Annotated in this window: 42 protein-coding genes and 1 riboswitch; of the genes, 17 read left to right on the forward strand and 25 right to left on the reverse strand. The window is 53.8% G+C overall.

Annotated features, from left to right (window positions below; genetic code table 11):
- The 3 genes from V6D20_24465 to V6D20_24475 form a co-directional block, all read right to left on the reverse strand.
- Window positions 1–349 (reverse strand): hypothetical protein (locus V6D20_24465; protein ID HEY9818935.1); only part of this gene is annotated, 349 nt, incomplete at its 3' end.
- A 230-nt stretch (window positions 350–579) separates the two neighbouring features.
- Entirely contained in the window at window positions 580–966 is a 387-nt protein-coding gene (locus tag V6D20_24470; protein HEY9818936.1) for a PadR family transcriptional regulator, read from the reverse strand.
- A gap of 1,444 nt (window positions 967–2,410) precedes the next feature.
- Window positions 2,411–4,153, reverse strand: a complete 1,743-nt coding sequence (locus V6D20_24475; GenBank protein ID HEY9818937.1) for a hypothetical protein — start codon at window positions 4,151–4,153, stop codon at window positions 2,411–2,413.
- A gap of 150 nt (window positions 4,154–4,303) precedes the next feature.
- Here V6D20_24475 and V6D20_24480 point away from each other — a divergent pair, with 150 nt between their 5' ends.
- Window positions 4,304–4,996 carry a PD-(D/E)XK nuclease family protein gene (locus V6D20_24480; protein HEY9818938.1) on the forward strand — a complete coding sequence of 231 codons (693 nt, stop codon included), beginning with the start codon at window positions 4,304–4,306 and terminating at the stop codon, window positions 4,994–4,996.
- Between the two features lie 158 nt (window positions 4,997–5,154).
- Here the strand turns inward: V6D20_24480 and V6D20_24485 are convergent, their stop codons facing one another.
- A complete protein-coding gene (locus tag V6D20_24485; GenBank protein HEY9818939.1) occupies window positions 5,155–6,135 on the reverse strand; it encodes an SPFH domain-containing protein in 981 nt (326 codons plus the stop codon).
- A 51-nt stretch (window positions 6,136–6,186) separates the two neighbouring features.
- Complete coding sequence (locus V6D20_24490; protein HEY9818940.1) at window positions 6,187–6,651, reverse strand: NfeD family protein; 465 nt, start codon at window positions 6,649–6,651, stop codon at window positions 6,187–6,189.
- Window positions 6,652–7,233: 582 nt separating this feature from the next.
- On the opposite strand from V6D20_24490, the gene V6D20_24495 reads away from it, so the two are divergent.
- The gene (locus V6D20_24495) at window positions 7,234–9,291 is read left to right on the forward strand and encodes a protein phosphatase 2C domain-containing protein (protein HEY9818941.1); all 2,058 of its coding nucleotides are present in this window, start codon (window positions 7,234–7,236) and stop codon (window positions 9,289–9,291) included.
- A 32-nt stretch (window positions 9,292–9,323) separates the two neighbouring features.
- Here V6D20_24495 and V6D20_24500 read toward each other — a convergent pair whose 3' ends face one another.
- Window positions 9,324–9,449, reverse strand: coding sequence for a hypothetical protein (locus V6D20_24500; protein HEY9818942.1), 126 nt, complete (start codon window positions 9,447–9,449; stop codon window positions 9,324–9,326).
- A gap of 63 nt (window positions 9,450–9,512) precedes the next feature.
- Here V6D20_24500 and V6D20_24505 point away from each other — a divergent pair, with 63 nt between their 5' ends.
- The 4 genes from V6D20_24505 to V6D20_24520 all read left to right on the forward strand — a co-directional run bounded on the left by V6D20_24505 (window position 9,513) and on the right by V6D20_24520 (window position 14,452).
- A complete protein-coding gene (locus V6D20_24505) occupies window positions 9,513–9,737 on the forward strand; it encodes a ferredoxin-thioredoxin reductase variable chain (protein ID HEY9818943.1) in 225 nt (74 codons plus the stop codon).
- A 160-nt stretch (window positions 9,738–9,897) separates the two neighbouring features.
- Window positions 9,898–11,547, forward strand: a complete 1,650-nt coding sequence (locus V6D20_24510; GenBank protein HEY9818944.1) for a DUF3352 domain-containing protein — start codon at window positions 9,898–9,900, stop codon at window positions 11,545–11,547.
- Window positions 11,548–11,639: 92 nt separating this feature from the next.
- Window positions 11,640–12,740, forward strand: coding sequence for a hypothetical protein (locus tag V6D20_24515; GenBank protein ID HEY9818945.1), 1,101 nt, complete (start codon window positions 11,640–11,642; stop codon window positions 12,738–12,740).
- A 134-nt stretch (window positions 12,741–12,874) separates the two neighbouring features.
- Window positions 12,875–14,452, forward strand: a complete 1,578-nt coding sequence (locus tag V6D20_24520; protein ID HEY9818946.1) for a radical SAM protein — start codon at window positions 12,875–12,877, stop codon at window positions 14,450–14,452.
- A 141-nt stretch (window positions 14,453–14,593) separates the two neighbouring features.
- Here V6D20_24520 and V6D20_24525 read toward each other — a convergent pair whose 3' ends face one another.
- From V6D20_24525 to V6D20_24575, 11 genes are all read right to left on the reverse strand, one after another.
- Complete coding sequence (locus V6D20_24525; protein ID HEY9818947.1) at window positions 14,594–15,412, reverse strand: HNH endonuclease; 819 nt, start codon at window positions 15,410–15,412, stop codon at window positions 14,594–14,596.
- A gap of 39 nt (window positions 15,413–15,451) precedes the next feature.
- Window positions 15,452–16,591: a glutamate--cysteine ligase gene (gshA, locus tag V6D20_24530; protein ID HEY9818948.1), complete on the reverse strand. Its 1,140-nt coding sequence runs from the start codon at window positions 16,589–16,591 to the stop codon at window positions 15,452–15,454.
- 180 nt (window positions 16,592–16,771) lie between these two features.
- Window positions 16,772–17,446: an HAD-IA family hydrolase gene (locus V6D20_24535; protein HEY9818949.1), complete on the reverse strand. Its 675-nt coding sequence runs from the start codon at window positions 17,444–17,446 to the stop codon at window positions 16,772–16,774.
- Between the two features lie 140 nt (window positions 17,447–17,586).
- Window positions 17,587–17,712, reverse strand: a complete 126-nt coding sequence (locus V6D20_24540) for a hypothetical protein (GenBank protein HEY9818950.1) — start codon at window positions 17,710–17,712, stop codon at window positions 17,587–17,589.
- 51 nt (window positions 17,713–17,763) lie between these two features.
- Window positions 17,764–18,117 carry a phenylpyruvate tautomerase MIF-related protein gene (locus V6D20_24545; GenBank protein HEY9818951.1) on the reverse strand — a complete coding sequence of 118 codons (354 nt, stop codon included), beginning with the start codon at window positions 18,115–18,117 and terminating at the stop codon, window positions 17,764–17,766.
- A 175-nt stretch (window positions 18,118–18,292) separates the two neighbouring features.
- Window positions 18,293–18,772, reverse strand: coding sequence for a flavin reductase family protein (locus tag V6D20_24550; protein ID HEY9818952.1), 480 nt, complete (start codon window positions 18,770–18,772; stop codon window positions 18,293–18,295).
- A 146-nt stretch (window positions 18,773–18,918) separates the two neighbouring features.
- Window positions 18,919–19,749 (reverse strand): bifunctional hydroxymethylpyrimidine kinase/phosphomethylpyrimidine kinase, encoded by an 831-nt coding sequence (thiD, locus tag V6D20_24555; protein HEY9818953.1) that lies wholly within the window; start codon window positions 19,747–19,749, stop codon window positions 18,919–18,921.
- A 39-nt stretch (window positions 19,750–19,788) separates the two neighbouring features.
- Entirely contained in the window at window positions 19,789–20,412 is a 624-nt protein-coding gene (locus V6D20_24560) for a hypothetical protein (protein ID HEY9818954.1), read from the reverse strand.
- A gap of 292 nt (window positions 20,413–20,704) precedes the next feature.
- Complete coding sequence (locus V6D20_24565; protein ID HEY9818955.1) at window positions 20,705–22,747, reverse strand: elongation factor G; 2,043 nt, start codon at window positions 22,745–22,747, stop codon at window positions 20,705–20,707.
- Between the two features lie 771 nt (window positions 22,748–23,518).
- A complete protein-coding gene (locus V6D20_24570; GenBank protein ID HEY9818956.1) occupies window positions 23,519–23,992 on the reverse strand; it encodes a hypothetical protein in 474 nt (157 codons plus the stop codon).
- A gap of 58 nt (window positions 23,993–24,050) precedes the next feature.
- Window positions 24,051–24,497 (reverse strand): thioesterase family protein, encoded by a 447-nt coding sequence (locus V6D20_24575; GenBank protein HEY9818957.1) that lies wholly within the window; start codon window positions 24,495–24,497, stop codon window positions 24,051–24,053.
- 200 nt (window positions 24,498–24,697) lie between these two features.
- Here V6D20_24575 and V6D20_24580 point away from each other — a divergent pair, with 200 nt between their 5' ends.
- The gene (locus V6D20_24580) at window positions 24,698–26,272 is read left to right on the forward strand and encodes a SagB/ThcOx family dehydrogenase (protein HEY9818958.1); all 1,575 of its coding nucleotides are present in this window, start codon (window positions 24,698–24,700) and stop codon (window positions 26,270–26,272) included.
- A gap of 242 nt (window positions 26,273–26,514) precedes the next feature.
- Here V6D20_24580 and V6D20_24585 read toward each other — a convergent pair whose 3' ends face one another.
- From V6D20_24585 to V6D20_24605, 5 genes are all read right to left on the reverse strand, one after another.
- On the reverse strand, window positions 26,515–26,841 hold the full coding sequence (locus V6D20_24585) for a DUF3082 domain-containing protein (protein ID HEY9818959.1): 327 nt from the start codon (window positions 26,839–26,841) through the stop codon (window positions 26,515–26,517).
- A 32-nt stretch (window positions 26,842–26,873) separates the two neighbouring features.
- Window positions 26,874–27,827: a 4-(cytidine 5'-diphospho)-2-C-methyl-D-erythritol kinase gene (gene ispE, locus V6D20_24590; GenBank protein HEY9818960.1), complete on the reverse strand. Its 954-nt coding sequence runs from the start codon at window positions 27,825–27,827 to the stop codon at window positions 26,874–26,876.
- A gap of 34 nt (window positions 27,828–27,861) precedes the next feature.
- Complete coding sequence (gene rsmA, locus V6D20_24595; protein HEY9818961.1) at window positions 27,862–28,698, reverse strand: 16S rRNA (adenine(1518)-N(6)/adenine(1519)-N(6))-dimethyltransferase RsmA; 837 nt, start codon at window positions 28,696–28,698, stop codon at window positions 27,862–27,864.
- 157 nt (window positions 28,699–28,855) lie between these two features.
- Window positions 28,856–29,335, reverse strand: coding sequence for a hypothetical protein (locus V6D20_24600; protein HEY9818962.1), 480 nt, complete (start codon window positions 29,333–29,335; stop codon window positions 28,856–28,858).
- 632 nt (window positions 29,336–29,967) lie between these two features.
- Window positions 29,968–30,096, reverse strand: coding sequence for a hypothetical protein (locus tag V6D20_24605; GenBank protein ID HEY9818963.1), 129 nt, complete (start codon window positions 30,094–30,096; stop codon window positions 29,968–29,970).
- Between the two features lie 30 nt (window positions 30,097–30,126).
- A riboswitch (Glutamine riboswitch) is annotated at window positions 30,127–30,208 on the reverse strand.
- A gap of 436 nt (window positions 30,209–30,644) precedes the next feature.
- Here V6D20_24605 and V6D20_24610 point away from each other — a divergent pair.
- Together V6D20_24610 and V6D20_24615 are read left to right on the forward strand one after the other, a co-directional pair.
- Window positions 30,645–30,842, forward strand: coding sequence for a hypothetical protein (locus tag V6D20_24610; protein HEY9818964.1), 198 nt, complete (start codon window positions 30,645–30,647; stop codon window positions 30,840–30,842).
- A gap of 107 nt (window positions 30,843–30,949) precedes the next feature.
- Window positions 30,950–31,189, forward strand: a complete 240-nt coding sequence (locus V6D20_24615; protein HEY9818965.1) for a hypothetical protein — start codon at window positions 30,950–30,952, stop codon at window positions 31,187–31,189.
- On the opposite strand, the gene V6D20_24620 is transcribed toward V6D20_24615, so the two are convergent.
- Entirely contained in the window at window positions 31,164–31,361 is a 198-nt protein-coding gene (locus V6D20_24620; protein HEY9818966.1) for a hypothetical protein, read from the reverse strand. The genes V6D20_24615 and V6D20_24620 overlap by 26 nt on opposite strands.
- A 901-nt stretch (window positions 31,362–32,262) precedes the next feature.
- Here V6D20_24620 and typA point away from each other — a divergent pair.
- The 4 genes from typA (at window position 32,263) to V6D20_24640 (ending at window position 40,346) form a co-directional block, all read left to right on the forward strand.
- Complete coding sequence (gene typA, locus V6D20_24625; protein HEY9818967.1) at window positions 32,263–34,059, forward strand: translational GTPase TypA; 1,797 nt, start codon at window positions 32,263–32,265, stop codon at window positions 34,057–34,059.
- Between the two features lie 168 nt (window positions 34,060–34,227).
- Window positions 34,228–34,884 carry an imidazole glycerol phosphate synthase subunit HisH gene (hisH, locus tag V6D20_24630; protein ID HEY9818968.1) on the forward strand — a complete coding sequence of 219 codons (657 nt, stop codon included), beginning with the start codon at window positions 34,228–34,230 and terminating at the stop codon, window positions 34,882–34,884.
- A 49-nt stretch (window positions 34,885–34,933) separates the two neighbouring features.
- On the forward strand, window positions 34,934–39,931 hold the full coding sequence (locus V6D20_24635; GenBank protein HEY9818969.1) for a PAS domain S-box protein: 4,998 nt from the start codon (window positions 34,934–34,936) through the stop codon (window positions 39,929–39,931).
- A 205-nt stretch (window positions 39,932–40,136) separates the two neighbouring features.
- Complete coding sequence (locus tag V6D20_24640) at window positions 40,137–40,346, forward strand: hypothetical protein (GenBank protein ID HEY9818970.1); 210 nt, start codon at window positions 40,137–40,139, stop codon at window positions 40,344–40,346.
- A gap of 209 nt (window positions 40,347–40,555) precedes the next feature.
- Here the strand turns inward: V6D20_24640 and galT are convergent, their stop codons facing one another.
- Window positions 40,556–41,545, reverse strand: a complete 990-nt coding sequence (galT, locus tag V6D20_24645; GenBank protein ID HEY9818971.1) for a galactose-1-phosphate uridylyltransferase — start codon at window positions 41,543–41,545, stop codon at window positions 40,556–40,558.
- A gap of 392 nt (window positions 41,546–41,937) precedes the next feature.
- Between galT and V6D20_24650 the strand changes: the two genes are divergently transcribed.
- Together V6D20_24650 and V6D20_24655 are read left to right on the forward strand one after the other, a co-directional pair.
- Complete coding sequence (locus V6D20_24650; protein ID HEY9818972.1) at window positions 41,938–43,221, forward strand: hypothetical protein; 1,284 nt, start codon at window positions 41,938–41,940, stop codon at window positions 43,219–43,221.
- Window positions 43,222–43,695: 474 nt separating this feature from the next.
- Entirely contained in the window at window positions 43,696–46,272 is a 2,577-nt protein-coding gene (locus V6D20_24655; GenBank protein ID HEY9818973.1) for a hypothetical protein, read from the forward strand.
- A 39-nt stretch (window positions 46,273–46,311) separates the two neighbouring features.
- Here the strand turns inward: V6D20_24655 and nagA are convergent, their stop codons facing one another.
- Complete coding sequence (gene nagA / locus V6D20_24660; GenBank protein HEY9818974.1) at window positions 46,312–47,469, reverse strand: N-acetylglucosamine-6-phosphate deacetylase; 1,158 nt, start codon at window positions 47,467–47,469, stop codon at window positions 46,312–46,314.
- A 79-nt stretch (window positions 47,470–47,548) separates the two neighbouring features.
- On the opposite strand from nagA, the gene purE reads away from it, so the two are divergent.
- Together purE and V6D20_24670 are read left to right on the forward strand one after the other, a co-directional pair.
- Window positions 47,549–48,067, forward strand: coding sequence for a 5-(carboxyamino)imidazole ribonucleotide mutase (purE, locus tag V6D20_24665; protein HEY9818975.1), 519 nt, complete (start codon window positions 47,549–47,551; stop codon window positions 48,065–48,067).
- A 188-nt stretch (window positions 48,068–48,255) separates the two neighbouring features.
- The coding region (locus tag V6D20_24670) for a hypothetical protein (GenBank protein HEY9818976.1) at window positions 48,256–49,269 on the forward strand (1,014 nt) is incomplete at its 3' end.

Below are 49,269 nucleotides of genomic sequence, written 5' to 3' on the forward strand. Positions count from 1 at the left end.
AGTAGGCCGTGGTCACCTTGAGGCCGCCCATGGCACCGCGCAGGCGAATCAGAGGATTTTTGGCGTAATAAAACTCAAAGGCGTGCTGCAGGGGGTTGCCGCCCCGCCCGCCCACCGGGGCATAGATTTGAATATCTCGCCAAGAGAAAACCAGCAGCGAGGGCTGAAACTCGTCGATGCAGGCATCAAGGGCGGTGGAGAAGTCCAGCGGAGGAACCGTTCCTAGATCAAAAATGCGTTGTTCAATAGCCGGAAATTGTTTATGGACATGATCTGCCAAGTAAACAACACCGATGGGAAAAATAGGATTGCAAGGAAGGCGAACGTATAGGATGCGCTCTTGCGTCATGGCTTTAATGAGGGTATCCTCAGTTTTTTCATATAACTTTACGATACCACTGCCGTTTGGATGCTGCACAGCTTCATCTGAATCGTTTGCATGGACTCAGATGAATGGTGCTGCTGGAGCACCTCGGGGTTCCCCTACCGACAATGACATGGACGGGAGCGATCGCTTTTTGGGTAAAAGTCTTGCAGGATAGGGCTTTTACCCAAAAACTGGCTGCTTAGAACGTCTGCTTAGGGCATGGACGTTCCTTGTCGGGATAGGCGGGATGAGCGGCCAATGTAGCCTTGCCAGAGCTGGGCTAAATCCTGGGCCTGCGATCGCCACTTGGGTGACACCTGATACATGCGTCGAGGTCGTCCTCGCCCCTTCATCTTTTGCCAATAGCCGGTGATCGCTGCTTCGTCTTCGAGGAACTTGATGGCACTGTAGAGCACTGTATCGGAGAGCCGATAGTTGGGATGCTCATCTTGAAGCTGCCGAATCAGTTCTGTGCCATAGGAGTCATGCTGAATCAGAACATCTAGGACATAGCAAATGGCGAGTTCTTTGTTGAGGTAAAACGGCGGTGGGTTACTAAAAAATTCGTATACATCGTCAAACGTGGTCATGGAAGTCATAGGTCGAAGGTCAAGTTAGACGCGATCGCCTGGCATGGAGGCAAAATCACGGCAGGGGCAACATGACTGCATGGGGGGCTACTAGCAGGATCTAGGTGCAACGTAGTGTGATGAGATGCACCATGAAGGAGCAGCAGAGCAGTTTCTCCTAGGAAAGCAAGGGGCGTACTCTCGTTAGGATGACGTTTTACTAGATAACCGTCCTAGAGGATCTCTAGGACAATCTGCCGCTTGCCTCAGGCGCTGTGATGCAAGGTGATGGGCAATAATTCTCGGGACTAGAATGTTGCTGTATAAGCACCCCGTCAACCGTTGCTGCGCAACGGAGACAAGGCGTTATGGGAGGCAAGGCTGAGAACAAGCTGCCTTGGGGGGGATGCAAAATGATAGCTTCACTGATCTAACCTGAATGGTGATGGTTGATAAGAGTTCCCCATCGGTGCAAAATTGATCACACCTAAAACCTAGGATGACGGAACGACAGATGTCGTGGACAGGGCAGTCCCCATGGATAGGGCCGACAATCAACAACCGTAGGCTGTCGTCCAGATATAGCTGTGGTCAGTCTGGTGAAGACCTGCCCTAGATGACTATTCAAAGGTTTGAACATCCCCAGGGCTTCTGGATGCCCTAACTCATGGGAATGGCTATACCTAGAAAATTTAGTTAGATGTAGACCGTAAAAACACGATCTATGGAACGGCATACCCCCATTGCAGCAGAGATTCTGCTGGTTGGAGCCGCCCTAGCAACACGAGCAGCAAGGTGAACATAGCGTAGAGACATCATGACTTACCGTACATGAAATGTCCCCCTAAGAGTATTTCACAGAATTTAGCATCCACTGCTGATTACCCTTCACCCTCTTGAGATGGATGGATGGGAGTCTGACTCGTTGAAGGAGTAGCAATGGAAGGGGCAGCGATCGCCTCCTGGCTAACTTAACATGCTCTACAGCGACGGAGATTAGTCCTCAACATTCAGGAACCTATGACGTACATCCAAAGCATCATTGATGTGGAGCATGTCCACACCTTCACCATCCTGCTGGTGTGAGCATGGAAGATGTTCATGGACGCACAGTGACAATTTTGAGGTTGAACAATCTTGAAGTGACAATTTTGATAGGTTACAGGCGCACCTGTGCAAACCTTAGACAACTTTTGGAAGACTAGCCACAGCAAACTTACGCAATTGGGCAAGGATAGATATAGAGTCCTGATCTTGGGGCATCATGGGGGCTAATTCAGGGTTATTACGGATGAGCTAGGTGCTCTTGGTGTCAGAAACAGTCTTATTGCCAAGATGGCTTGTCATCGTTTGAGGGTGAGGGTTGCCAACCTGGGATGTGTCCGAGGTCGGGTCTCTTAAGGCGAATGATGATCCAAGCAGATCTACGGATCTAGGTAGTTCATTAGGTCAGGCGATCGCTACGGCACCCCATTCAACGGCATTCAAAGGGCTGATACCGATAGCCATCGACGGAGTCAGCATCCTGCATAGGCAGACAGCTTTGATCGGCTAGCACCGCCTCTAGGCGGCGCGGGGGAACTGTTTGCATGTTGATGAACCAAAGCTGTAGGGGACGGGGGCGATCGCTTAAAACGGCATCCAAGGTGTTGGCAGCGTCGATGGGTTGTTGCTGGTGGGCGAGGAGAAACTGGGGAGCTGGTCGTCCTGTTTGGGCGGCAGGGTAGCGTTGCTGGATGTCCCAGGCGATGGCCATCAGCCGGCCAGTTTGTCCGTGGGTGCGGTGGGCGATCGCCACCAGGGTTGCTTGGGCCGGCACTTGAGCATAGATGGCATCTACCACGCGATCAGGACGATGGGTCTTTTGGTAGCCCAGATTGGTGACTACGGTTAGGCTACCCAGCAGTGCGGCCATGAGCATGATTAGGGCAGGACGCGATAGACCCCAGCGCGTCACCGGGCGATCGCTTTGCTCCACCCAGATGGCGATCACCACCAACACAGCAGGAAAGTAGACGAAGTTGTAGCGGAAAGCACTGGTGAGATCCATGCCTAGACCGTAGGTGATGCCGAGGAAGATCAGGACGGCGATCACCACCAGCAGAACGAGCGCTTGTCCCAAGGATGGAGGATGCTCTGGGGTGGCTGTTCCTAGTCCCTGTCTTAGTCCCGACCGACTCGACCCCAGTAGCCAAACCGTCCAGATGGCCAACCCAACGAGACCTAAGGCAGACCCGATCACGACGGTGGTGGATGCTGCTTGGATGGGCAGGAGGTAGAGCATGGTAATCCAGCCAGCGATCGCTTGCCCTAGGGGATCCAGCCAGCCGAGTCCTGAGCGATCGCCTTGGTAGATCCAGCGGGTGAGTTCACTATCATGGGCTCCCAACAGCCACGGCAACCATACGGCACCGCCCGCCGCCGTGCCAATTATGGCCGCCAAAATTCGCCATAAAGCTGATCTCTGTAGGTTAGAGCGCCAAGCGATGGCTAAAACGATGAGGGCGATCGCTTCTGCCAGCAGGGTGAAGGTGAAGAAGTAGTGGGTGGCGATGCCAAGGGTGTTGACGCTAATCCAGAGGGCGACGTCTGGGATGCTGAATCGGCGTTGACCCTGAAGCGATCGCACGGCTTGCAGCCAAAGGGCCAGGGAGGCAAGAATCCACAGAATGGGCAGGGTATAGTGGCGAGCTTCTTGGGAGAGGTAGACTGCGAAGGGCGAGAGGGTCATCAAGCCAGCGGCAACGTGTGCAACCCGCTGGGAACGGCTGGCCATCCAAGCTAGACCATAGGTGGCGGGAATGGCCAATACTCCGAATAGGACAGACAGCGATCGCACCCCTACTACTATGGACTGACCGTCCAAAGCATTCCACAGCCGCAGCCATAGGTGGGTGAGGACAAAATAAAGGGGCGGATGGTTGCTTTCGCTGAGGAGATTGGTGACCACCTGGGAAGCGGAGTTGGGGAGCTGCTGCACCGGCGCTAGCAGAGCGTCGAGGGAGATGACTTGGTCGAGGGGGACGGTCTGAAAGCTATGCCCTAGGCTAAAGACCAAGGTGGCAAACTCATCCGTCCACAGAGGTTTGTCGGCTAAGCCCCAGAGGCGTAATCCAGTGCCCACAAGCATCCATAGCAGAAGTCCAATCCAGGCTGCTGGCGATCTACCTCGTGGCGGCACATGGTTCATGGAAGTTGCGCTGAACGAATCGCCCATCACTTTATCAGGAAGCGGTCTCAGTCCGTGATCTTAGTCAGGAGTAGGATTGCGTTAGGCGAAGCCGTAACGCATTTCAAGCCTCACTCACGTTTCATCCAAGACCATGGATACTAGATGCATGGTGAGACGCGTAGAAGGATGGAAACGATGGCCGAGCTGATGCCGCCAGGAGCAGATTGGCTGCCAGCCTTGACGGGGAAATCCGTGCGCCAAGCTGGGAGACAGTTCATTCAAGATGACCAAGCGCGATCGCTCCCGAGTGTGAGCACCATTTTGAATGCCACTAAGCCACCGGAGGCCCGCGCTGCTCTGGCTCAGTGGCGATCGCGTCTAGGGCACGATGCCGCAACTAAGGTGACAACGACGGCCAGCCGCCGGGGTAGCCAAACCCACAAGTACCTACGGCAATTTTTGCAAGGTGAAGTAGTCACCTGTCCCGATACGGTGCAGCCCTACTGGCACAGTTTGCAATCGGTGCTGGCCGATCTCGACACCGTGCGTTTGGTAGAAAGCCCCGTTTTTCACTACGACTTGGGCTATGCCGGCCGGGTCGATTGCGTGGTTAGCTACCAAGGCACGCCCTGCCTATGTGATTGGAAAACGGCCGATGTGCCCAAGCGATCGAGCGATCGCCTCTATGATCAGCCTCTCCAGCTTGCCGCCTACTGCGGTGCCGTGAACCATTGCTATGGCGATCGCCTGCACCTGCGCCATGCTCTACTGGTCGTGGCGCTGCCCGATCAACCTGCGGAGGTATTTTGGTTTGGCCCCGACCAGCTTCGAGAGTATTGGCATCAATGGTGCGATCGCCTAGCCCAGTACGATCGCCGCTATCGCTAAGAGTCTGCTGTGATCCTAGGGATCGTTGAGTGCCCCTCGGTGTCCACTGGAGCAGTGCTAGGGTTGCATGACGCCACCCCTCGCGATTCCCCGGCTTTGAGGGAATCGGAGGAAGGTCGGCTCGGATGGTTGCCAAAGCGTCACTCGTACACCATCACCTAATGCTTCGGTGGCATGGAGACTTGGGGCATCCCATCGCCAATAATCGATCGCATCCCTTCCACAGTGGCGGGAATGCTTTGGGGATCCATGAACATCACCTTGCTGCTATCGCTTTCGCCAATCTTGGTGCCCATTTCAATATATTGTTGAGCCATCAGATATTGCAGCGACTCCCGAGCATTGGGATCAGATTGGAGGATATTGGAAATAATTTTCATGGCCTCGGCGGTGGCTTGGGCTTTGAGCACCTGTTCTTGGCGCACGGCTTGGGCCCGCAGGACGATGCTCTTTTGCTGAGCCTCGGCGTCTAGGATCACCGCTTTTTGATCCGCCTCGGCTGCGAGTAGCTGCGAATCGGCCCGACCTCGGGCAGAGTTCACTGCGGCTTCCCGTTCCCCTTCCGAGGTGAGGATGGCGGCCCGTTTGCGGCGTTCGGCGGTCATTTGCATTTCCATGGATTCCTGCACGGCCTTGGAGGGCATAATGTCGCGCAGTTCCACTCGGGTCACCTTCACGCCCCAGGGGTCGGTGGACGTATCTAGCTCTCGCAGGAGCGATTCGTTGACTTCTGAGCGAGCTGTAAACGTTTCATCCAGCTCTAGCCTGCCCATTTCTGAGCGAATTTGGGTGAGTACCAGGTTCACCATAGCTGCCTGCAGGTTTTCCACCTTATAGTAGGCTCGCTCTAGATCCATAATTCGCCAATAGACCACGGCATCTACGGAGATGGACACGTTATCGCGGGTAATACATTGCTGGGCAGGAATATCCAGCACTTTTTCCCGAATGGTTTCTTGATAAACCACCCGTTCGATAAAGGGCACCATGAAGTTCATGCCGGGCTTCAGCTTTTTGTTGTTGTATTTCCCTAGCATTTCCACCAGGGCTTCATTCCCTTGGTTGATAATTTTTACGGAGTTGGCTAGGGTAATCGAGCCGCCAAAGGCGATGACAATCAGAAACATCAATGGATTCATGGGATCAGTCTCCTAAGTAGCGAAGGGTCGTTGAAACAACAGGCTTGGCTATCAACGGGGATGAATGGAGGTTTCCGGCATCACTAGCAGGGTATTGCCCCGCCGCCCCACCACATACACGAATTGGTTGGGGGCGATCGCCACGTCATCTTCGCAGCGGGCGGGCCAAGAGTTGCCTTCGTAGAGCACCCGGCCGGTTTCGCCAGGCAGAATCTCCGTTAAGGTTTTGGCATCGGTGGCATCTTCCAGCACTCTATTGGTTTGGGGTGGCATAAATCGCCGTAACATCAGCGTTGCGACGACGGATAGCACCAGCCACAGCACAATTTGAATGGAAACCTGAGGTACCACGAGCGCCACGAGCGCCACAATAATGGCACTTACGCCCAGGGTGAATTCGGTAAAGGCGGTGGGAATTGTAAATTCCATGGCGCATAGGATTACGCCAGCAATCAGCCAAATTAGCGGAGGTTCCATAGAGACCATCAATTCATCGTCAAAAGGAGCGTCAATCAAAGCTGTCGGATCACAACGATCGATGTCCTCAAGGAAGCGATCGCTTGTGGGTTAACTACGCGTTCAATCGTAGGTGTTCCTCATAACCACGTTGGCTAGCTTAGTTTTTCGGAGGTTTGGCTGATGCAAGGTCTGATCATGGGGCTTGACGGCTGACGTAACTACAGTGGTCATTTCTGCAAAGATTTGCCAAAATTTGCAAAACCCTAGATGGATGCCTTTCTCTAGTAAGCTGCTGGTGGAGTTGGATCTGACGTCGAGCGGAACGGTGGCGTTGGGGTAGGCAATTCTGAGGTCTTGAACTCTGACAGCAGGTCTGCCATGGCGTCTGGGTGTTACCTCCTGGGCAGTTACCTAGACTCAATCTAGCTCACCTCTGGGGCGATCGCGGTCAGCTAGTTGTGTATCTTTAGATTAGGGTGAGTTGGAGAGATTAAGGTGGGTCAGAGCTGCACCTAGACTTGATCACCGGATCAATCGGATGGCATCACCATCGAGGTAGAGCGCTAGACTGCTAAGTAAAAAGCCCTGTTGATTATAGTCATCTTACATTCTTCTACATTGTTCGCCGGTTGAGCCACCATGAGCCCTTCTACCCTATCCATCGAGTGTGCCGATCCATCCTGTGCCCAGCCGGGTAATTCCGTGGATCAGCTCCTCTGCCGTCAGTGCCGTAAGCCGCTTGTGCATCGCTACCTTTGGGCGGTGGGGGCCAGGGCGGAGGCGGTGCCGGTGGGTACGCGGGTGAGCGATCGCTATGCGGTGGTTGCTCCCCACATTTGGCTGGATACTCAACCAGGACGTTTGCCCGCCTTGCCTGCCCAGTCGCCCCAAGCTGCGCTCCCCTATCTAAAACTGCGTTCTCACCATCTCCACATTCCCGATGTCTACGGTGTTTGTCACCTAGAGGACGATCCGGAGCCGGTTTTGCTGCTAGAACAGGGCCCTCTGCACCGCCAAGGAATTTTGCATCCAGCGATCGCCACCGCTTGGGATGCCGCCACTCCGGTGCGGCGGGTCTATTGGCTCTGGCAACTGTTCCAGCTTTGGCTGCCGCTGGCCCAGCAGGGGGTGGCTCAGGCTCTGCTGAGTCCTGAGCAAATTCGGGTGGATGGCTGGCGAATTCAGCTACGTGATCTTGAGGTGAGCCAAACCTTGGATGCGCCGGCGAGTCTAGGGCAGTTGGCGACCCTGTGGCTGCAGTGGATTGGCAATGAACCGGGAGCGATCGCCCAAGGGCTACGCTCGATCTGCTACGAAATGCAGTCCGTGGGGCAATTGTCTCCCACCTTGGTGGCCGTTGGCGGCGAGTCTGGTGTGGATGCCGACGCATCGGCAACGGGCTCCATGGAGGATCTGCGAACTGCGCCGCCCGTGGCTGCCATTGCCCAGAAGCTGAACCAGCTCTTGCTAGAACAGGCGAGTCAACTGCCGATTAAGCTGCGGGTGGCGGGCGGCACAACGACGGGCCCCCAGCGATCGCATAATGAAGATGCTTGCTATCCCAACGGCCCAGAGAGCAATCTCGCCGAAGATGTTATTCTCAAACCCCATGTGGCGATCGTCTGTGATGGCATCGGCGGTCATGCTGGCGGAGAGGTGGCGAGTCGGCTGGCGTTGCGATCGCTCAAGCTCCAGCTTTCTGCTTTGTTGACGGAGGTTGTCGATCAGGGCGAAGTGCTGTCACCGGATATTGTCACCCAGCAGCTTGAGGCGATTTTGCGCATTGCCAACAATATGATCGCGGCGCAAAACGATAGCCAGGGGCGCACGGCCCGTCAGCGTATGGCCACCACCGTCATGCTGGCACTGCAGTTGCCCCAACGCATTCGCACCGAAACCGGCGATCGCAATACCCACGAACTCTACCTGGCCCATATTGGCGATAGCCGCGCCTACTGGCTGACGGAAGAGTCTTGCCATCGGCTCACCCTCGACCACGATATGGCCAACCGCGAGGTGGTGTTAGGGAATAGCCTACACCGCGCTGCCCGCCTGCAGCCCAATGCGGGCGCACTCACCCAGGCCTTGGGCACCAAAGACGCGGACTATATCCATCCCACCGTCCAGCGCTTCATTCTCGAAGAAGATGGGGTGTTGCTGCTCTGCTCCGATGGTCTGAGTGACCATGGCTGGGTGGAAACCCTTTGGGAAGAGTCTACCCAAAGGGTGCTGAAGGATAAGATGTCCCTGGATGCGGCCGTGCGCTCCTGGTTAGAACTGGCGAACCAGCGCAATGGCCATGACAATGCTTCGGTGGTCTTGCTTGACTGTCGGGCATCGCTGTCGAGTCCCCAACTGTTTGAGCCGGGGGATGCGCCGCCGGAACCATCAGATACGGACTTGTCTGACACGGCCCGGGCCCTGCTCTACCCTGAGGATGAGGATGAGCCGGATCTGCCCTGGGATAGCGGCTTAGATGAGGAGGCTAGCGATCGCTCCCCTGAGCACCACAGCAACATCTGGGGGGTGATTTTAGGTCTAGCGCTGCTCTGCTTTTTGGTGGGCGGCGTGGGCATTTTAGTCTGGCGGTATGTGAACACCTACGGCGTACGCGATGGGCTGGAGCAATTGCTGATTCCTGAACAGCCTGACGAGGCCAATCCGGGGGAGATGGATGAAAGCGAGCCCCAACCCTAGCTCCAGCCCCCAATCGTTCAAGGGTACCCATCCTATGCAAAGATAATAAAGGTTCTTTTCCGCCCTGCCTCAGAGTTGTGCTGACGGCCAGTCTGGATGTAGGGATGGCGGGCGATCGCTTTGCCGCAGACGTCCAAGCGTGAGGGTAAGTCGCTCATGTTGCAGAGGCGATGAGGGTTACGTTGGCATTATGCACCGTTGAACGAGGGATACAGAGATTTATGAAAGTTGGCGATCGCGTCCGAGTTTGTCAATCCGTTGTGGTTTATCATCACCCCAAACATCGCAACCAGCCTTTTGATCTAGAAGGACAAGAAGGTGAAGTCGTGGGGTTGGCTAGCCAATGGAAAGACAAGCCCATCAGCGCAAACTTTCCTTGGCTGGTGAAGTTCGACGGCAAATTTAAGGCCCACCTGCGAGATACAGAATTAGAGGTGGTGGAGTAGAGCATGGCGGTCTAGATGGGCGGTCTAAATGGGCGGTCTAGACGATGGGTTAGCCAAGACTATGGGTGGCGATCGCCGTTGGGGTTCCCGCTCAGCACTACACTAGGGGGTGGCGTTTTCTCAGGAAAACCTGCCCCACTCACGGACTGGATGAGCACGCATGATCGTTCGTTTTTTGGTTTCCCTGGTAGCACTGCTGATGATGGCGGTGATGGGCTTGGGGCTATCAAGCTGTAGCACAACTGACCTTCGTCCTAGTATTCCGCTTGCGGAGATTCACGGTAAGTCGAGTCCTGATGCCGCGATGTTTGTGGCTAAGCAGGCTCCTCTGATGGTGTCGGTGTTGGTGCGTCCGGATGAGTTAGCCGCCATCGATGCTCAACTGGTTGCCCAAGGGCGATCGCCCCTCTCGGCCGAGCAACTGACCCAGGCCTGGTTGGCCGATACGGGGCTGAGCTATGGGCGCGACATCCAGCCTTGGGTGGGTGATGAAGTCACCCTGGCGGTCACCACTGCCGACCTCGATCGCAATCTTGACAACGGTGAGCAGCCGGGCTATCTGCTGGCTCTGAGCAGTACCGACCTGCAGCGATCGGAGCAATTTGTACAAAAACTTTGGCGCAATCAAGCGATCGCTGGCTCTGATCTGGTTTTTGAACGCTATGCCGGGGTGACCATTACCACTCATGCCCCCAGCGATCCAGATCAAGCGCCCACCCTGGCCAGCGTCACCGTTGACTCCTTTGTGCTGCTAGCCAATCACCCTAAGGTGCTGCAGCAGGCTTTGAATACGGTGCAGGTGACCAACTTGAGCCTTGCCCAAGATCGCCGCTACCAGGAAGCCTTGGCCCATGGGGGCGATCGCTTGGCGGTGGTGTTTGTGAATGTACCGCAGTTGCTCGATTGGCTGGTGCCGTCGGCGGATCCGGCTCCTTTCCCCCTTTTGACCAGTTTGCTAGCCGGGGTGCGATCGACGGCCGGGGGCTTGGTGGTTGAAGGGTCTCTCTTCTCTGCCGCCGGGCAGCACATGCCCCTGAGTCAGCCGCTGCTTTCTGCCCCAGTGGGTGCTTTGCAGTATATCCCTCGCCAGAGCGCGCTGGTGGCGGCGGGGGTGGATCTATTCAGCAGTTGGCAGCAGCTCAATGCCGGGCTGGCGGGCTATCGATTGCCGCAGCAATGGCTAGCGTCTCTGGTGAGCGATCGCCAAACCCAATGGGGGATTGATCTACCGCAGGATATTCTGTCCCATCTCGTCGGGGAATATGCGATCGCCCTATTGCCCACCACGCCTGCCTTTAGCGATTGGGTGTTGGTGACCCAGTCGTCTCCTGAGTTGGCCGAGGTGCTGCAGAATCTGGATGTCGTCGCCACGGAGCAGGGCGTCAGCCTCGGACGCTTTAACCTCGATGGTCAGACCATTGCCACTTGGGCGACCCTAAAGCCGGTCACTGAACCCCAACTGCAGCTTGCCGCTCAGGTGCAGGGCGTTTATACCAGTTTGGGGAACTATACCGTGGTGGCCAGCTCCCTGAGGGCCATGCAGGCGGCCTTGGCGGCCCCTACCCAATCGTTTTTGGGGGATGCTACGTTTCAGCGAGCGATCGCTCCCTTCCATACCCCCAACGACGGCTATCTGTATCTCAACTGGAGCCAGCTACGGGGCGCGATCGCCCAAAAAATTCCCCTTCTCTCCTTCATCACCAGTCCTAAAACGCCATTAGTGACCGACGTAGACGAGATTACCTTCACCAGCTACGGCAACGACTCCACCGCCCATCGCGGCGAGATTTTCCTCCATGTGGGTCGCTAGGAGCAGGAGAGATGCGCCCTTGTGAACCATGGGTACCCTGAGCCATACTAAGACAGCCCAAGGGTTGGGTACCTATACCGAGGTGGAGTTCTGTGGCCCAGACCGACTTAGATCCCATCATTGCTGCCTTTCAGAGCAAAGACTATAAAACAGCGGCGCGGCTGATCAAGCCTCTACTGCAGCGATCGCCCCCCGATCCCGGTGTGTTGCTCTATGCCGCCAAGCTGCAGGCTATTGCTAACCATAGTGAAGCTGCGGAGCGGTATTATCGCCAAGTGCTGCAGGCTACCACCAACCCCAAGCTGGCCATGCAGGCTCGCCAAGGGCTGGAGCAACTGGAGCAGCAGATTCAAGACCAGCGCCGGCAAGCGATCGCCGCCGCTACGGCTGACCCGGATCACAGCAAACCTGGCTTTTTGATCCTAGAAGCAATCGCCCCAGATCAACGCCAGACCGCTGCCCAGCACTTTGCCCGAATCTTTAAACTCGATCCCTACACCGCCCGCTTTCAGATGCCCAACCGAGGCTGGCGGCTCTACCGCATGGGAGCGATCGGCGAACTGCAGGTGTATGGTCAAGAACTGCGTGATGTGGGCATTCCTGCCTTTTGGCAACCCCTCGATGCCGTTCGCCAACTGCATGTTTTTCGGGTGCAGTATTTCCAAGATCTGTCTGCCCAGCCCACGGTGATTTGCCAGAACGAGCATGGGCAAACCGGCGCGCTTAGTTTTGACTGGTCAGAAGTGACCCAGCGCGTCAAGGGCCTGCTGCCTATTTTTGAACAGGTGGTAGACCTCGACTCGCGGCGGCAGGTGCGGCGGAAAGATGCCACCCAGGACTATGCCCAGGTGTATGACCTGCATATTCCCGGACGCAACTCCATCGTGCGTTTTTGCGACTATACCTATCAGTTTCAGGCTGGGGTGATGTTTGAGGATGATGCGGCCATGGGAGAGCGATCGCTGCGTCTGAGCTGGAATCGCCTATCGCAGTTTCTCGATCAAACCCTAGACGCCATCCCTCTGTGGTCAGACTTTACCCCCTTTGCGGAAAGCGCTATTAACCAACTCGATTTGGTGATGGGGCTGCCCCATTATTTAGACCTGCTGCGTAAAGCCGAGAGCACCTGGGATCCCGCCTTCCATCTCTATAGCAGCCTAGTATTTTTGTATAACCTGTCGCGATCGTCCTAGGGTTGCCCCTCTCGATCGAAGATGGGGACAGGCATTCAGTTGATCTCCCCTGGGTGGCGTTCTACACGAAACAACAGCAAGCGGACGCTTACCCTACAATGAAGCAAACGGTACTGTGAGGAACGGCTGAACCCATGCGAGCACTGTTTATATATCCCATCTTTCCAAAAACGTTTTGGTCCTACGAGAAAATCTTAGAACTGGTTAACCGTAAAGTCTTACTGCCGCCGCTAGGGTTGGTTACGGTTGCTGCCCTGCTGCCGCAAACCTGGGACTTTAAGCTCGTCGATCGCAATATCCGTCCAGCCACCGAAGAAGAATGGGCCTGGGCCGACATTGTTATTCTCTCCGGCATGATTGTGCAAAAAGACGACATGATCGCCCAGGTGCAAGAAGCGAAGCGGCGCGGCAAGCTCGTGGCAGTGGGCGGCCCCTACCCCACCTCCATTCCCCAGGATATGGAATTTGCCGGTGCTGATTTCTTAGTGTTGGATGAAGGGGAAATTACCCTGCCCATGTTTGTTGAAGCCCTAGAAAGGGGCGATCGCAGCGGTGTTTTCCGTTCCGGTGGCGAAAAGCCGGACGTCACCAACACCCCCGTGCCGCGCTTCGATCTGCTCGACCTCGATCAGTACGACTCCATGTCCGTGCAGTTTTCCCGAGGCTGTCCTTTCCAGTGCGAATTTTGTGACATTATTGTCCTCTACGGTCGTAAACCCCGCACCAAAACGCCCGAGCAGTTGCTCAAAGAATTAGATTATCTCTATGAACTCGGCTGGCGGCGCAGCGTTTTCATGGTGGACGATAACTTTATCGGCAATAAGCGTAATGTAAAACTCTTACTGCCGGCGCTCAAAGCCTGGCAGCAGGAGCGCGGCTATCCCTTCAGCTTTGTCACCGAAGCATCGGTTGACTTAGCTCAGGATGAAGAGATGATGGCTATGATGTCCGATTGTCGCTTTGATGCGATCTTCGTAGGCATTGAAACGCCTGATGAAGAAAGTCTTACCCTCACCAAGAAGTTTCAAAATACCCGCGATTCCTTAGCTGATGCCGTCGATAAGATTACGGCTGCAGGCTTACGGGTGATGGCGGGCTTTATCATCGGTTTTGATAACGAAGAACCTGGTGCAGGCGATCGCATTGTTACCTTCGTGGAGCTAACCGGCATCCCTGCCACTACCTTTGCTATGCTGCAGGCTTTGCCGAATACAGCTCTATGGCATCGGTTAGAAAAAGAAGGACGCTTACTCGGTCAAGAAGCGGGCATCAACCAAACCACGTTGATGAACTTTGAACCGACTCGCCCCATTGAACAAATTGCCCAGGAATATGTAGAAGCCTTCAGCACGCTCTATGAACCTCATACCTATCTAAATCGCGTCTATCGCTATTTCCTAAAAATGGGTAAGCCGCGCTATAAACTAGCGTTCCAGTGGCCCAGCTTAGTAGATCTGCGCGCATTACTGATCGTCATTTGGCGGCAGGGTATGAAGCGCAGCACCCGCTGGGAATTTTGGCGCAACCTCTGGGGTATCCTGCGGCAGAACCCTGAGGTGGCAGTTCAATACCTAACCGTCTGCGCCCACAATGAACATTTCCTAGAGTATCGCGACATTGTTCGTCAGGAAATTGAGGAACAGTTGGCAGCCCTGAAGGCAGCTAAGAATGAGTCTGTTCCTGATCCGGTTGCGGCATCGGTGGGGCAGTAAGCCGAGTAAGATAAATGGCGATCGCTCCTTGGGTATTGTATGGATCCTGGAGGGAGCGATCGCTATAATTTTCAGTGATAGACAGCATTGCATCATGAGCGCCAAACTATTTTGGGTAACGTCTAGCCTGTCATAGATAAACTAAGTGCCAAGAAAGACTTGTTCTCGATGAAAACGGAGAAAATCCGGTTCGGGATAAAACTTTTCAGGTAACCGTAGTTGACTGCCAGCATAAGCAACAAAGTTACGTTCAAGTGTTTCTTCAGGTAAAAACTCTTGAAGATAGTGACTTAGAACCAACCTATTATTCTCATCAAATGTGATTAACCCCCGATCAAAGGCAGCATCATGAGTACGGGCAAGGCACAATCCATTATGAGGATTGAGACGATGCTCTGATTGTTCACGCCAAGGGATAATATGGCTTGCAATAAGTAGCTCTGGAATAGGATTTCCAGTGATGCAGCAACGGTTGTCATAGGATGACAAGACAACTTGCCGAAAAAAGTTTTGTCCAAGTCTAATTTTGGTTGTAGCCTCAGCTTCCGTTGCTTCTGTGGCTCTGCCTGGATGATCTTTTATTGAAGATAGCTTAGGCGGCTTGGACTTTTTCGAGATAAGCACCTGATTGAAGGCGGAAACTTCAAAACCAACTAACTCTTGGAAACGTGCTTCACTTTCCGTCCCCAACTGTTCCCAGTTTTCTGCAAATTCTTCCCAAATAATTCGGTCAGCTTTACTCACTCCGCTCAGCCCTTGAATGCCACGCGCTTGCTGGACGGGATCAAGCGAGGCAAAATTGCTGAGTTTCATCGCTAGACTACTAGCCGTTCTGCCCAGCTTTTCAGCGACTTCTATAATGATTGGTGTTTTATGGTTAAACTGACCAAACGGGAGCTTCCAATATAGATTCATCGCAATGATGAGTTCATCTCGTGTCCAAGGTTTTCTACGATTCATGAACTCCTAACCTTGTCATGTCTAGTTTATCCAGGTCAACTATGCGGCAATGCCCTGACAGATTTGTTCTTCCAGCATCGCTTCCCGATCGCTCATGTCTTGAATACCTTGCTGGATGATCGTGCGGATATCCTGTCCTTGCTCATAGGCCGCTAGCCAGCGCTGGGCTTCATTCCCCTCCCGGAGAATTTTCTTCAGAGGAGATAAAAAGCAGCTAAAGCCCCGAGACTTGGCGATCGCCCATAGTTCTGGGTAGAGTTCCTCAATCCAATCGCGGGCGATGATGGTGCGGCCATCTTGCCAGTGGCGCAGTTCGGCATCGAGGCTGTGGTAGGCGGCAGCTTGTTCATTATCATCAGCGATCGCCCCCAGTTCTTCGATAGATAGGCTACTGCTCACCAGGGGATCGAGGTCGGGCTGGTCAAAAAGCTGCATCAGCCGAGCTTCCAGGAAGGCGGTGATGGCTAAGAGAGCGATCGGGTCAGATACGAGGTCACAGATGCGTAGCTCTAGACGGTTGAGATTATAGGGACGGCGATCGCCATTGGGGCGCACGGATGACCACAGGTGGCGCACATTTTGCATCGTGCCGAGCACCAACTGTTCCTCCGTCCATTGAATGAAATGGTCATGACTGCTAAACAGCGGTACCTGGGCGGGAGTTTTAGGGAAAACGCTCCAGCGGCGCGAGTGGGCACCGGTCACCTGACCATCTAAAAAGGGCGACGATGCGCTTAGGGCCAGAAATAGCGGTGCTTCTAATCGCACTAGGCGACAGGCCCGCATCAGCATCTCTGGATCCTCGATGCCGATATTGATATGGATGCTGGCGGTGACCACCGTGGCCCCATAGGTCTGTTCGATGTAGTCGTGGTAGGGATTGGTGGGGTCGGAGCGCCAAAATTGTTGGCTATCGCCGAGGGAGAGGGTGCTGCCGGGGTGGATGGTGTAGTTTCCTAAGGTTTGCAGGTAGGCGCGCAGGTCGCGGCGGGGGCGCACCAGGTTACACAGGAGGCGATCGTAGCTGTAGAGGGGGGGAGTGGTATATTCCACATTACGGCTATCGGGTTCGCGGACGAAGCCATGGAGGGCTGCGGTAATCTTATCCGAGAGTCCCACAATCTCCCCCTCGGGGGTGCCCGTGTACATCTCAACTTCAAAGCCTTTGGATAGTAGCACGGTCGTTCTCCTTCATTGCACAGGGATGAATACCCGTGGGGTGTTGTTTAGGCGGCTGAAGATCTTGGTGTAGCCTTGTCCCACGGTGATGCTTGGCAATGCCCACGGGCTTACCAATGATTCTATTATCCGGTATGGCCACGACTGCTAGATGAGGGGATCCAGAGAAACGGGCTGATTTTATACAGAAAGCAAGGGTTCTGTCGGTTCTAGGAGTTGCTCAAACAGGCGGCGATCGCTGAAGTCTGACACAACCAGGGTAGCTCCGGCTTGGTAGAGAATCTCTGGCGGTTGGCTGGAGGCAATGCCGACGGTGGGAATACCGGCTGCGACGGCGGACTGCACACCGGAGGGCGAGTCTTCAAACACGATCGCTTCCTCCGGGGCAATATCGAGACCATCGAGGGCAAAAGTATAGGGTAGGGGGTCGGGCTTGCCGCGCTCCAATTCTTCACCCAAAATCACCACCGGAAAGATGTCGTCAAAATTCAGCGTTTGCAGGATGAAGTAAGCATTATCTCGGGGAGCATTGGTGACCACAGCTCGCTTGAGGGCACGCTGGTTCATCCAGGGCAGCAGCACATCTAGACCGGCCAGGGGACGGAGAACCGTGGCCGCACGGCGGCGAAACTCAGCTTCTTTATAGCGGCTAAGCTGAATACCTTCATCTACAGACAGTTGGGGCAACAGGTCTTGGATGATATGTTCATTCAGACGGCCGTTGAAATGTACTTTATAAAAATCCAGGTTGATGGTTAAGCCATAGCCCTTTAGCAACTCTGCCCAAGTCTCAAAATGCACCGGATCACTGTGGGTTAAGGTTCCATCAAGATCAAATAGGAGGGCTTTTAACATAGATACCTAAGAGAAATGAAATACGGATCAGGGCGATCGCAACTGTGCTCAGCTCCTGATAAGTCGAAACCAGGTGATACAGGTGCTCGTTGAGAACCCATTCCCTACTATCTATACGTCACTGCCTATTTAGCAGATTGCTAGAGATGCAGCATGGCGCTGATTTGGGCAAGGGGTACCTGTCCGTATTCATCAAACGTCATCACACCATGATCAAAAAGCAGGTTGATTAAAACGTGCTGAACGGACAAGCCTGCTTTCAGCATAGCGAAATCATGATTTAGTGGTTGTCTTATTGATAACGTCTCTTAACGTGCCTAGCCAAAGGTGGAACCATTCCATCCCCACATGGCTCCTGGGGCGTCAGCAAATTCGATGTAGGTGCGATTGGCTGGGATGCCCAAGGCAGTATGGATCTTGGCGCAAAAATCTTGGCTCATGGCGCGGGTGCGATCGCCTCCCATGGTGCCCACACTTTTAATTTCGATATAGCAGGTGGGTTGGGTGGTGCCCCCAAAGGTCATGGCGATGTCGGGCTGAAAGGCAGTCATCACGTAGGACTCGGGTTTACCCAAATGCTTGGCCAAGCTAACGGATAGATCCTTCAGCAGGGCGTCAACCGTGGCCGCATCAGGGGCGGGAATGGAAGTTTGAACTTTGATGAAGGGCATAGGTCAAGGGTGATCACGTCAAACGTCGATTTATCGTGGGGATCATCTGCCAAGCCATGGTAACTTGACAAGCTGAACCGATGGGCGGGGGTTGGATCGTGCTCGATGCTTGACCCAACCTACGCACACCTCGATCTACCGTACAAGTAGACTGCACCAGTAGATCGAGACTGTCCTATCCGCCATATTGCCAGCCGGTGCTTTCTAGAAGGAGCGGATTGCCTTCTCGGTGAACGCCAGCGGCGATCACTTCTCCCACAAATACGGTGTGGTCGCCATGCTCCACAGCACCAACAACGCGGCATTCTACATAGCCGAGGGAGTCGGTAATGATCGGGCAGCCGGTTTCTCCGAGGTAAAACTCTACCTCTTCAAACTTGTTGCCAACCCGTCGTTGGGGCTTAAAGAAGGTTTGAGCCATGGACTTTTGCCCTTCTTCCAACACACTTAGGGCAAAGACTTGGCTGCTTTTGATCATGGCGTGGGAGCCAGAATCATTTTTCACGCAGTTGACCACCAAGGGCGGCTGAAACGAGGCTTGCATCACCCAGCTTGCCGTGAAGCCGTTGACCTCATCGCCATCCTTGACTCCGCAGACATAAAGCCCGTGGGGGATTTTGCGAAGCATAGTTTTCTTGGCCTGTTCGTCGAGCACGAAGATCTCCTCCTAGGGGGTATACCGAGCCTGACTGTGCCCCTGATGTTGCCCCTAAGGGTGTTTCAGACTGGGTGCCAGTCAGGTTCACAAGTAAGGTTCACAATTATTGTCAGTTTAGGACAGCTTAGGGCCACGCGGGGTGCTTAGGGATGTTCCGATGGGATGACAGGGCTAAGCAGCGGGAAGAAATGCCCAACGGGCCCCTGGCCCTGACCTAGGCGTAGGGAATAGTGCAGCGCAGTGGTGACGTAGTCTTTCGCTAGGCGCACGGCGGTATTGAGCCCATGCCCTAGAGCCAGGTTGGCGGCGATCGCTGCGGAGAGGGTGCAGCCGGTGCCGTGGGTGTCTTGGGTTTGGATCTGTTGGGTGCGTAAAATCTGCAGGCGATCGCCGTCGAACAATACATCCACACCGCGCAGCTCTGCGTCCATGCTGCCTCCTTTCACCAGCACAGCCTTGGCCCCGAGTCCATAAATCAGCTCAGCAGCAGCTTTCATGTCCGACAGGGTTTGGATCTCAAGACCGCTGAGGATCTGAGCTTCGTAGCGATTGGGGGTCAACACGGCGGCTAGGGGAATCAGGCGCGATCGTAGGCAGGCGATCGCATCATCGTCGATCAACTGGGCTCCGGTGCGCGATACCATGACTGGATCGACTACTAAGCGCTCTAGCTGCCAGGCTTCTAGACATTGGGCGACCTGTTCAATAATGCCGATATTCAGCAGCATTCCTGTCTTGGCGGCGTGAAGGCCAATATCATCTCTCACCGCCTGCATCTGGGCAGCGATCGCTTCCGGCGGCAAGGCATCCACGCGGGTCACCCCGAGGGTATTCTGGGCCGTGACGCAGGTGAGGGCGCTGGTGCCGTGGACTTTGTGCATGGCGAAGGTGCGCAGATCAGCCTGAATGCCAGCTCCACCGCCGCTATCCGATCCGGCAATGGTGAGCGCAACTGGGACAGATGGGACGTTCATCGCGATCATGGGTTGATGGGGGCTCCTGTGCTGCCAAAACTACGCGGCGTTGAAGGCCATCTGCCAAAAATCGCGCTCTAGGCGGGTGATTTTTAGAAAAACAGATTCTGCCTGTTGTTGGGCTTGGTCGGGGGCGGTGGCTAGGGCTTGGTCGGCTTGCTGTTCTAACTGGTTCACATAGGCGGTGAAGCCTGGATTACCCCAGCGCTCTGCAAATTCTGCGTAGGGTGCATCCATGGCTCCGGGTTTTTGCCAGCCTTGATTATAGGCTAGTTCAATAGCCCAGAAGGCCGTGGCCTGCACGGCGTAGGGCGCATCGGCGAGGCTGCCCATGTAGGCGCAATATTCGGTGCAGGTGGCTTGGGGGCGCACGTCTAGTTCTAGCCGTCGTTCTTGGGCCTTGGCACGAAACCACTGAAGCTCGTCTTTGAGGGCAATCATGCCGCTCAGCAAGACATCATAGTGCTCGACGGGAGCGATCGCCAAGAGCCGCGCTGCCATGCGGGTAAAGTCCACCACAAATAAATAATCTTGCACCAGCCAGGTATGAAACTGTTGCGTTTGGATGGTGCTATTAGCGCATTGATCCAGAAAAGGATGCACCGTGGCTGAGTCCCAGGCTTGGGGATGAAGGGTGATGAGCTGATGACAGGTTAGGGGCATGGTGGTCAACTGGTAAACAGACGTTTGGTAAACAGACGCTTATTTAAGGTAGCGAACTTAGCTACATTCGTGAAGACACCGCCAGAATAACACCGCCAGAGTTTGAGATGCTCCAGCGGTGTAGTGCGATCGCTCGATGGGCGACCTATGGTGATGCATAGCTAGAGTCAGGTTGCTTGAGACAGGTTCTAGATGAACGTTTGAGCGTTGGAGTGGCTCTAGGTTGTTTTGATGTCCTAACTCATATGACTATGGCTCATGAACTATGGCTTATGAACTATGGCTATAGCCGTTAACGTTTGCCGTTGGCAGCCTCTTGGCTGCGGGCAATCATTTGCTCCATGAGCTTTTCGGGTACGTCTTGCAGATGGTCGTACTGCCACTGGAAGAACCCAACCCCCATGGTCAGCGATCGCAGCTCGACGATCAGATCCTGCATCTCCGACTGCGGTAGGTAGGCGGTTACTTCATCCCAGTCGCGCCAGTTGGGTTTGCTAGCATAGCCGAGAATCTGCCCCCGGCGGGTGCTCACGAGCCGCAGCACGTTGGAGGTGTAGCTGTTGGGCACTGATATCACCATGGATAGAATCGGCTCCAGCAGCGAGGGCTGGCATTGCTGCAAGCCATCCTGCATGGCGATGCGGGCCGCTTGCTTAAAGGCTTGCTCCGAGCTATCTACTGCGTGGTAGGAGCCATTGGTGAGCGTCACCGACACATCCACCACCGGGAAGCCCAGAGGGCCCTGGCTGAGGAATTCCCGCACGCCCATTTCCACACCGGGAATATATTGCTTGGGCACGACGCCGCCCACAATGGTTTCCTTGAACTGGAAGCCTGCCCCGCGATCGAGGGGACGAATGTCGAGATAGACATCGCCAAACTGCCCATGGCCACCCGTTTGATGCTTATAGCGTCCATGGATAGACTGGGTTGCCTGCTTGATGGTTTCCTTGTAGGGCACTTGAGGTGCGTGGGTGGTCATGGGCAGATTATGCTTACGGCCCAAGCGATCGAGGGACACCTGGAGATGAATTTCGCCCTGCCCCCAGAGAATCACCTCGTGGGTGTCGCCGTGCTGTTCCCAGGCGATCGCTGGATCTTCGTCCATCAGCTTACTAAGCGCTGTGCTGAGTTTGACTTCATCGCTGCGGCGTTCGGGAGCGATCGCCAAGGCATAGACCGGCATCAAATGCTCAGCCTGAGGTAGAGCGGTAACGGAGGCATCGGTGCTCAGGGTATCGCCAGTGCTAATGCCATCCAGGCGACCCATGGCCACAATCGAGCCAGCCTCGGCCACCTGCAAGGGTGTTTGCTGCTGCCCCATGAGGCTATAGATGCCGCCTAATCGTGTACCGTTAACGATCGCTCCATCTTGAAACGTCCCCTGCCAGACGCGCACGAGGGAGAGCTTGCCGCCTTGCTGGGTGTAGTAGGTTTTGAGGACTTGGGCGACGGGGATGTCGTCCGCCGACCCAACAGGATGACGGGCGGCCGCAACCGAGGGTTCGGGGGTTTCGCGCACGAGGGCATCGAGGAGGGGACGCACGCCATAATCTTGATCGGCAACGCCCACAAACACCGGCACGATTAAATCTGCCCCAAGCTCTAGCTTCAGATCACTCCAAATTTCATCAGCAGGGGGATTGACCTCTTCTAGAAGTTCTTCCAGCAGATGATCATCAAAGTCTGCCAAGGTTTCCAGCATGTCTTGGCGGGCTAGATGCTCTTGCTCTTTTAAGTCGTCGGGCAAGGGAACGGGATCGGCTGGGGCTCCGGGGTGGTAGTGGTAGGCTTGCTCGGTCACCAAGTCAATGAAGCCAGCGGTGGCAGCTCCTTGACCGATGGGATATTGGTGCAGCACGAGGGGCCGGGTTGAAACGGTTTGGAGGGCGTTGAGCAGATCGGAAAACCCTGCATGGGCCTTATCAATTTTGTTGATGAACAACAGGTGAGGAATTTCCCAGTCATCCAAGAATTGAAACAGGGCAGCCAAGGTCAAGACGCGATCGCTGTCCGGTTCACACACCACAATGGCTGCATCAACGCCAATCAGCGCATTGTAGGCTTCCTGGGCAAATTCAATCGACCCTGGACAATCCACAAACGTAAAATGAATACCGCTGTACTCAGTACTGGCAGCATTCACCTCCACACTCATCTGGCGATCGCGGGCTTCGGGGGTTGCATCGCCAACGGTATTACCGTCCTTGATACTCCCTTTGCGGGAGATGGCTCCCGTCACCGAAAGAATACTTTCGAGCAGGGTGGTTTTACCGCTCAAATAGGGCCCCACAATCGCCACATTTCGTGAGCCAGATACTACATTGCCACTCATACGACGCTCACTCCTTTATGGAATCAAAGTAACGTACTAAGCGCTGAGCAATGGTCTTATTCCTTAGCTGTGGTTACCCCATGACTGCCATAAATAGTCATAAAGTTTCACGAATGTTTGGAATGTTAATTGTTCGCGTTTAGCATGATTAATGAACGAATACAATTAGAGAAGACGGGCTTTATTACAGTTCAGACTACGAGATATTCGACTCAACAGATATTAAAAGTTTTGGATGTTTTCTAGGGTGATACCTGTTGATCTAAGGTGCTATAAACCTACTTCAACGGTTGAATAGCGGAGGGCGATCGCCTTCTGAATGATGATCAGATTTGTGATCTCTATCCTTTGATATCATCTGCATTGCAGGAATTCTAGAGAACTAAAGAGCCTATTGGGATGTGGATGTTGCTGGGATAGATAGCTCCTGCAAGGTTCAAAAAACGGGCTATCACGGTATGTTTTATTCCGTCATATTTTCTATAGATTAGTGACGGAATTGATACAGTGATGCGATCGCTTTTTGAGTAGGCACCGATGACAATTTCGTACTTTGAAGCGTGACTAAACCTCGAAATGTCTCTAACTGCTTATTCTTAGATTAACCTGTTGCTAAACACTGCTCAAAAAGCAGCAAGGAAAGTTTATACAGTGACTTGATCTTGGGGGCGATGGCCGTGAGTGATTGCTCAGCTACAGGTGCGTTACGGCTTCGCCTAACAGCACGCTACACCATGGTGAATTGAGTCATTGATCAAGACCTTGGTGGAGTTAATCGCTGCTTTTGTCGTTGCTGGGGGGCAGGTTGGGCATGGGGGGAAGTTGATCGAGGAGCGATCGCACTTCTGTGAGCAGGGCGTCCTGTTCTGCCCGCAGGGCATCGAGGCGTTGGGCGATATCGGTGAGGCGCTGCTGGGGAGAGTCGGCGTCCAACTGTTGGCGGGCAACGGAGGTGATCCACTGAGACTGTAGAAAGCGTCCTAACCGTAGAATGATCCACCAGCCTAGCCAAATTGGTAGCCGCAGGGCGCTGATCCAAGCATATTGAGCCAGACGAGCGATCGCCCCTAGCAACCCCCAGAGGAGGATGACCGTGATGCCTAGCAGCGCTACGGATACCCAAGGATGCCCCAGAAACCAAGCCATGAGGGGATGGTGGTCAAACCATTGCTGTACTGCCTCCGTGACGGTGCGGCGGAGGCTGCTGAGGGCGAGCTGAATAAAGCGATCGACGCTGCTGCTCATGGGGTATCGGGGGAGACGGCGGGCATCGGTGAGGGGCTGTCAGAGCAAGGTAGATCTGCTAGAGCAAGTCTTCGTCTAAGACCTTACCCCAGCGTCGTAGCCATTGCAGCACTTCCGGTGGCAGGCTAGCCTTGGCACGGGCGATCGCATTGATGCACACATGACGGGTGCTGGCCCGGGCCACGCAGGTCATGGGAGCGGGTTCTTCGCCAGGATCGATGAAGATTTCGTAAAGTGTTTCAAACTCGCTGCTGCCCAGTTGTCGCGGGCTAAGCTGAATGATTTGGCGATCGCCACAAAACATCGGCTGGAAAAAATCAACCGTGGCATTGGTGATGGGAAATGCCACCTTGGGATAGCAAAAGAAGGCGGGGAGGTCAATGCCAGCCTCGGCCAGGGATGCTTCGTAGGCATCGTGGCACATGGCTAATACATTGGCAAAGTACACGACGCCTGCAGCATCAGTCTCACGAAATCGGACGGTGCGGCGATAGGTATAAGACATAGGTTCAATCGATTCAGGATGGGGATAGGCAACAACAATGGGAAAAGCTCTGTGGGCGATCGCCCGATCTATTCGCTAAGGTCAGGGTAGATGGCTGAATTCTGCCCTGTGATACATCAGGTCACCATTCGGACATTCTACGATTGGGCGTGTCAAGATCAAACTAATCGCATCCTCAACGACCGCAGGTGAGTCCTTTTATGCCAGCTACGCCAGACTCTCAACCGTCTATCGCTCGCCATTATCACGAACGCACCAAGTATGACCCCGATACTATCGCCGCCAAATCTCAGCCCTTAGACTGGAATCAGCAGCCGGTTCCGTTCAAGGACTATAAGCTAGGCACCTCCGTGGATCTCAAACTCTACCTAACCGACGAGTTTGACCCAACCGATGCCACCCACCAAGCCTGGCGGCGGCTGTCTCGGCTGTTTCTCTGCAGCTATGGGCTAACGGTGAAGATGGTGACCATGAGCGGCGATCCAATCTATTTTCGGTCGGCTCCCTCGGCCGGTGGTCTCTATCCGGCGGAACTCTACCTGATCTCCCGAGGGACGCCTCTCTTGTCAGCGGGACTGTATAACTATCAGCCGCGATCGCATTCCCTGCTACATTTTTGGGATAGTGAGGTGTGGTCAGGGCTGCAGGATGCTTGTCTATGGCATTCTGCCCTCCAGCAAACCCAGATGGCCTTGGTCACCACGGCGGTCTTTTTCCGATCGGCCTGGCGCTACCAAGCTCGGGCCTATCGACGCATTTTCTTGGATACGGGGCATCTGCTGGGCAATATTGAACTAGCCTGCGCTCTCAATGACTATCGACCCCATTTGATTGGTGGCTTTGTGGATGAAGCCGTTAATCAACTGATGTATCTCAACTCAGACGAGGAAGGCGCAACAGCCGTCATTCCCCTTGCCGATCTGCTAGACGTGCAGCAAAATCTCCCGATCGCTGCCACGGCCCTGCCGTCTAAAACCCATAGCGACTATCCTAAAATTTCGGAGGGTGACCTCCTGGGCTATTTGCACCAAGCCACCCAGATTCATCCCGAGCCCGCTCCACCCACTAAGCGAGTGTTGATTGGCCCCTCCCGTCCGGTGCAGCCCGAACCCATAGCCCCGCCTGCCGAACCCGTTCCCGATAAATACAACTTTCCCTTTTGCTTGAAGGTGTCTACGGTGTCTGAGCCGATTCAATGGGGCGATCGCCTCGCTGACCTAGAGACCACCATGCTCAAGCGCCGTTCCACCCGCGCCTACAGCGGAGCTGACCTCACCCTTGACGAGCTGCGGGCGCTGCTCGATTTCACCTACCAACCCCAGCACTACATCGACCAAAGCTTCGATCGCCAGCCCGACTATTTCGACCTCAGCCTGATTGAGACCTTTGTGGCCGTATCTGGGGTGGATGGACTGGAAGAAGGCTGCTACTACTACGCTCCCAATGCCGAAGAACTGCGACAAATTCGCTTCAAAAACTTTCGGCGAGAGCTGCATTACCTCTGCCTTGGGCAAGATCTCGGGCGCGACGCGGCGGCGGTGGTGTTCCATACCGCTGACCTAGAACGGGCGATCGCTCGGTATGGCGATCGCGTCTATCGCTACCTGCACATGGATGCCGGCCATCTAGGCCAGCGTCTGAACCTGGGTGCCATTCGCCTTGGTCTAGGGGTAAGCGGTATTGCTGGCTTCTTTGATGATTCGGTGAATGAAGTGTTGGGCATTCCCGCTGATGAAGCGGTGCTGTATATCACCACTCTGGGACGCCCGAAGTAAGATCAGGTCAGATGAAAGCGATCGCTTAGCCTCTGATGAGATAAGACTTGTGTATCTATTCGATTCACGCTCAGAGGAAAGCTGTAGCGTGTGTTAGGCGAAGCCGTAACGCACTGTCCCGCAAAGCTTTATGCGTTACGCTATCGCTCTAGCGAAGCCATGCCGAAGGCTATACGCATTCTACGAATAAATAGGAAAGCAGATTTTCAGTGAGTTTCGTAGCTAGATTTGTAATGAGAGCGTTAATCTTCACCAGTTTGGGGCGATCGCCCGTTTTGAATCAACAACTGGATAGCGAGGGCAATGAGTCCTAGGGTAGCGATCGCAAATAGGGCCGTCACCAAGGTACTGAGCCCCATGACGAGGGTACGCACGGCAATGGCGATATTGGTTGCGAAGGGGCTGCCGGTGGGGACTGGCTTGTGGGCAAAGGTATCGATAATCGAGCGGGTGAGGAAATAGAGCGCCGTCCCTAAGCCGCCAGATACTGCCGCCCCGGTGAGGCACCGTAGGGGCGTGGGTGGCGTATCGATGGAGCTGGATGTTGGCGGTTTGGGATCGGATGACATAATCAGTTCCTCATGGCTCAGCACAATAGCAATTAGGCACCCGGATAGGCGATATGGATGCCGCTGGCAGTGGATTGGGTCACCCACAGCTCTAGATTGGGATCGGGCAGGCTAGCCCGGACGTTGGTCTGGATTTGAGCCGCATGGTCAGCGGATTGGGCGATCGCAAATACCGTGGGCCCAGAGCCGGACATCATCACCCCGAGCGGATTACAGGCAGCAAAGGCGGCTTTCAAGTCGCTAATAACGCTATGGGCCGGTAGGGCCACTTTTTCCAGATCATTATGTAACAGTTTACCTACCTCTTCTGGGTTACGGGAGGCGATCGCTGCCACCATGGGCCCAGAATGCACTCGCTGCTGCCGCCCTTGAATGCCGTCAGATTCAGACACGTAGGTGTGGCTAAACTGCTGACGATAGGTTTTGTAGGCCCAGGGGGTGGAAATGCTCAGGTTGCGATATTTACCAAGCACCAAATGCAGGCAATCTAGACTAGGCAAGGGCGATAGGATTTCCCCGCGTCCCGTGGCGATCGCGGTGCCGCCAGCAATACAAAACGGTACATCTGAACCGAGCTGTGCGCCTAGCTCTTGTAGCTCCGACTGCGTTAGCCCCAAGTTCCACATCAAATCCAACCCCACCAGCACCGCTGCACCATTGGTGGAGCCACCGGCTAGCCCAGCGCCCACGGGAATGTGTTTATCGATCGTAATCGCTACGCCGCCATAGCGCTGAAAGACGTCGGGAAATTGGTCTGCCATTAAAGCAGCCGCTCGGTAGGCTAGGTTGCTAGAGTCATTGGGCACCAGGGGATGATTGCAGGTCACCCGGATTTGGTCAACGCCAATGGATTTTAGATGTACCCGATCGCTTAACCCAATGCTTTGGAGAATCATGGCCATCTCATGGAACCCATCCGGGCGATCGCCAATAATTTCCAGATATAGATTAATTTTGCCCGGAGCGTACAGTGTATAGGACTGCATGGAAGTTACATCACGATCAGAGAACAGGGCGCATTCATTCCGAGGAGGGAGCGATCGCTTCTTGGGATAGCACATTGCTGAGCGCCACCCATTGGGCAACCCCTAGTTCCTCTGCCCGCGCCTGAGGGGATACTTTCAATTGTTCCAGCAAATGACCCAAGCGATCGCGATCGACGATGGATTTCAGATTATTTCGCAACATCTTCCGCTTGGTGGCAAAGCCTAGCTTGACGATCATCTCTAGGTGTTTGGGGAGGGTGGCCACGGCTTCGAAGGGACGAGGGACGAGCCGCACCACGGCGGAGTCTACCTTGGGTGGCGGCTGGAAGGCGGAGGGTGGCACGGTACAGATCATCTCACAGTCGGCCAGATACTGCACCCGCACCGACAATGCGCCAAAGGTACGAGATCCGGGCTTGGCACAAAGCCGCTGGGCCACTTCTTTTTGGGTGAGCAGCACAATAGATTCGTAGGGCACAGCCGTCGGTTTGGCGATCGTGCCCAGCAACCGTTCTACGATCGGGCCGGTGATGTAGTAGGGAATATTGGCCACTACTTTGTTGGGACGTTCTTGCCCAGATGGAGCGATCGCTGCCGCCAAGTCTAGGTTCAGAAAATCTGCTTCGATTAACAAAAGCTGGCTGGTTGACGGAAACTGTCGCCGCAGCGATCGCACCAGATCCCAATCAACTTCTACCGCCACAACGCTTTCCGCCTGCTGCAAAAGACTTCGCGTCAAGACACCCGTGCCTGGGCCAATCTCCAAGACGCGATCGCTGGATGTCAACTGCGCGGCATCTAGAATCTGTTTGAGCACCCGCTCACTGCGCAGCCAGTGCTGACCAAATTGTTTCCGAGGGACATGTTTCATTTGGTGATCCTACCTCGGAGAGCGATCGCTCGTCCAAGACCCACGCAACTATAGCTTGATTCATGGTCTCAAGGGAGCATCGCTATGGTCGTCATGGTTCTGCTTATACATGCTTGACCAATCGATTTTTTAGAAGAGCGATCGCTTCTCTATAAAATCAATTTTCGGAGGAGCGATCGCCAGACTCATCAGATAAATTTTGCAGGGATTTTCTTTTGTAGCGGCGATGGACAAAATACTGTTTTCCAGCTGCCCAAGCCGTTTTTGTTGCTACAACTGTGGCTTTTCTTTTAAGCGTCGGCTCTGGCTCTGGCTCATCGTCGAGGCCAAGAAAACATAGGGACATGAGTCCTAACGCCATCAGAATTAAGATCGTGCCTTCCACTTTGCCCCATGTCAACACAAGAAACGTTTCAAGAATTAGCAGGATGAAACCACCCCTTTTCTCAGGGATATCAATAACATATGCGCCAAGAGCATGGGGAAACAAGATTTGTAGCATGCCTAGCGCCGTCAAAATTAATGCAGGCAGAATAAGCATCTGAAGCTTTTGAGTTGAGACCATAAATTCCATGACCTTTGGATATGTTAATGCGATCGCCAATTGTTCTACCTTGGCACTGATAGCGATCGCCACTGCAGTTACGATGGCTATAGGTTGGTATCCTTGAGTAGCATTAAGATAAACTCAACCGTTTGACGATATGTGCTAGTTTATGAGAACGTTCGAGGTCCCGGGGGCTGAACTCTGATGGTGAAGTCTTGTATCTAGACTGCCCAATCCTCCTGTCAAAATATCGCTACCTTTTTAAGTATTCCAACTTAGCGTTCGCGCACCCAGCCAGCTTGGCCATAGGTTGATCTATCTACCCAAGATCTGAACCTATCGGGGAGCAATCAGCCTACCTTACAGCTTGAGTCAGATGGAATAGGATATTAAAATGAGGTGCTTTGAACCCGCTGCCCTAATACATACCTTATTTAGATTTTATCCTTAAGTTCCACGGCCATGGTGCTGATCTTAGGCAGGTTACTCCTAGTTCATCTACGCGAGGAAAGATCCTGCCAATCATCTTGGGCTGCAAATTTTCCAAGAAGAGAGTTTTCAGCCTTCTTGGCTTCTGTTGTAGGGCTATCCATACATCTACGCTGATTTTTTTGCCGGACAAAATAAAGCCCTGGGATCGTAGCGAGCCCAGGGCAGAATGACGTTATGTTCTCATGTCTCGAACTAGAGGATGATAGTCATCCAATCTTGAAGGGGCGGCCCTAGTGGAGAGTTGATGGGGTCGCCAAGGGGTGGAAGAGCACCCAGCAGAACAGCGGAACTAACAAGCTGGTTGCGATCGTAACAACTGCAATAACTTCTAAGCCTGTCATCAAATCGGTGGTGATCATAGTCGCCTCTCCTGTGGATTGTTGGACGGAGGCGCGTTCCTTCGGGATGTCTCCCTACTTCCGTTCTCTTCTTGCCTAACGTGACCTTGTGAGGACTAAGAGAATGAACGAAATTTACTTTCTGTATTCATCATCACAGAGTTGCGCTGCAGATGCAATGCCATGTGTCAAGGTTTGCTTATACGTTGATCTACCCCCCTAGGGCATAGACACAAGCCTTCTATATATAGAGAGCGATCGCTCCCCAGGATGCACGCCAAGGCCCAAGAGGCTACTTTTCCCCATAGGTCACGGGTTCCAGCCCTGAGATCCGGGTTCTAGACAACCTGCTTTTACCATCTCACTAAAATTTAGGCAACATTGCTTGACACTTCGTAACATTTGCTGTTACATTTATTTACATGAGGCAGCAAGGTGAACCAACACCCCGCTAGCCGCCCCGCCCGAATCAGTAGAACCGTAGTTAATGATGCTAGCTAGGTTTCTACGCTCACCCAACGGCGGGTTCTCAAAGGCTCACTGTTACTATCCCTGAAAGGAGTTGCGCCATGTTTGCACCAGTTGTTGTCCTAGTTCGCCGCGTTATGGGTGATCCCAAATTCATCAAGGTTCGTGGTCAAGCGATCGCCCTTCACTCGCAAGCCATCACTCGCTTTTGTAACAAATTTGGTATCGATCGCACCCGTCGGCAGAACTGGATTCGCCAAGCGCGGGACAACGGTAAAAAGCTGGGGCTACTTGCTTAACTCCCGATCGGAAGGGCTCGGCAAGCGATGGTGGGATATGTGACTCCCTTGCCTAGTGCCCAAACTCAATTCACGTCAACCCTTCAACATTTCAAAGGATACAAACTATGGATATGTTTCTTCTCGGTGCATTGTTCTTAATCGGTTGGGTCGCCGTTGCGGTGATCGGAACCCAAGCCTACTTCCGTGGTGAACAAACCAAGCCCATCCACGAGCGCAACTGGCGTTCTGATGGTTTCGAAATGGTGGCTATCACCGTCACGGGTCAAGAAACCGACTACAGCACCCGCACCCCTGGCTATGGCGCTATGGATGCCTATGCTAGCGGCAACCTGCCCAGCGCATAACGCCCAGGCAGCGTCCAAGAACGTCTAAATTTCGAATTTCTTCAACCAAACTTCCTAATCCGTCAAACTGACGACTCTCCTTCAACATCCCAGCGATCACTGGGGTGTTTTTTTTGATCGCGCCTGTAGAGAAATGGGCGATCGCTCGATGATCGAACGGAATTGACGCCATACCATACATACAACAACAGCACCCAGAACGGCGACATCGAGGGATTTCCTGTTTAGTGTTGAGTCTACATAGAGGTGTTTTAGTAGTCAACAAGCCTCTCTATTGTGCAGCTCTAGGAAATATCAACGACCTGGTTGGGTGCTGTTGGATTAAACCGGAACCAATTCAACTGGAAATCGATATTGACCTCCTATCTATTGATATTGAACTGTTTCTGGAAAAGGAGTTTTTAACCTCCTTGTTATTAGAATAGCGCTTGTCTTTAATTGATCCCCAACCTTGAAATCAAAGTTTACGATAGAGTTTATGATGGGTTTTAATGAGACTTTCTACCTAGCAGGTGAATTGCGAATAGGGTCAATGCTCCCTCGTTCTGTCTAATTCTCTGTGGAACTACCCTTGACTTGCAACTGAGGAAAAGTCCAAAAGAGTCATGCTTGAAACAAGCGCGATCGCGCTTAGGTTCTACTCCCAAATGATCGGCAACGTTGACTAGCCCCAACGGCTATGGATCCCAATAGTGATTCAGTAAAAATACTCATTTCTTTAACATCTTGTCCAAGATGGTCGTCATGGGCGATCGCTCCCGGCTGCTTGACAATCTCGGACTCTAGCCTGAAGGTGCGCCAATCATAGAGGTTTGTTGATGAACCTTGGGCTTGGTAGTGATGTCCTCCATCCTTTAATTTCTGGGAGGCGATCGCCACTCGCTCCAAGAAAGGATAGGATAGGATCGTTACAGCTTCTTTACAGTGTGACGTCCCGACCGGGTTTGGTATAGCCAATCAATGGTGTTCCCATGCCCCGACAAGGCAGGACGGGGGAAAGCCCCTCGATACTGCGGTTTGGGTCTACACCGTTGCGCTATTCACCCTACAGTCTGTTTTCTTACCCTGAACCTATGACACTTCCCATTCGCAATGTTGCCATCATTGCCCACGTTGACCACGGCAAGACGACTCTCGTTGATGCACTCCTAAGACAGTCCGGCACATTTCGCGAGGGAGAAGAGGTTCCAGACTGTGTGATGGACTCCAACGACTTGGAGCGAGAACGGGGTATTACGATCCTTTCAAAAAATACCGCCGTTCACTATAAAGATATTCTGATCAATATTGTCGATACGCCTGGACACGCCGACTTCGGTGGCGAAGTGGAGCGCGTCTTGGGTATGGTTGATGGCTGCATCCTGATTGTGGATGCTAACGAAGGCCCCATGCCCCAAACTCGGTTTGTGCTGAAAAAAGCTCTCGAAAAAGGGCTGCGGCCGATTGTGGTGGTCAATAAAATCGATCGCCCCCGCGCCAATCCCCATACGGCGGTGGACAAGGTCTTGGATCTGTTCATCGAGCTGGGAGCTGATGACGATCAATGTGAGTTTCCCTACCTGTTTGCCTCGGGGCTGTCGGGGTTTGCCAAGGCGACCCTAGAAGATGACAGCACCGACATGAAGCCGCTGTTTGAGGCGATTGTGGAGCATGTGCCGCCGCCGGTGGGCGATCCTACCAAGCCGCTCCAGCTTCAGGTGACTACCCTCGACTATTCCGACTATCTCGGACGGATTGTGATTGGGCGGATCCACAACGGCACCATTCGCTCCGGGCAACAGGCAGCGCTGGTGACCGAGTCTGGCAAGATTGTGACCTCGAAGATCACCAAGCTGATGGGCTTTGAAGGGCTCCAGCGGATTGAGCTAGAGGAATCGTCGGCGGGTAACCTGGTGGCGGTGTCAGGATTTGCTGATGCCAACATTGGGGAAACCATTACCTGTCCCAATGAACCGATGGCGCTGCCGTTGATTAAGGTCGATGAGCCAACCCTGCAGATGACCTTCTGCGTCAACGATTCTCCTTTTGCGGGTCAAGAAGGTACCTACGTCACCTCACGGCAGGTGCGCGATCGCCTCATGCGAGAGCTAGAAACCAACGTAGCGCTGCGGGTGGATGAAACCGATTCGCCAGACAAGTTTGCGGTGTCGGGTCGGGGTGAACTGCACTTGGGCATTCTCATCGAAACCATGCGCCGGGAAGGCTATGAGTTCCAAGTGTCTCAGCCTCAGGTGATCTACCGGGAAGTGACGGGGCAGCCCTGCGAACCCTACGAGCTGCTGGTGCTAGATGTACCGGAAGAAGCGGTGGGCGGCTGTATGGAGCGCCTAGGTCAGCGACGCGGTGAAATGCAGGATATGCGCGTGGGCGGTAATGGTCGTACCCAACTGGAGTTTGTGATTCCAGCACGGGGGCTAATTGGCTTCCGGGGTGAATTCATGCGGCTGACGCGGGGCGACGGCATCATGAACCATAGCTTCCTAGACTATCGGCCGCTGTCGGGGGATGTGGAAACTCGCCGTAACGGTGTGCTGATTGCCTTTGAAGAAGGAACCGCCACCTTCTATGCCATGAAGAACGCTGAAGACCGGGGTGTTTTCTTCATCACGCCGGGCACCAAGGTGTATAAGGGTATGATTATTGGCGAACATAACCGCCAGCAGGATCTAGAACTCAATGTCTGTAAAACCAAGCAGTTGACCAACCACCGTTCTGCCACCGGGGATGAGCTGGTGCAACTGCAAACGCCGGTAGACATGAGCCTAGAGCGTGCTCTGGAATATATCGGCTCGGATGAGCTGCTGGAAGTGACGCCGGAGTCTATCCGTTTGCGTAAGGTGTCGAACAAAAAGTTGGCGAAGCAGCGCTAAGACCGGATGACCTGACGATCGCCCGATGATAGACCGACGGGCGATCGCTCCTCGATACCAGAACCCTCATCCTCGGATGGGGGTTTTGCGTTAGGTGCCGCTGGGGGCGATCGCCTCTGAAGAAGCTCAGAGTATAGTAGAAAGGTAGGTTTACAGAAAGGGTAAGCTATGGCCACTCGTTCCCCTCAGATTGCCGTCATCGACTACGACATGGGCAATTTACATTCTGCTTGTAAAGGGTTGGAAAGAGCCGGGGCCATCACCCACGTGACCGATTCCGCTCCAGATCTGTTTGCGGCTGATGCAGTGGTGTTGCCCGGTGTGGGTGCTTTTGACCCGGCCATGCGCCATCTGCGATCGCGAGACTTGATCCAGCCCATCCGAGATGTGGTGGCCAGCGGCAAGCCGTTTTTAGGAATTTGTCTTGGTCTCCAGATTTTGCTGGAGGGCAGTGAAGAAGGCAGTGAGGCCGGACTGGGAATCGTGAAGGGTATGGTGCGTCATTTTCGCTATGAACCGGGGATTACCGTGCCCCACATGGGTTGGAATCAACTGGATCTCACCCAACCCCAACATCCTCTTTGGCAAGACCTGCCCCACCGCCCCTGGATGTATTTTGTGCATTCCTACTACGCCGATCCGACGGATGCCCGAGTCACTGCCGCCAGCATCACCCACGGCAGCCAAACCGTGACGGCGGCGATCGCTCAGGATAACCTGATGGCGGTGCAATTCCATCCTGAAAAGTCTTCAACATCAGGGTTACAGCTTCTGGCTAACTTTGTTGCTCATGTGAACAGCCAGCAATTGGTGAGTCTTCCATAGCCTGCCAGTTACCTGCGCGTTTGATTCTGCAGAATCAGGAGGGAAACCCATGGCGATGACAGGAGAAAACGTTGGGCTAGACAATGCTCAGTTCCGGGCTTTGTTTGAGAAGTCGTTGGATGCCATGCTCATCGCTGATGATCAAGGGCAATATGTGGAGGCTAACCCTGCAGCCTGTGATCTTCTAGGGCGATCGCGTGGGCAAATCATTGGCCAACACATTGCTGACTTTGTGCTGCCGGATCTTGATTTTGAGTCCGCATGGCAGCAGTTTCAGCAGCATGGGCAGCAACGGGGCGAAATCCAGATTTTGCGGGCCGATGGTTCGGTGCGGGACGTGGACTATGCGGCAACGGCGGATGTATGGCCCCATCACCATCTGTCCATTCTGCGAGACATCACGGAACGCAAGCGCCTAGAGCGAGACGTTCAGGATCTACAGCAGCAGCTTGAACGGCGCGCCCAAGATCTAGAGCAGCACAATGATCAGCTACAGGCTGAACAGTTTCAGCAAAAACAAGTAGAGGCAGCGTTACGGCAGAATCAAGACCAACTGCATGTCTTAATCGACGCTCTGCCGGTGTGCATATCCTATATCGATCGCCATCAGCGCTATCGGTATGTCAATGCCAATTACCAGGTATGGTTTGGGCAAACCCCGACGGAGCTTTACGGAAAAACCGTAGCCGATGTCGTAGGTGAGGCTGCTTACGGTATTGTGCAGGGCTATATTGAACGGGTGCTGGCGGGAGAAACGGTGACCTATGAGGTGACCGTACCGTTTCCGATCACTATTCGTCATATTCATGGCACCCTGGTGCCCGATTTTGATTCCCAGGGGCAGGTACAGGGCTACTATGCGGTGATCTTAGACTTGAGCGATCGCCATCGGCTGGAGCAAGCTCTGCAAGACAGCCAACGAAAATACCAGACCCTCTTTCAGATTTTGCCGGTGGGCGTTTCCATCCTTGACGCGGAGGGGCGTTTGGTGGAGGTGAATCCAGCCGCCGAAGATATTTCGGGATTTTCGTTAGATGAACTGACCCAACTCACCTACGATGCTTCGTCTTGGCAGATCATATGTCCTGATGGCAGCCCCATGCCGCCCTCAGACTATGCCAGTACCCAGGCGCTGCTGAAGAATCAGGTTATTCGAGGGCAAGAGCAGGGCATTGTGCGCCCAGACGGTCAGATTCGCTGGATCAGTGTGAGTGCTGTTCCTATTCCCCTGGATGACTATGGGGTGGCGATCGCCTTTGTTGATATCACGGAGCAAAAAGAGACAAGCCAAGCTCTACGCCGCAGTGAAGAGCAGCGCAAGCTAGCGGTCGATCTCTCCAAAACTGGCTGCTGGGAATTTAACGTGGCTACCGGTGAGGCTAGTTGGAATGACAACCAATTTTTATTGATGGGGTTATCGCCTCTGCAAGAGATCAGCCACTATCAAACATGGCGCGATCGCGTTCATCCTGATGATTTAGCCGAAGCAGAAGCTGTGTTTAACCTAGCTTTGGAGACTCAGACGGATCTAGAGGTGGAATATCGGGTGATCCATCCCGATGGTACGGTGCGCTGGATGCTCAATCGAGGGCGAGGCATTTATGGTGCAGATGGGACAGCGGAACGGATGGTGGGCATCATGCTCGACATCACCGATCGCAAACTGGCAGAGGAGGCGCTGCGGCAAGGCAAAGCCTACTTTGAGTCTTTGACGACAGCCATGCCTCAAGCGCTGGTGCGTAAGGATCGTGATGGGATCATTACCTTTGCTAATCCGGCGTTTTTAGCTGAGCTCAACAAGCCACAGGACGAGATCTTGGGGCGCACCGTCCATGACTTATATTCGCCAGAGCTTGCCAATCAATTTGCGGCTGAAGATGCCTATGTTCTAGAAACTGGGCAAGTTCTAGATGAGATTGTTGCCTGCCCTTCGCCCCAAGGAGACGTATCCTACGCTCAAGTACTAAAGTCTCCTCTTCAGGATGCCGATGGGCAGATGATTGGCATTCAGAGTATGTGTTGGAATATAACCGATCGCGTTCTCCTAGAACAGGCGTTACAGGCTTCTGAAGCCAAGCTCAATGCCATTCTTAACAGTACGGCTGCTGCTATCCTGAGTGTCCAAGTGTTTGCCGATCGCTCCTATCGGTATGACTACTGCTCGGCAGGCTGTGAATCCATATTTGGCTATAGCCCAGAAGCTTTGATTGCAGATTCACAGCTTTGGTGGTCGCGGGTGCATCCTGAAGATATAGAACAAAACATTCCACCTTGCTTTGAGAAGATCTTTGCGGAAGTGCCCTGCCAATTTGAATATCGGTTTTGTCGGGGCGATGGTACTTGGCGCTGGTTATCGGTCGTCGTCACGTCTCAGTGGCAGGAAGAGCTACAGGGATGGCATGTGACCAATGTCCATACCGACATTAGCGATCGCAAGCAGGCGGAGCTAGAGTTAGAGACCACCCGGCAGTTTTTGCAGCGCATTCTCGATCATTTACCACTGGCGGTCTTTGCGAAGGATGCCCAGACCCTCACGTTTATGCTTTGGAATCCTGCTTGTACTCAACTGATGGGCTATCTACCAGAGGCTGTTCTGGGTAAAACAGATTATGATTTATTTCCTGCTGAGCAAGCTGATCTTTGTACGTCTCAAGATCGAGAGGCGATCGCTACTGGACGGTTGATAGACTTACCTGAGGAAGTCATTGCCGCCCAGGATGGAAGTTTGCGCATCATCCACAATCGCAAGGTTGCAGTGTATGATGCGGACGGACAGCCCCAATGTGTAATTGGCATGGCTGAAGATATCACCGAACGACGGGCGGCAGAAATGGCGTTGCGCCAGCGAGAACAGGAGTTTCGAGCCCTGGCTGAAAATGCTCCTGATATGATTTTTCGCTGCGATCGCCAGTTTCGCTTTCTCTACGCGAATCCTAAGGGTGCAGAGCTGAGCGGGATGTCAGCAGAAGACTTTCTAGGACACACTAGCCGTGAGTTAGGATTTCCCGAGGCAATAGTCGAACGCTGGGAATCGGCTATGGATCTAGCATTCACGACGGCTCAAGAACAAACCCTTGAGTATGAATTTCCATTGCTTGGGGGGAATCATGTTTTCTATTCTCGCATTGCACCGGAGTTTTCGTCGGACAGTCAGGTGACTTCAGTATTAATTATCATTCGCGAGATCACCAATCTAAAACACGCTCAGCAACTGTTGCTACAGCAGGCAGAACAGGAACGTTTGCTCAATACCATCACTCAACATATTCGGCAATCTCTCAACCTAGATCATATTTTATCAACCGCTGTTCATGAGGTTCGATCCTTATTGCAAGCCGATCGTGTCGTTGTCTATCGATTTAACCCAGACTGGAGCGGCAATATGATCGCTGAGTCTGTTGTACCGCCTTGGCAGGAGATTCTAGACAGCAGTCTTCATGATCCTTGTTTTACTGGCACCTTAGTAGACGAGTATCAGCTGGGTAAGATTAACCGAATCGATGATCTCCAAAACTCACGTCTAGCACCGTGTTATGTAGCGTTGCTCGAACAACTGCAGATTCAGGCGAGTCTGGCTGTCCCTATTACATGGGAGAACAATCTCTGGGGATTGTTCTGTGTACATTATTGTGCAGCCCCCCATATATGGCAGCCCTGGGAAGAAGACTTGCTCCACCGTTTAACGACTCAATTAGCGATCGCTTTGCAGCAGTCAGAGCTGCATCAACAGGTGAAACAATGGAATCTCAAACTAGAGCATCAGGTGCAGGAACGCACGGCAGATCTTCAGCAATCCTTAGCGTTTGAAGCTACTCTCACTTCCATCCTAGATAAGGTGCGAGATAGCTTAGATGAAGAGCAAATCCTAGAAGCTGTGGTGCTAGAGCTAGGACAACGTCTGGGTGTGGAATGTTGTGATACGGGTCTATATAATGATGACTGCACCATTTCTACGATCGCTCACGAATTTGTGCGGCGATCGCTGCCATCCAAGAAAGGTCTGACATTTTTGATTGCCAACAGCCGTCAAACTGATGTTTATTCTGTTTTGTTTCAAGGACAAGCCTGTCACTTCTGTAATACCAATCCTTGCCGCTCTAGTGAAGAACACCCTTACTTAGCAGTTTTAGCCTGTCCCATTGTCGATGATCAGGGAATTTTGGGAGATTTATGGCTGTTTCGATCAAGATGGGAATCATTTAGCGAGGCTGAGGTGCGCTTGGTGAAACAGGTTGCCAATCAATGTGCGATCGCTCTGCGGCAGTCACGTCTTTACCAAGCTGCCCAAACCCAGGTGTTAGCCCTCGAAAAGTTAAATCGCCTTAAAGATGACTTTCTCAGCACCGTTTCCCATGAACTGCGCACACCCATGTCTAGCATCAAAATGGCGACAGACTTGCTGGAGATGCAGCTTCGACAGATGGGACTACTACCCCATGATTCCTATTCATCAACAGATCCGTTGGCGCATACTCCCTTAGCACGCTACGTTCAAATCCTCAAAGACGAAGAAGATCGGGAGATCAACTTAATTAATGACTTACTTGATTTAACCCGTTTGGATGCAGACATAGAACCCTTAGTGCTCACCTCATTGCACCTACAAGACTGGTTGCCCCATATTCTAGAACCCTTCATGGTGAAGGCACGGCAGCAACAGCAAGATTTGACCCTCACGCTTGATCCATCATTACCTCTTCTGATAACAGACTTATCTCACTTCCAGCGCATTCTGCATGAGCTGTTGACCAATGCTTGTAAGTACACTCCGGCTGGCGGCACGGTGAATCTTTCGGTGCGAGCTAACCTAGGTATTCTAGAGATCGTCGTGACCAATTCTGGCGTTGAAATTCCAGAGTCTGAGCGCGATCGCATCTTTGATCGTTTCTATCGCATTCCCAGTCATGATCCTTGGAAGCACGGCGGTACGGGGCTTGGTCTCGCTCTTGTTCAAAAGCTTGTGAACTGCTTGGGTGGGACAATACAGGTCGATAGTGGTGACCATCAAACGTGGTTTACCCTACGACTGCCGATCGCTCCATCCTAGGTTTGGATGAATCAGGGGCTGAACCTTCACTAAGAAACCCTAACACCTCATGCAAAACGTTGCGGCATCTGGCTGATCGTCGGCGTTGCCGGTGGCACTGTTGTGCTTGGCGCTGGATTTTTAAGAATGTCTACGGATATCTCTTAAAACGGATCGAATAGCCTTTTGGTAAGGATGTTTTGTCTTGATAGAGGAGGAATCTTATATGGACGCCAGTATAGCGATTCATGGGCTAGAGCACTACGCCCAGAGTTACAGCGTTGTTTTGACCTACCCTGCCAATAGCCAGCGGGTGTCGGGCTTGACCGTGGGCGATCAATACCCCGTGCTCAACCAAGTGATGACGTTGACATCGATTCAGATTGTCGATCAGGGGGGCGATCGCTCTTGGCAACTCTGTTTTGAGCCGGTCTAGTGTGAGCCGGTTGAATGTGAACCGGTCTAGCCTCAACCTGTCCCATGCTTGGGTAAGGAGCCTCAACCTTCTGGACGGTGGACTCGCTTGCCGGTGAGTTCCATGACGTTATGCTCTGCTCGCCGGTTGCTGGACGAACATCTCAATGCTGGCGGCTAGAAGTCTTGCCTGCCTGGGCAAAATGTCTAGACGGGGTCAAGCCTGCGACGCTAACTGTTGAGATAATCCGCATCTGCTTCGGGTAGCGATGGGTTAATGCTAATACCTGAGCCCATCTCAAAACCGGCCGGCGTACCCAAGCGCGGACGGATCTGGCAAGACCAGTGAAGCTGGGGCTCATTAGCTTTATAGCGAGCGGCGGTCATGATGGCAAAGTTATAGGCGGGATTGTTGAGCTTTTGGTAAAGCTTGAGCAACACCTGCTGGAGAATGTTGGCAAACTGAACAACTTGGTGGGGAGTGATTGTTCCAAAGTCAGCACTGTGAACCTTGGGCAAAATCATCACCTCAAAGGGCACCTCTGCTGCATAGGGTACAAAGGCGATAAACTCGTCATTTTCTGCAATCAGTCGTTGGCGATCGCACAGCTCAAACTCCAGCATATCGCAGTAGGCGCAGCGCCCCCAGTCATCAAAATAGCGTTGGGCTTCATCCTCTTGCCAGCGATAATGGCGTGGCACGATGGGGGTGCTGATGATCTGGGAGTGGGGATGGCGTAGGGAGGCTCCCGCCGTCTGCCCATGGTTGCGAAAAATGATGATGAATAGGTTTTGGGGAATTGCCATCAGCGTTAGATACCGCTGGCGATAGGTTTCTACCACCGTGCTGACGGCCTCCAGAGGCATGGTCTCTAAGGTTTGATCATGGTGAGGACTTTCAATCACGACCTCGTGATGACCATAGCCAGGCAATTCTAGATAGATACCTGTGAGCGATCGCAGGGGTTTGACATCGGGCGACAGGGCCGGATACTTGTTAGGAACAACCCTGGTTTGCCAGCCTTCTCCCGTAGCATCCATCAGTTCCAGCAAAATGGGTTCGTCATGGTAGTGGCAAAAGGGGCAGTGAGCCCGCTCCACATCGTTGGATGGCAGATGACTGGCGATGGGCTGAAAGTCTTGCGGACGCTGACGACGGCTGGGCGCATAAATCACCCATTCATGGGTCGCTCGGTTGAGGCGAATGTGGCTATTATTCATGGGAACGTTTGATGCAACGACTACAAGGAGCGATCGCTCCGTCTGCATCGTTGGGGGGCTGAACTCGATCGTGGTTTATGTGTTTCCTCAATTATCTAGGCTGTTCTTCCGGAACAGGGACGATCATGACCGAGCCTTAAGATATTGCAACGTCAGCCTGCTGCGCGAGGTGTAGATCTAAGTGTGGCTCCTGCTACTTGCCAATGCGGTTTCAAATCGTGCTGGGGAAGGGGGTGACCATGCGAAATGGCTTTTAAATGCATTGAATCCATCAAATGGGAGCATGTGCTATCCGGTCATCCATTGTTATGGTATTGATGCTGGCACAACCATAACCCTAAAGCGTTACGTTCATCTTCTATAGTTTGCTTTAACCCTAAGAGACTACATCCATGACTGTTAAGACTACTCTACTTGCATTCACCCTTGGCACCTTGGGAGCGATCGCGCCAACCTTGGTAGCCATAGCCGATCCAGTGGTAGAGGCTGAAACCACTGCCGGCACCAACGATAGTTTCGCGACCCGAGAAATGCTGCCCTCCGGTGCCTCCCATGTGCTCGGTAGCCTAAGTTTTGGTGCTGATTTAGAGGCCTACGACTATCAATTTTCGGGACAACTGTCGCCGGATGAAGCTGATTTCTACACCATTCCAGATCTACCCTCCAACCAACCTTTTTACGTATGGATCGATAACACCGCCAGTGGTGTTGATACGGTGCTGGGCGTGTTTGATGGTGAATCTGTCCTCCAAACCGATGATGATGGTAGCCCTGTTGGTAGTGGGCTAGCTTCTGCTACGGGAGGCACCGTCAGCGCTGACGGCACCATTCGTCTGGGCGTATCAGGCTTCCCTGATTTCAACTTCGATGGCATGTACGATGATCCAGGGTTCGGCATGGAACCTATGCCCCCCAGTGATTTCACTCCCCAGGGAGGAGACTACAGCGTCTACGTGCAGCTAGGCACCAACTCTGTTGCCAATGTGGATGCTGCCAGTGCTGACTATACCTTCACCGAAACTCTGATCCCCGGTGAAGTTGGGATGATTGCCTTGGATGATCTGCCTGCGGGTGAGCCCTTTGTGGTGTGGATTGACAACAGCGACAGCGGCATTGATACCATGGTGGGCATCTTTGACCCAGCCGGCGATCTCGTGGATCTCAACGACGATGGTAGCCCCGTGGGTAACGGACTGGGCTCCATCTTGACTGGATTTGTGAGCGATGACGGATCGGTTGATGTGCGAGTCACCCTGTTTCCCGACTTTGACTTCACAGGCGAATACATGAGCCAAGGGCCAGGAGAGATGCCTCCCTTTGAGCCAGGTCCCCATGGTGTAGAAGGCGAGTATGAGCTTTACGTGAAATTGGGGATCGATTCTCTCCCCGGTGATATAGATTTCTTGGTCTTCCCAGATTTGACTCCCGGCAGTGAGTTTGTGGCGGAAGTTACACTGGCTAATTTTGACCCCGTTTTGGGTTGGTTTGATGATGAGGGACAGTTGATTACGGTGGATGACGATGGCGGAGAGGGTGTCTATCCGCGCATGGTAGGTACGGTTCCTCCCAGTGGTAGCGTCACGTTGGCGGTAAGCTCTTTCCCTGATTTTGAATTTGACGGTAGTCATCAGGCCGTGAGTGACTATGTCGTGAGGTTTGAGGCTCCGTCCAACTAGGATCTCCCTAGCATGTTTAACCCAACGGTGATCTTTGTGTAGCGATCGCCGTTGGAGGTCGGTGACTGCACCCGTGCCTTCTCCTGGTCTAGAACGTTTAAGACAACCTGCTGCTCCCCCACGATGGAGCGATCGCTGGAGCCCGAACCTAGGTTCGGGCTTTTTTTGATGGATGGGGCCGTCTAGAACGATGACGTGCGAGCAAGGTTCCAATAGATACGGCTCTGAGGTGCCCCGTCTGAGTCAGGGATTTCATCGTTGATGTCCTGATCTCCCATACTAGGTCGGGAAGATAGGGATAGACGCTCAGTGGCCTGCGCCGGCGGTGTTGGCTAGACAGAGCAAAATTTTAAGCCAGGGCCACCGTTCGATTCATGGGGGCTTGGCAGGGCTGGGGATCTAGGCGATCGCCCTTGGGCAGGCGATCCCATGGCATGGAATCAATGATTCACAATGAGCAGGACGGGGGACACCTTGAAAAAATTTCATTGGCTAAATCTAGCGGAATATGCATCCTTGGTGGGCTTGGGGGTGGGTACCGTCGCATCGATTGTGTCGCAGCAGATGCTATTTACCTCAGCGCCACTGTCATTTTTGGTGTTGTTGAATCTTGCCAACCGACGACGTCTAGAGACCATGACCGGCAACGATATGGCGATCGCCATTGCCCAGGTGGATCAAAAGGTCAACAAGCATTTAGAACTCCTGGATCAACAGGTGCGATCGATGCCGACGGTGGAAGCGGTTGGTCATCTCCGGCAGTCGGTTTTGCGGAAAAATCGCGAGGGGTTGGAGCAGGTTGCGAATGGCGTTAAACGAATGCAGCAAGAGATGCAGCGTCGTTTGCAAGCCGTGGAAAAACGCAATGAAACGCTGAACTCAGAACAGCTTGTGCAGATTGCTGAACAGTATAGTGCTCTATCGGATTCCCTAGGGCATGTAACAGCCCAAGTCCATCGACTGTCCACGTCAGTGAACACAGATGGTGTGGGCAGTGATATTGCTCAGTTGAAATCGGAGGTGGGGCAACTTCAGGCCAATTTACAAAAGCTAGCCGATCAAACCCGTCCGACGCTCACCTCGGTGCAAGACCAAGTGAGTCATCTCAATCGCCAGATTCAAAAGCTGCCGCCACCCTTTGACTCTAGCGCCATGAAGGATGAGGTGGGTGAACTGATCAAAATGGTGTCAGACATGGTGCCCAAACGAGACTGGGGGGCGCTGGTAGCGGAGGTGCAGGCGCTGCACCGTCAGCAGGAAATGCAGGCTCAGGTGGATGAGGCCATTCGCCAAGATCTAAAATCCATCCATCTGAAGGTTAAGTCGCCAGGTGCGCCGGTGGACGTATCTGCCCTGCGCAAGCAAGTGCAAGACTTGGCTCAGCGTCTTGATTCAATGCCGCCCCCGGTGGATATTGCGGCCCTATCGAAGACCGTGGAACACTTAGTGGATAGCGTGAAGGGAGCGGTGCAGGATACGGTGCCGAGGCAAGATTGGTTGACGTTGCAGGCTCGTGTTCAGGTACTTTTGCAGCAACATCAACATCAACAGCAGGTGGCCGACGAGCTGCAGCAGGGGGTGAAACGTTTGGAGCAACAGCTTCAAGATATGCCTGCAGCTCCCCAAATGCGATCCCATGTGGAGCAAATTCTCCGGCAGCAGCTTCAGGAACTGGGGCAACAATTGCACCGCCAACTGCGCCAGCGCCCTTCGTCGCTTCAGTATGTGCCGTCTATGTCTCTCACCAACGGTAACGGTAAGTCCCATGCGCTCACAACCCACTCAGGGATGGATGGCGAGAGTTTGGATACCTTAGAGCCGGTGCATTCGGAGGAAGAGTTTCAGTTGCGCATTGAGTCCATGCTGCGCCAAGAGTTGGCGGATATTAATCAGCAACTGCAATCCTTACCCGATGGCTCTGACTATGAGTTTGTGTTTGATCTCGGTCATCCAGAACCGCCCACAACGTCTGCTCAGGTGACGGAAGCGATCGCCAACAACCGGGCGACCCTAGAAGCGGCCTTGGCCCAGACCCAAGAGCGGCTGATTTTGATTTGGCCTTGGTCGAGCCAGTGCGACTTAGATGACGCCATGCTGGCCCAGTTTCGCGCCATGCTGGATCGGGGCTGTCGTTTAGATATGGGCTGGTGTCATTTGGCCGATCGCACGGAGCCTCGGTTTTTGAGTGTGATTAATCAGCGGTGGTTCATCAATCCTCTAGAACGCGGTACCTTGCACAACACGCTGCAAAAATTCCTCACCCTCAAGCGCCAATATCCCCAGCATTTTCAGTTTAAAATCTTGGGTACCATTGAAAACTTCTTTGTATCCGATCAACAGTTTGCGGTGTTGGGCATCAAGGATACGCTGATTACCCAAACGGCCTTTCCCCATTTAGAACTGAAGTTGCGCACCACCGATTCGCTGGTGATTCAACGCTTGGTTGATCGTTTTGAATCGACGGAACTGGATTCTAACGATCTCGATGCCTATTGGAATCGAGCCGTGACCCGCTACGATCTGGGCGATAAGTCCGGGGCCCTAGCTGACTTCGAACATATTCTATGTTTGGCGTCTGATGATGCCCTGGCCTATACCTATCGAGCTTCAGTGCGCTATGACTTGGGTGATAAGGCTGGGGCTGCGGCAGACTTGGATGAAGCTCTGAATCTAGAGGCTAATCAGCCGACGGTCTACTGCAACCGCGGGCTCATTCGGGCAGAGATGGAGGATCATCATGGGGCGATCGCTGACTACAGTGCGGCTATCTGGGCCAAGCCTGATTTGGCCATCGCCTTCTTCTACCGAGGCTTGAGCTACCAAAAGCTGAATAACGCCACCGCTGCCCTCACGGACTACCACGAAGCGATTCGCCTAGACTCCGGTGCAGCGATCGCTTACTACCACCGCGCCATCATGGAGCAGAAATTGGGCGATCGCCTCAGTGCTTTGGCAGATTTTGAGAAGGCTGCCCAGTTGTTTGCCGCCCGAGGTAGCCAGGCTAATGCCCAGCGGGCCAAAGCCTGTTGGCAAAAGCTGCAGACTTCGTAGCTGCAGAATCCATAGCTGTAGGATCCGTAACGTGATGCTCTAGGGGAGGCGTTGCCAGTCTAGGGTCTGGGCTGACCAGCGTAGGAGATGGATGGGTTCTTGCTGGGGCCAAGTAGGAAGCCCTAGGGCACGGCGGGGAGCTAGGGTGGCTAGGGCGATCGCCTCGGATGGCTCACATAGACCCTGGCGTACAAGATACTGCACACCGGCCAGCAGGGGTAGAGTTGTGCCCGAGAGGGTGCCGTCTGCTAATCGGGCCGTGCCTTGAATCACCTCAATCTCTCGACTGTCCCAGGGGTAGCGACCATCGGGCAATCCTAGGGGAGCCAATGCATCGCTGACGAGAAAGAGACCTTGGGGATAGGGCTGGGGCGATCGCCCGCCGCGCCCTATGCGTAGGAGTAGATCAAGCATGGTGGGAGCCACATGCACCCCATCGGCAATCACACCGCAGAAAACCTGGGGATGGGTGAGGGCCGCGCCCAAAAGACCCGGCTGGCGATGATGCAGGCTGGGCATGGCATTGAAGGCATGGGTGACCATGGAGGCTCCCTGGTCAAAAGCTCGTTTGGCCTGCTCTGCCGTAGCTTGGGAATGCCCTAGACTTACGATCATGCCTTGGTTGACGAGGGTGGGAATCACCTGCCCACTGGGGTCGAGTTCTGGCGCTAGGGTGATCACCTTGACCAAGGATGTATAGTTGGCGAGGACTTGGGAGACCTGCTCTAGGGTGAGGGGTTGCAGATGTTCGGCGGGATGGGCACCCCGTTTTTGGGGATTGAGAAACGGCCCCTCTAGGTGAACGCCCAGAATACGTGCGCCGCGATCGCCCCCTTGGTCACGGAAGGCTGCTAGGGTTGCCAGGGCCCGGTGAATGTTGTCCAGTGAGGTGGTCACCAGGGTGGGCAAAAACGCATCCACGCCTTGCTGCCAGAGAAAGCTGCAGATCTTGTCTAGGGTCTCTAGGTGAGCGATCGCTAAGTCGGGAAATGCCAGGCCCAGCGCGCCATTGATTTGGAGATCCACCCCGCCTGGTGAAACCCAGTCGCCGCCTACATCCAGGCTGGCATCATCGGGGGCGATCGCTTCGTCCATGGGCTGGATGCGGGTCAGCCGTCCAGCGGTTAAGCAAAGTTGGTGAAGTCCGTCGCGGTCGGGTAGGCGAGCGTTGATAATAGTGGAGGATTGGGCAGCCATGGGCAGATATCTAAACGCCGATCTGCTCCAATCTTCCCACAGTCGCTTGCCCCGCATGGGGTATCTGGTGTTGAATTCTATGACCCATCCGTTTGTTGGCATCATCATGGGCAGTGACTCCGACCTGCCCACTATGCAGGCGGCGATCGCCATCTGTGAAGACTTTGGCGTGCCCCATGAGGTGGCGATCGTCTCGGCCCATCGCACCCCTGAGCGCATGGTGGACTATGCCCAAACCGCCCACACCCGAGGGCTCAAGGTGATTATTGCAGGAGCCGGTGGCGCAGCCCATCTGCCAGGCATGGTGGCTGCCCTCACGCCCCTGCCGGTGATTGGGGTACCGGTGCTCACCCGCACCCTCAACGGTGTCGATTCCCTATACTCCATTGTGCAAATGCCGAGGGGGATTCCGGTGGCCACTGTGGCCATCGGCAATGCTCAAAATGCTGGCCTGCTGGCGGTGCAAATGTTAGCCAGCCATGACGCTGCGCTGCTGGAAAAGGTGCAACAGTATCGACAAGCTCTACAAACCAGCGTCATGGAGAAACAGGCTCAGCTTGATGAGCTAGGATATCAGGCATATTTAAAGGAGATGTAGAAGACTGGCTTAATCCAACACGATCGGGGATTGGGGCTAGAACATCTTGGACATAGGAAGATTAGCCGGTAGGAGATAGAAGGTAGGAGGATGACGTCCATCTCACTTAACGCCTAAGATCCTGATGGCTCAGACTTTGCCTGCCCTCACCGATCGCCTGTCCATAGCTCATGGAGTAGATTTCAGCGGTGGACACAGAACATTTGTCTTACCAACAGCGGCTGCAGCAGTATCGAGAACAGTTTACCGAGGCGGTTGCCCAAAATGCCCATCGTGATCCACAGATGCGATCGCGGTTTAATGAGCTGCGTCAAACTTTGGATCTCAACCCTCTGACGGTGGGTGAGCTGGAGCAGAGTATCATCCAAGACCATCTGTCTGCCGCTGATCCGTCTGGGCTGGGTGATCTAGTGCCTCGCAACACGCCTCAATCCCCGAGCGATCGCCCTGTGGGATCGGCCGAGGAGCGATCGCCCGATCCCCAAGATACTCCTCCGCCGAGCGATCGCCCCCCGGTTCAGGATAGGCACCCATCGCCGAGCGATCGCCCCCCGATGGCTGACACATCTCCCTCTACATCTGGGATGCCAGGGAGTCAATCGCCTGAGGCAGAGGAGCGATCGCAACCGGAGTCGCCGCCAGAAGAAGACTTTTCCGTAGAACCTACGGATCCTCAACCAGACTGGGTAGAGCGCTATAAAAAAGCCGTGTGGGATGCCACCCAGCGGGCCCTACCGATTCGCGATGAGGATCGGCATCATCTAGAGTCTCAGCGGCAGGAGCTTGGCCTCACCCTAGAGGAGGCGGTGCGCTTTGAGGCAGAAGTGATCGACCAGGTAAAGCAAGAGGAAGATGAGTATCAACATCGTTGTCAGCAGTATCAGGATGTGGTTAGGGAGGTCTGCGCTGTTGAATGGCCCCCAGGAGCCTATGCTGAGCACTATCTAAAACAACGACAGCAGGACTTGGGTATCCACGATAAGGATCTGTTGATGCTAACGGAACCGATTGTCAGCGCTGTTCAAACAGAAACTCAGCCCCCTCCTTCTGTCCAGCCTGCTGCTGGGGAGGCGAGGGATGGGGAAGAGGCGTCTCCCGAATCGTTGAGCCAAGAGTCGTCTGTTGAGGCGCGACAATCCAGTACGGCATCTAGCCATGAGGACGATGGGCAGATGAAGGCTAGTCCCTTGATGCCTTCCGTG

The sequence above is a fragment of the Candidatus Obscuribacterales bacterium genome (genome assembly GCA_036703605.1).
Lineage (GTDB): Bacteria > Cyanobacteriota > Cyanobacteriia > RECH01 > RECH01 > RECH01.

Excerpts from the sequence above, each read along its gene's own strand:
- V6D20_24480 (HEY9818938.1), top strand. The coding sequence starts at position 4,304 with ATGGCCGAGCTGATGCCGCCAGGAGCAGATTGGCTGCCAGCCTTGACG.
- V6D20_24485 (HEY9818939.1), bottom strand. The coding sequence starts at position 6,135 with ATGAATCCATTGATGTTTCTGATTGTCATCGCCTTTGGCGGCTCGATT.
- V6D20_24620 (HEY9818966.1), bottom strand. The coding sequence starts at position 31,361 with ATGGCGTCAATTCCGTTCGATCATCGAGCGATCGCCCATTTCTCTACA.
- ispE (HEY9818960.1), bottom strand. The coding sequence starts at position 27,827 with ATGCAGTCCTATACACTGTACGCTCCGGGCAAAATTAATCTATATCTG.
- V6D20_24545 (HEY9818951.1), bottom strand. The coding sequence starts at position 18,117 with ATGCCCTTCATCAAAGTTCAAACTTCCATTCCCGCCCCTGATGCGGCC.
- V6D20_24540 (HEY9818950.1), bottom strand. The coding sequence starts at position 17,712 with ATGCTGAAAGCAGGCTTGTCCGTTCAGCACGTTTTAATCAACCTGCTT.
- V6D20_24650 (HEY9818972.1), top strand. The coding sequence starts at position 41,938 with ATGACTGTTAAGACTACTCTACTTGCATTCACCCTTGGCACCTTGGGA.
- V6D20_24615 (HEY9818965.1), top strand. The coding sequence starts at position 30,950 with ATGGATATGTTTCTTCTCGGTGCATTGTTCTTAATCGGTTGGGTCGCC.
- V6D20_24580 (HEY9818958.1), top strand. The coding sequence starts at position 24,698 with ATGCCAGCTACGCCAGACTCTCAACCGTCTATCGCTCGCCATTATCAC.
- V6D20_24495 (HEY9818941.1), top strand. The coding sequence starts at position 7,234 with ATGAGCCCTTCTACCCTATCCATCGAGTGTGCCGATCCATCCTGTGCC.
- V6D20_24560 (HEY9818954.1), bottom strand. The coding sequence starts at position 20,412 with ATGCCCCTAACCTGTCATCAGCTCATCACCCTTCATCCCCAAGCCTGG.
- V6D20_24470 (HEY9818936.1), bottom strand. The coding sequence starts at position 966 with ATGACTTCCATGACCACGTTTGACGATGTATACGAATTTTTTAGTAAC.
- V6D20_24610 (HEY9818964.1), top strand. The coding sequence starts at position 30,645 with ATGTTTGCACCAGTTGTTGTCCTAGTTCGCCGCGTTATGGGTGATCCC.
- rsmA (HEY9818961.1), bottom strand. The coding sequence starts at position 28,698 with ATGAAACATGTCCCTCGGAAACAATTTGGTCAGCACTGGCTGCGCAGT.
- thiD (HEY9818953.1), bottom strand. The coding sequence starts at position 19,749 with ATGAACGTCCCATCTGTCCCAGTTGCGCTCACCATTGCCGGATCGGAT.
- V6D20_24570 (HEY9818956.1), bottom strand. The coding sequence starts at position 23,992 with ATGAGCAGCAGCGTCGATCGCTTTATTCAGCTCGCCCTCAGCAGCCTC.
- V6D20_24605 (HEY9818963.1), bottom strand. The coding sequence starts at position 30,096 with ATGATCACCACCGATTTGATGACAGGCTTAGAAGTTATTGCAGTTGTT.
- V6D20_24565 (HEY9818955.1), bottom strand. The coding sequence starts at position 22,747 with ATGAGTGGCAATGTAGTATCTGGCTCACGAAATGTGGCGATTGTGGGG.
- typA (HEY9818967.1), top strand. The coding sequence starts at position 32,263 with ATGACACTTCCCATTCGCAATGTTGCCATCATTGCCCACGTTGACCAC.
- V6D20_24510 (HEY9818944.1), top strand. The coding sequence starts at position 9,898 with ATGATCGTTCGTTTTTTGGTTTCCCTGGTAGCACTGCTGATGATGGCG.
- V6D20_24475 (HEY9818937.1), bottom strand. The coding sequence starts at position 4,153 with ATGGGCGATTCGTTCAGCGCAACTTCCATGAACCATGTGCCGCCACGA.
- V6D20_24520 (HEY9818946.1), top strand. The coding sequence starts at position 12,875 with ATGCGAGCACTGTTTATATATCCCATCTTTCCAAAAACGTTTTGGTCC.
- V6D20_24585 (HEY9818959.1), bottom strand. The coding sequence starts at position 26,841 with ATGTCATCCGATCCCAAACCGCCAACATCCAGCTCCATCGATACGCCA.
- V6D20_24500 (HEY9818942.1), bottom strand. The coding sequence starts at position 9,449 with ATGAGCGACTTACCCTCACGCTTGGACGTCTGCGGCAAAGCGATCGCC.
- galT (HEY9818971.1), bottom strand. The coding sequence starts at position 41,545 with ATGAATAATAGCCACATTCGCCTCAACCGAGCGACCCATGAATGGGTG.
- V6D20_24535 (HEY9818949.1), bottom strand. The coding sequence starts at position 17,446 with ATGTTAAAAGCCCTCCTATTTGATCTTGATGGAACCTTAACCCACAGT.
- purE (HEY9818975.1), top strand. The coding sequence starts at position 47,549 with ATGACCCATCCGTTTGTTGGCATCATCATGGGCAGTGACTCCGACCTG.
- V6D20_24575 (HEY9818957.1), bottom strand. The coding sequence starts at position 24,497 with ATGTCTTATACCTATCGCCGCACCGTCCGATTTCGTGAGACTGATGCT.
- hisH (HEY9818968.1), top strand. The coding sequence starts at position 34,228 with ATGGCCACTCGTTCCCCTCAGATTGCCGTCATCGACTACGACATGGGC.
- nagA (HEY9818974.1), bottom strand. The coding sequence starts at position 47,469 with ATGGCTGCCCAATCCTCCACTATTATCAACGCTCGCCTACCCGACCGC.
- V6D20_24505 (HEY9818943.1), top strand. The coding sequence starts at position 9,513 with ATGAAAGTTGGCGATCGCGTCCGAGTTTGTCAATCCGTTGTGGTTTAT.
- V6D20_24525 (HEY9818947.1), bottom strand. The coding sequence starts at position 15,412 with ATGAATCGTAGAAAACCTTGGACACGAGATGAACTCATCATTGCGATG.
- V6D20_24635 (HEY9818969.1), top strand. The coding sequence starts at position 34,934 with ATGGCGATGACAGGAGAAAACGTTGGGCTAGACAATGCTCAGTTCCGG.
- V6D20_24640 (HEY9818970.1), top strand. The coding sequence starts at position 40,137 with ATGGACGCCAGTATAGCGATTCATGGGCTAGAGCACTACGCCCAGAGT.